The organism is Nocardioides sp. CF8 (assembly GCF_000389985.1).
Taxonomy (GTDB): domain Bacteria; phylum Actinomycetota; class Actinomycetes; order Propionibacteriales; family Nocardioidaceae; genus Nocardioides; species Nocardioides allogilvus.
Map to the genome: position 1 here is coordinate 997,190 of NZ_CM001852.1, position 43,410 is coordinate 1,040,599.

Consider the following 43,410-nt stretch of genomic DNA (forward strand, 5'->3'; position numbering starts at 1 on the left):
CGGTGCCCTGCTGCTGACGGTCCGCTACCACGACCATGCCTCGGTGCTCGGCCTCCCCGGCTGGCTCCGACGGCCGATGTGGCGGCGGATCCAGCAGCTCAATGCGACGTACGACGAGATCCATGCGCAGCACGGCGGGGTGCGCATCGACCTGGCGCAGCGTCCGGAGGTGGCGACGCGGGCCTTCTGGTCGGTGGATCGGCTGCATCCCTCGGGGTCGGGTCACCGGGCGGTCGCGCGGTGGTACGCCGAGCTGCTGGCCGAGCGCGGATATCTCGTCGTGCCTCCTCCGGCCGGGAGCGACGCGGGTCTGGCGCCCTCACGCCGGGAGGACCTGGCCTGGCTGGCCAGGGCGGGCCTGCCGTGGCTCGCGCGGCGGGCGGGGGACCTCGGACCGTGGGGAGCGCGGATGGCGCTGGCGGAGCTGGGTGCCCGGCGAGGCCGCGAGCTGGCGCGGATGCCGGCCCTGCCGGGGCCCGACGTCGGCCCACTCCGCGACGAGGTCGTCGCCTGACTAGGTTTGTCCCCATGACGACTCCCATCGCCCCCGCACGCGCCGACGGCCGCACGGACGACCAGCTCCGCCCGATCACCATCACCCGCAACTGGCTCGACCACGCCGCCGGCTCGGTGCTGGTCGAGTTCGGCGGCACCAAGGTGCTGTGCTCGGCGTCGGCCTCCGAGGGCGTGCCGCGCTGGCGCAAGGGCTCGGGCCTGGGCTGGGTGACGGCCGAGTACGCGATGCTCCCCGCGGCGACCAACACCCGTTCCGACCGCGAGTCGGTCAAGGGCCGCATCGGTGGTCGCACCCACGAGATCTCGCGCCTGATCGGCCGCTCGCTGCGGGCGATCATCGACTACCAGGCACTCGGCGAGAACACGATCGTTCTCGACTGCGACGTGCTCCAGGCCGATGGTGGCACCCGCACCGCCGCGATCACGGGCGCCTACGTCGCCCTCGCCGACGCGGTCGCCCACCTGCGCTCGACCGGTGCGCTGATGGGTGAGCCGCTGACCGGCTCGGTCGCTGCCGTCAGCGTCGGCATCATCGACGGCGTGCCGCGCCTCGACCTGCCCTACGAGGAGGACGTCCGGGCCGAGACCGACATGAACGTCGTAATGACCGGCACCGGGTCCTTCGTCGAGGTGCAGGGCACGGCCGAGGGCGCTGCCTTCGACCGCGCCGAGCTGGACGCGCTGCTCGACCTGGCGGCCAAGGGCTGCGTCGACCTGACGCGCCTGCAGCAGGAGGCGCTCGCTCGATGAGCCGCGTCTTCCTCGCCTCGCGCAACGCCAAGAAGCTGGTGGAGATGCAGCGCATCCTGGCCGAGCACGTCGACGGGGTGGAGGTCGTCGGGCTCGATGACGTCACCGACTACGCCGAGCCGGTCGAGGACCAGCCGACGTTCGAGGGCAACGCCCTGCTCAAGGCGCGCGCCGGGTTCGCGGCGACCGGGCTGCCGACGATCGCCGACGACAGCGGGTTGTGCGTGAGCGCGCTCAACGAGATGCCGGGCGTGCTCTCGGCTCGCTGGGCCGGCCCTCCCAAGAGCGACGAGCGCAACAACGCTCTGTTGCTCGCCCAGCTCAGCGACGTACCGGACGAGAGGCGCGACGCGTGGTTCGAGTGCGCCGTCGCGTTCGTCGGTGCCGACGGCGCCGAGCTGGTCGAGCACGGCCGGATGCCCGGCCGGATCATCCGGGAGACGCGGGGCAGCGGTGGCTTCGGCTACGACGTGCTCTTCGTGGCGGACGAGCACGCCGAGGCCGACCTGACCTCCGCCGAGCTCGACCCGGCCGAGAAGGACCGCATCTCCCACCGCGGCCAGGCGCTGCGGGCGCTGGCGCCGCGGATCGCCGCGGCGCTCGCCTGATCAGGCGTCGACGTATTCCTGCGAGTCGATCTTGAGGCAGACGGCCATCCCCCACAGGGTGGCCAGGGCGAACATGACGACGGAGTAGACCGCGGCCGGCACCGAGATCTCGACGCTGTCGAGGACCTCGACCGCGACGAAGATCGCCAGGGCCCCGTTGTGCACCCCGATCTCGAACGACGACGCGATGGCCTGGGACTCGACGATGCCGACGGCCCTGGGGATGACGTAGCCCACGACGAGGCTGGTCGCGCAGAAGATGGCCGCGATCAGGCCGACGTCACCGAGGTAGTCGAGGATGTTGTTGCGCTGGTCGACCATGATGCCCAGGACCAGGGTCGCCAGGATGATGGCCGAGCCGATGCGGACCGGGCGGTCCATGCGGGCGGCGAACTCGGGTGAACGGTGACGGATCGCCATGCCTATGCCGACCGGGATCAAGATGATGGCGAACACCTTGACCACCTCGGCGAAGGGCATGCTGACGTCGTCGCTGCGGTCGAAGTAGGCGATCGCGAGGTTGGTGATGATCGGCAGCGTCGCGATCGCGATGATCGAGTTGATCGCGGTCAGCGTGATGTTGAGCGCGACGTCGCCGCGGAACAGGTGGCTGAACAGGTTGGCGGTCGTCCCGCCCGGGCTGGCCGCGAGGAGCATCATGCCGATGCCGAGCAGCGGTGGCAGGTCGAAGAGCAGCACCAGGCCGAAGCAGATGATCGGCAGGATCACCAGCTGTGCAGCGAGGGCCACCAGCACGGCCTTGGGGTTCTTCCCGATGCGACGGAAGTCGGCCATCGTCAGGTCGAGCCCGAGTCCGAGCATGATGATGCCGAGTGCGATCGGGAGCCCGATGGTTGTCAGCGCAGAGTCCATGTGCGGACACTAGCGACGTGAGGCCTCGGCGGGGCCGAAATCGCGATCACGTTGCGTGGGGTGCGCTCGGAGAGATTCGAACTCTCACTGGACAGGACCTAAACCTGTTGCCTCTGCCGTTGGGCTACGAGCGCCTGGTGCGCCCAGCGTAGGTGCTTGCGCGGACGGGTACGCGCGGGGTGCGCGGGGTAGTTGAGTGAGAGTTTGCACTCCGTCGACGGTTTTCCCACAAGGTCTCACTTGACTACCCGGCGCCCCCCGACGAGCAGCGCAGCCCGCCGTCAGTCGAGCCCGAGGTCCCGACGCAGCTTGGCGACGTGGCCGGTGGCCTTGACGTTGTACTGCGCGAGCTCGATCTTGCCGTCCTCGTCGATCACGAAGGTCGAGCGGATGACGCCCTCGACGACCTTGCCGTAGAGCTTCTTTTCGCCGAACGCGCCGTAGGCCCGGTGGACCTCCAGCGACTCGTCGGACAGCAGCGCGAGCGTGAGCTGGTCACGCTCGCGGAACTTCGCGAGCTTGGCGGGCTTGTCCTTCGAGACTCCCAGCACCTCGTAGCCGGCGCCCTTGAGCGACTCCAGGGACTCGGTGAAGTCGCAGGCCTGCTTGGTGCAACCGGGGGTCATGGCGGCGGGGTAGAAGTAAACGATCACCTTGCGTCCGCGGAGCCCGGACAGCGTCACCTCGGCGCCGGTGTCGTCGGTGAGGGTGAAGTCGGGGGCGGTGTCGCCGGGGGCGAGGCGGTCGGTCATCCGGGGTCTCCTGGGTCGGGGGACCTGCCCGGGCGGACAGGTCGGATCCCGTCGTTGGGGTCAGGTGGTTGTTGCAAACAAGATGCAATAAGGTGGCGGTGCCAGGTGGGCGGCGTTCGGGGGAGCCCGCCCACCGGCAATCTACCGACCGCTCCAGGAGGCACGCGTGCACGTCCCCGAAGGCTTTCTCGACGTACCGACCTCGTTGGCGACGGGTGCGATCGCGGCTGCTGGCGTGGGACTCGCCCTGCGGGGTGCGCGCCGCGAGCTCGACGACCGAACGGCCCCGATGGCAGGCCTCGTCGCCACCTTCGTGTTCGCCGCTCAGATGATCAACTTCCCGGTCGGCGCCGGCACCAGCGGCCACCTCCTCGGCGGAGCGCTGGCGGCGGTCCTCGTCGGTCCGTGGTCGGCCGTGCTCTGCATCTCGGTGGTGCTGCTCGTCCAGGCCCTGTTCATGGCCGACGGCGGCATCACCGCGCTGGGCACCAATGTCACGTTGATGGCGCTCGTCGGCGCCGGCATCGGGTGGCTGGTCTTCGCGGGGCTGCGCCGGGTTCTGCCGCGCAGTACGCCCTCGATCGTGGCCGCGGCGGCCGTCGCCGGCTTCGTCAGCGTGCTCGCGGCCGCCACGACCTTCACTGCCCTCTTCTCGCTCGGTGGCACCCTCCCGGTCGACCCGGCCAAGGTGCTGGTCGCGATGGTGGGCTGGCACACCCTGATCGCGCTGGGGGAGGCGGCCATCACCGGCCTGGTCGTCGCCAGCGTGATCGGCGTGCGCCCCGACCTCGTGTACGGCGCCGCGCCGGTGCTACAGGCCCGCGAGCTCGAGATCCGCCTGCCCGACTCGCAGGTCGTGCGATGAACCGGCGCACCTTCTTCGCGATCGGCGTCCTGCTGACGCTGCTGCTCGCCGGGGTGGCGAGCTACTACGCCAGCAGCCACCCCGACGGCCTGGAGTACGTCGCCGGCCAGACCGGCTTCGGTGACTCGGCCGAGGACTCGGCGACGGACGACAGCCCGCTGGCCGACTACCAGACCGAGGGGGTCGAGGACGAGCGCCTCAGCGGCGCCCTGGCCGGGCTGGCCGGGGTGGGGCTGGTCGCGCTGCTCGGCGGTGCGCTCTTCTGGACCCTCGGCCGCCGCTCCCGCGCCGAGGAGCCGGGCACCGACCAGGACGACGGCTGATGGGCGCCGGCCACGGCCACCGCCTGCACTTCCACGCGCACAGTCCTATCCACCGCGCGCCGGCCCACCTGAAGATCGTCGCCCTCGTCGTCTTCATGCTCGTGGTCGTCGCCACGCCGCGCCAGGCCTATGCCGTGTTCGCCGTCGAGGCCGCCGCCCTGGTCGGCGTCGTCCTGCTGTCGCGGGTGCCTGCGCCGTACCTCGCCAAGCGCATGGTGATCGAGGTGCCGTTCGCGGTCTTCGCGGTGCTGGTGCCGTTCGTCGCCTACGGCCCACGCATCGACGTCCTCGGCGTCAGCGTCTCCGAACCGGGGCTGCTCGCGGCCGGGGCGCTGCTGATCAAGGGCACCCTGGGCGTGCTGGCCTCGCTCACCCTCGCTGCGACCACCGAGCCGCAGGACGTGCTCCGCGGTCTCGAACGACTGCGGATGCCCGACCTGATCGTGCAGATCATGGGATTCATGATCCGCTACCTCGACGTCGTCACCGCCGAGCTGGCGCGGATGATGGTCGCCATGCGCTCGCGCGGCTGCGAGCCTCGCTCGCCCAAGCACTGGCCGACCCTGGCGCGGGCGATGGGGTCGCTGTTCATCCGCTCCTACGAGCGCGGTGAGCGGGTCCACCTCGCGATGCTGTCGCGCGGCTACGACGGACGTTTGCCATGAGCACCCCGGTCCTCGACGTCCGCGGCCTGGCATTCGCCTACCCCGACGGACACCAGGCGCTGTACGGCGTCGACCTGCACGTCCACCAGGGGGAGCGGGTCGCCCTCCTCGGACCCAACGGCGCGGGCAAGACGACGCTGGTGCTCCACCTCAACGGCATCCTCACCGCCGGCGCCGGCGAGGTGGCCGTGAGCGGGCTGCCGGTCGCGAAGCGGAACCTGCAGGAGATCCGGAGACGGGTCGGCATCGTCTTCCAGGACCCCGACGACCAGCTCTTCCTCGGGACCGTCCGCCAGGACGTCGCCTTCGGCCCCGCCAACCTCGGTCTCAAGGGCGCGGCGCTCGACAAGCGGGTGATGACGGCGCTCGACCTGGTCGGCATGGCCGACTTCGCGGACCGCCCGCCCCACCACCTCTCCTTCGGGCAACGGCGGCGCGTGGCGATGGCGACGGTGCTGGCGATGGAGCCCGAGATCCTCGTGCTCGACGAGCCCAGCTCCAACCTCGACCCCGCCAGTCGTCGCGAGCTCGCCGACATCCTGCGCAGCCTCGACGTGACGTTGCTGATGGTGACCCACGACCTGCCGTACGCCCTGGAGCTCTGCCCCCGCTCGCTGGTGCTGAGCGACGGGATCGTGGTGGCGGACGGTCGGACCTTCGACGTGCTCACCGATGCGCCGCTCATGGCCGCCCACCGGCTGGAACTGCCCTGGGGATTCGATCCGCGCTCGGTTGGTAGCCTTCCGGCGTGACCAACGAACTGAGCGCGCTCGAGCGCGAGATCGAGGAGACGCGGCAGCGCCTCGCCAGCACGATCGACCAGCTCACCCACCGCGCCAGCCCGAAGACCATCGTCGGTCGCCAGGTGACGTCGGTGAAGTCCAGCTTCGTGGACCTCGAGACGGGCACCCCGCGCACCGACAACATCATCAAGGTCGCCGGCGGAGTCGTCGGCGCGATCGTGGTGCTCGCCCTGCTGCGCAAGATCGTCCGCTGACCGCGGGCCTGATCCACCCGTGAGCACCACCTCGGGCGCAGCAGCCATCAAGATGCTGCACGACCGTCTCCTGGTCGAGCTCGACCCCGAGTCGGGCGAGCGTCGCTCCTCCGGCGGCATCGTCATTCCCGCGACCGCTGAGATGGGTGCCCGCCGACTCGCGTGGTCGCGAGTCATCGCCGTCGGCCCGCACGTCCGGGCCGTCGAGGTCGGTGACCGGGTGCTGTTCGACCCGGACGAGAAGTCCGAGGTCGAGGTGCAGGGAGACGTCTACATCGTGATGCGCGAGCGCGACGCGCACGCCGTCGCGGCCGAGCGGCTGGACGCCGGTTCCACGGGCCTCTACCTGTAGGAGCGAAATGCGGGAAGTCCCGTGAGGGTCTAGCCACGGGGCCCCGGCCGGGGTGAGGATGGCTGGGTCGCGACATTACCCCCGTGAATGTCGAGACGTCGTTGGACGGCCTGTGCGGATCCCCCCGCTCGTGCAGGCCGTCCGCCCCGCTCACCGCCTAGGGTGAGCGCGTGAAGCAGCGCGACGTGATCGTCATGGACGACTCCGAGATCGACACCTTCCTGGGCCAGCAACGCAGCTCGACGGTGGCCACGCTCGGTCCGCAGGGCCAGCTCCACCTCGTCGGCATGTGGTTCGCGTGGTTCGACGGCCACGTCTGGCTCGAGACGAAGCCGAAGTCGCAGAAGGTGCGCAACCTGCGCCGCGACGACCGGATGACGTTCCTGGTCGAGGCCGGTCACACCTACGACCAGCTGCGCGGCGTCTCGTTGGAGGGCCGCGGGGTGGTCGTCGAGGACGACGCCGAGCTGCTGGAGCGTGTCTGCCTGCAGATCTTCGAGCGCTACAACGCGCCGTACACACCTGAGCTGCGGCCCTTCCTCGACCTGATGATGCACAACCGTGTGGTGGTGCGCCTCGACGTCGAGCGCACCCGGACCTGGGACCACCGCAAGCTCGGCCTGCCGGCCATGGAGCTCGGCGGCACGACCGCGGCCTCCGTCCGGGAGCTCGACTGAACCGCTCGTCCGAAGGCCTCCGGGACTTTCAACGTGCGCATCGGTGAAGGACTCCACCGGGACCTCGTCGTGCACGCGGCCGAGGCGGCTCGAACGCAAGAAGGTCAGGACCGGTGACCGGTCCTGACCTTCTCATTTGTACGCCAGCAGGGACTTGAACCCCGAACCCGCTGATTAAGAGTCAGCTGCTCTGCCAATTGAGCTACTGGCGCATATTGCGCAGCGCGGTGGAGCGCTGCGCAACGAGGTTGAACTCTACACGCATGCGACCCACGGGTGAAATCGAGATGTGTCAGCCGAGATCTGCGAGCACGGCCTGGGCCGCGTTGTGGCCGCCGAGGCCGGAGACGGCGCCGCCGCGCCGCGCCCCGGAGCCGCAGAGCAGCACCACGTCGTGGTCGGTCGCGACGCCCCACTGCTGGGCCGCGGTGTCGCGGCGGGCGCGGTTGGGCGCCCACGGCCAGTCCAGGTCGCCGTGGAAGATGTGGCCGCCCGGCATGGCCAGGTCGCGCTCGATGTCCTGGGGGACCTTCGCCTCGATGCAGGGGTTGCCGTCGGTGTCGGTGGCGATGCAGTCGCGGATCGATCCGACCAGGTGCTCGTCGAGCGAGGCGATCGCGCGCTCGACCGCGAGGTCCTTGGCCGCCGCACCACCCGGCCCCTCGAACAGGCTCGCCGGGGTGTGCAGCCCGAAGTAGGTCAGCGTGTGCGCGCCCTGCGCGGCCAGGTCCCCGAGGATCGAGGGGTCGCTGAGGGAGTGGCAGTAGACCTCGCCCGGCATCGTGGTCGGGACCTGCCCGGCCGACGCCTCGGCGTACGCCGTCTCGAGCTGTGTGTAGTCCTCGCCGAGGTGCAGGGTGCCGGCGAAGGCGACGGCCGGGTCAGCGCCCGACCTGAGCTCGGGCAGCCGGTCCAGGAGGAAGTTGATCTTGAGCTGCGAGCCCTCCGGCTTGCTGGCGTCGTCCTCGCCGTCGCCGAGCAGGATGCGCAGCACCCACGGCGCGACACCCGACAGGACGCGGCGACAGGTCAGCGACTGCTCGCGCGACCCGTCGTGCCAGACCACGGTGGCCGAGTTGGAGCCCGGTTCGATCCGGCTCACGCCTGCGCCGGTGAGGATCTCAGCGCCTGCCGAGGTGGCCGCACGGGCCAGCGCGTCGGTCACCGCGCCCATGCCGCCGATGGGCACGCGCCACTCGCCGGTGCCGTTGCCGATCAGGTGGTAGAGGAAGCAGCGGTTCTGGACCAGCGTCGGGTCGTGCAGCGACGCGAAGGTGCCGATCAGGGCGTCGGTGGCGACCACGCCGCGGACCGTGTCGTCGAGGAAACGCTCCTCGATCGTCCGTCCGAGCGGCTGGGTGACGACGTCGCGCCAGAGGCCGGGATCGACGGCCTCGCGCAGCTCGCGCTCCAGGGGGAGCGGTGACATCAGGGTCGGCGCGACGGCGTGCGCGAGGTCGGTCACGTCGGCGTAGAACTCCCGCCAGGCGTCGTACTCCCGGTCCGATCCCGTCAGGGCGGCGAACGACTTCCTTGTCAGCTCACCCTCCGGCCGTTCGATGAGGAGGCCGCCGGCCTGTCCGTCCCGGGTGTACGGCGTGTAGGAGGCCGTGCTCCGTGACGCCAGCCGGACGTCGAGGTCGAGGTCGGCCATCAGCTGCTCGGGCAGGAGGCTGACGAGGTAGGAGTAGCGCGACAGCCGGGCCGGCAGGCCGGCGAACGGGCTGACCGAGACGGCCGCGCCGCCGGTGTGGCCGAGGCGTTCGAGGACGACCACCGAGAGGCCCGCGCGGGCGAGGTAGGCGGCCGCGACGAGACCGTTGTGGCCGCCGCCGACGATGGCGACGTCGTAGCTGTGCTGACCGTTGCTCACCTGAGCCAAGGTAGTCGCACCTCCGGGCGGGAGTGGTCAGGAGGGCAGCAGGGCCTCCATCGCCTCGATCTCGGCGCTCTGGGTGTCGATGACGTCCTCGGCCAGCTCGACGGCTGGTTCGTACTGCCCGTCCTCGGTCTCGGCCTGCGCCATCTCGACGGCTCCGCGGTGGTGCTCGAGCATCATGTCGAGCCACATCGCCTGGAACTCGCCCTCGGGGGCCTCCTCGAGAGCGGTCATCTCGTCGGCCGACATCATGCCGGGCATGCTGGTGTCGAGGCCTTCCATCGACTCACCCATGTGCTCCATGTCGTGACCGGCGTTGGAGTGGTCGCGCATCGTCTCGGGGATCGGTTCGTCCCAGTCGGTGAGCCACTCGGAGAAGGTCTGGATCTCGGGTGCCTGGGCGGCGCGCACCTGCTCGGCGATCTCCTGCACCTCCGGATCGAGCGGGCGGTCCAGGGTCAGGTCGACCATCGAGAGCGCCTGCGCGTGGTGCTGGAGCATCTCGGAGGCGAAGGTGACGTCGGCGGCGTTGTGCTCGGTCGCGGAGCGCTCCGGCGCGGGCGCGGAGTCCTCGCCACAGGCGACGGCCAGGGCGAGGATGAGAGCCACGGCGGTCGTGCGGAGGACTCCGCCGACATTGGGGTGGCGCATGAGGAATATACCCCCCTAGGGTATTGGTTCGAGTCGGTATGAACCACTCCATCATTCACAACGGAGGAAGCCAGATGACCAGCACGCCGCACCACGGACACGCCGGGCACGACCATGCAGCGATGAGCGGGGTGAACTCGATGGCGCTCAGCGCCACCCTGCACTGCCTCACCGGCTGCGCCATCGGTGAGATCGCCGGCCTCATGATCGGCACCGCGATCGGCCTGAGCGCCGGCTGGACCATCCTCCTGGCCGTGTCCCTCGCCTTCCTGTTCGGCTATGCGCTCTCGACGCTGCCCCTGGTCAAGGCGGGCCTGGGGTTCGGCGCCGCCCTCAGCCTCGTGCTCGCCGCGGACACGCTGTCGATCGCGACCATGGAGGTCGTGGACAACGCGGTGATGGCCCTCATCCCGGGGGCCATGGACGCAGGTCTGGTCAACCCCGTCTTCTGGGCCAGCATGATGCTCGCCCTGACCGTCGCCTTCTTCGCTGCCTGGCCGGTCAACCGCTACCTCCTCCAGCGCGGCAAGGGTCACGCGCTGACCCACGGCCACCACGCCGGGGGAGCGGTGAGCGGCGCGCGCCGCCTCATCCCGACGCTGACGACCGCGACCCTGGTCGCAGCCATCGTGGCGTTCATGCTCGGCGGGTTCGTGGTCTCGGTCGCCGACCGGCTCGGGGACGAGCAGGTGACGGAGACCTCGCACGCATCGAGTCGACGCTGACGCTGCGTGGAAAAGCAGAAACCGCAGGTCAGGAGACATGTCCCTGACCTGCGGTTTCATTGGGGTGAGTAACGGGACTTGAACCCGCGACATCCGCCACCACAAGGCGGCGCTCTACCAGCTGAGCTATACCCACCATGGCTCGCGCACAACGGCGCGAGACCGAGAGAAGTGTAGGGCAATCAGTGCGCGGATTCTGAATCGGGGCCGAGGCCGGTGATCGTGCCGGCGTGCTTGGCCGCGATCTCGCGAGCAGCGGTGCTGTCGAGGCCGGGCTGCGGGACGAAGACCGCCTCGCGGTAGTAGCGCAGCTCCTCGATGCTCTCCTGGATGTCGGCCAGCGCCCGGTGGTTGCCGCGCTTGGCCGGAGCCGCGAAGTAGGTGCGGGGATACCAGCGGCGGGCGAGCTCCTTGATCGAGGAGACGTCGACGTTGCGGTAGTGCAGGAAGCCCTCGAGGGTGGGCATGTCACGGGCCAGGAACGAGCGGTCGGTGGCGACGGTGTTGCCACCCAGCGGCGGCCGGCTGCCGTCGGGGCAGTGCTCCTTGATGTAGGCCAGCACCTGCTGCTCGGCGTCCTCCATCGTCGTCCCGCCCTCGAGCTCCTCGAGCAGGCCGGAGGAGACGTGCATGTGGCGGACGAAGTCGATCATCTGGTCCAGCGCGGCCTGCGGTGGCCGGATGAGGACGTCGATGCCGTCACCGAGGACGTTGAGATCGAAGTCGGTGACCAGCGCCGCAACCTCCACCAGGGCATCGGTCTCGAGGTTGAGGCCGGTCATTTCGCAGTCGATCCAGACGAGTCGCTCATTCACGGTGAGCACCCTACTCAGGGTTCTCAGCGGTGGTTCAGGCGCTGGTCCTAGGGTCAGACACGTGAAGCAGTGGATCGGTCTCGTCGCGCGACTGATCACCGGTGGCGTCTGGATCGTCGCCGGCGCGCTCAAGCTCCCCGACCCGTCGGGCAGTGTCCGCGCCGTACGCGCCTATGAAATCCTGCCGGAGCCGATCGTGCCGACGGTGGGCTACGCCCTGCCGGTGGTCGAGGTCGCGCTCGGTGTCTGCCTGGTGCTCGGGCTGCTGACCCGGCTGATGGGAGCGCTGTCGGCGCTGTTGTTCGTCGCGTTCATCGTCGGGATCTCGGCGGCGTGGGCCCGCGGGCTGTCGATCGACTGCGGCTGCTTCGGCGGTGGCGGCGAGATCGCGGACGCGACGGCGAAGTATCCGTGGGAGATCGCCCGCGACGTCGGTCTGCTGCTGCTGTCCGTGTGGCTGGTGATCTGGCCAAGCAGCCGCTGGTCACTTGATGCTGTTGTCCTCCCGCCGCGTGCGGGTGAAGTCTCGCCCGGACCGGGCGAAGGAGAGGAACTCGATGTCGAAGCGCAACAAGGCCGCTGAGCGGGCCGCCCGGGCCGCGGCCCTGAAGGCGGAACGGGAGCGCAAGGCGCGCCGGGACCGGCAGCGCCGGCTGCTGACGATCGGCGCCGTCGTCGGCGGCCTGTTGATCGTCGTGGTGGCGGCCGTCTGGTTGCAGAGCCGCGCGGGTGACATCGACGAGACGGCGGCTGCCCCCGAGGGAGCCACCCAGTCCTACGGTCTCCGGCTGGGTACGGCGGACGCGGAGCACGAGGTCGTCATCTACGAGGACTTCCTGTGCCCGGCGTGCAAGTCCTTCGAGGACGCCTACGACGCTGAGCTGGAGAGCGCCGTCGAGGAGGGTCGGGCGAGCGTCGAATATCGCCCGCTCGACTTCCTCGGCCGGTTCGGTGACTACTCCCAGCGCACCGCCAACGCGTTCGCGGTCGTGCTGGACGCCGCCGGCCCCGAGGTGGCCAAGGAGTTCCACGACCTGTTGTACGCCGAGCAGCCGGCCGAGGACGGAGACCACCCCGACGACGCGTGGCTGATCGAGAAGGCCGTCGAGGCAGGCGCGACCGAGGCCGACGTGGCCGCCGGCATCGAGGGCCTCGAGTTCGAGGCGTGGGTCAGCAACGGCGTGAAGGCCGCGACCTCCGCGGGGGTCCAAGGCACTCCCACGGTGATGGTGGACGGGGAGGCCATCGACGCCAGCACCCTCGCCGAGGCGATCGAGTGAGCGAGCAGACGCAACCCGCCCTGGCCCAGTTCATCGCCGGCCTGCCCAAGGCAGAGCTGCACGTCCACCACGTCGGGTCGGCGTCACCGCGGATCGTCGCCGAGCTCGCGGCGCGTCATCCGGGGACCGTTCCCTTCGACCTCGATGAGCTGAAGACGTTCTTCGAGTTCCGCGACTTCGCGCACTTCGTCGACGTCTACCTCGCGGTCGTCGACCTGGTCAGGACACCCGAGGACGTCCGCACGCTGACCTACGAGGTGGCGCGCGAGATGGCGACCGGTCAGCACCTGCTCTACGCCGAGCTCACGTGCACGCCCTACACCTCCGTGCGACCCGACCGCGACGACATCGGCATGCCGATCGAGGCCTACACCGAGGCGATCGAGGACGCGCGGGTCTCGGCCGAGCGCGACTTCGGGCTGGTGCTGCGCTGGATCTACGACATCCCCGGCGAGTCGGGGATCCCCGCCGCGGACGCGACCTTGTCGTACGCGCTGGACCACGGTCCCGAGGCGCTGGTCGGCTTCGGCCTCGGCGGGCCGGAGATCGGCGTACCGCGACCGCAGTTCCAGCCGCACTTCACCGCCGCCCGGGCTGCCGGGCTGCACTCCGTGCCGCACGCGGGGGAGACGACCGGGCCCGAGACCGTGTGGGACGCGGTCCGCCTGCTCGGGGCCGAGCGGATCGGGCACGGGACGTCCTCGGCCCTGGACCCCGCGCTGCTCGCCCACCTCGCCGCGGAGGGCATCACGCTGGAGGTGTGCCCGTCGTCCAACATCGCGACCCGGGCGGTGGCATCGCTGCCCGAGCACCCGCTCCGCCTGTTCGTCGAGGCCGGCGTCCCGGTGACGATCAACTCCGACGACCCGCCGATGTTCGGCACGACGCTGAACGCGGAGTATGCGATCGCGGCGGAGCTGCTCTCGTTGTCCGCCGAGGGTGTCGCCGACCTGTCGCGAGCAGCCGTCCGCGCGTCGTTCGCCCCGGCCGACGTGAAGACGCGGATCCTCGGGGAGATCGACGACTACCTGGGCTGATCGGGGCCGCTCGCTCGCCCCACCTGTCACCTCGCACGGCGTGTCCGGCGCGACACGCCGTACGCCGCGAAGATCTCGGCAGAGATTCGGCCCCGGGTCTTGCGCGGGCTCGCGGGGCGGGCGTAGAACTGAGGAGTCGGAAGGACTTCGGTCCGGAAGACACCGGAAGCCGGCAACTCATACTTGCCGGCTTCCACCCATTTCAGCCCGAAATGCGTTCGGCCCGGCGATCTCATACGACGCCGGGCCTGTTGCTTTTCTAACCGGCGCGCTGCACCCGATCCGGGAGGCGCGCCGGGATCAGACCCGGCTGGTGCGGGTCCCGTCCTCGTTGAAGTCGTGCTGCTGGAAGTCGACGGTGCGCAGCGCGTTGGACAGCGACGTCACCATCGACTGGCCGATGACGCCGTCACGGTCGTAGACGGTGGCGACGCCGACCGCGATCCCGTCGTGGCCGGACCAGCGCTCGCCGCGCAGCCCCAGCTCGGCGGTGCGGGGGAGCCGGGACAGCGACAGGGTGATGTCGGTGTTGATGTACTGCACGCCCTTGCTGCCCCAGTTGCACGCCATCGTGGTGGCGTCGGCGATGCTCGCGACGGCCTGGAACGGGGTCGGCTCCTCGCCGGCCACGACCGGAACGCCGTGCTGCCAGGTCTGCTTGCGTCCGGCGTTCTGGTGCTCCGAGAAGTCCTGCGACCACGGCTCGTCACTGGCGAACCACGGGATGGTCGGCGCAGTCAGCACGGGCACCCCGTCCGGCGCCGTCGGGTCGTCGGTGGGCCGCCAGACCTCTCCGTCGGGGTCCTCGCTGGGCTTGAGGAAGATCGCGCTGGCGCGGACCTTGGGCTCGCCGTCCTGGACGAGCACGGCATCGACCAGGCAGATCCGCCGGCCCTCGCGCACGACCGTGGTGTCGATGGTGAACGGGCTCATCGTCGCCGGTCGGAACATGTCGAGGGTGTAGCGCGCGGGGCGGAGGTCGTCGCGCGGGACGCTCATCTCGATGGCCCGAGCCATCGCGCCGCTCACGGCCACCCCGTGCATCTGGTCCGCGCTCCACAGGCTGCGCGCGGCGTCCGTCGGAGTCAGCAGCTCGGCCTCGGCGGTGAAGAAGGAGAAGGTCACGCCCGCATTGTTGCGTGGACGGGCCCTTGACCAGAGTGCCCGGGCCTTCGAGACTCCGGTAATGACGCACCAGGCACCACGCACCGGATCCGCGGTCACCCGGGCCAAGGGCCGCGGCAAGCAGCTGCTGGCTCCGCTCACCACCCGGGTCGGGCTGGCGTCACCCGATCCGGCGGACGGGCACGAGGTGGCGCAGATCCTGGCCGACGAGGCGTTCGGGGAGAAGCTCGCCTCGCTGGCCGAGGACCTCGGCCGGCCCAAGCGCCAGGTCGGCGCCGAGGCAGGGGCTCACCTGCGCGAGATGTCGGCCACCCACAGCGCCGGCACTGGCGCGGCCTTCCGTCGCTTCTCGCAGTGGCTCGCGCGCGCACACGACGTCTACATCGACGAGGACTCGATCGCCCGGTTGCGGGCCCTCGACCGGCAGCACTCGCTGCTCTTCCTCTTCTCCCACCGGTCCTACCTCGACGGTGCGCTCGTCCCCGAGGTCGTCGCCTCGGGGCGGATGTCGACGCCCTTCACCTTCGGCGGGGCCAACCTCAACTTCTTCCCGATGGGCTCGATCGCCAGCCGCTCCGGGGTCATCTTCATCAAGCGCAGCACCTCCGACATCCCGGTCTACCGGCAGGCGCTCCGCTCCTACATCGCCCAGCTCCTCAAGAACCGCTCCAACCTCGCGTGGTCGATCGAGGGCGGCCGGACCCGCACCGGCAAGCTCCGTCCGCCGGCCTTCGGCATCATGCGGTACGTCGCCGACGCGGTGTGCGAGGCCGACGGGGTCGACGCCCTGATCGTGCCCGTGTCGATCGTCTACGACCAGCTGCACGAGGTCTCGATGATGACCTCCGAGGCCAAGGGTGCGCAGAAGCGGCCCGAGGACCTCCGCTGGCTCTACAAGTTCGCCCGCGAGCAGCGGCACCGCCTCGGCCGGGCCTACGTCGACTTCGGCGAGCCGATCTCGCTGGCCGCGCGGATGGCCGAGCTGCATGCGGACGAGTCGGCGGCGCCGTACGCCATCGAGCGGATCGCCTTGGAGTCGTGTCACCGCATCAACCGGGCCACCCCGGTGACCGCGACCGCCATCGTCAGCATGGCGATCCTCGGCGAGGACCGAGCGCTCTCGCTGGCGCAGGTGCAGGCGACCGTCGCGCCGATCGCGGACTACCTCGCCGAGCGGGGCTGGCGGGTCGCGGGGGCGTTCAACCTCAAGGAGCGCGAGACGCTGCGGCGCACGCTGCAGGAGCTGGTCGCGTCGGGGGTGCTCGTGGCCTACGACGGCGGTACCGAGACGGTGTGGCACATCGCGCCGGACAAGCACCTGGTGGCGGCGTTCTACCGGAACACCGCGATCCACGTCTTCGTCGACCGCGCGATCGGCGAGCTCGCCCTGCTCGCGGCGGCGGAGAGCGACTCCGGCGACATCGTCGCCGTCGCCGAGGCGGAGGCGCTGCGGCTGCGCGAGCTGTTGAAGTTCGACTTCTTCTTCTCGGGACGGCACGAGTTCGGCGCCGACATCGTCGCGGAGCTGCGCGGCGTCGCGGACCCGACGCGCGATCGCAGGAAGGCCGACACGGCCGAGCTGCGGGCGAGGCTGGCGACCACGCGGCCCCACGTCGCACACCTCGTGCTGCGCCCGTTCCTCGACGCCTACCACGTCGTGGCCGACCGGCTGGCCGACCTCGACGTGCCCTTCAGCGAGCCGGAGTTCCTCGACGACTGCATTGCCGTCGGGCAGCAGTGGGCGCTCCAGGGCCGCATCACCAGCGACGAGTCGGTGACCCTCGAGCTGTTCCGGACCGCGCTGCGCCTCGCCGACCACCGCGGACTCCTCGACAGCGAGACCCCCGACCTCGACAAGCTGCGCCACGCGTTCGCCGACGAGATCGCCATGACGACGGCCCGCGTCGACACGATCGCGGAGTTCCACCGGGCGGGCCGGGCGTGAATCCCGACGACCTGATCGCGGAGATCGAGGCCGGGCCCCGGGGCCCGGGCATCGCGGCGTTCTTCGACCTCGACGGCACGCTGGTGCACGGGTTCACGGCGACGCACATCCTGCGTGACCAGGTCCGCAAGCGTCAGGTCGGTGCGGGCGACCTCGCCAGGCTGGTGCTGACCGCGGTCGATGGCACCCTCGGTGGCGACCCGACGCGCGCCGGGGACCTCGGGCTCAGCGCCCTGCGCGGCCACCTCGAGGACACGATGCAGGAGATGGGTGAGCGACTCTTCGTCCAGAAGATCGCCGGCACCATCCGGCCGCAGGCCCGCGCCATCGTCAAGGCCCACCAGCGGATGGGACACGTCGTGGTGCTCGCCTCCGCGGCCACCCGGTTCCAGACCGGGCCGGTTGCCCGCGAGCTCGGCATCGACGACATCCTCTGCACCGAGCTCGAGATCGAGGACGGGGTGCTGACCGGACGCGTGGTCGGCAAGTTCCTCTGGGGCGAGCCGAAGGCCCAGGCCGTACGCCGCTTCGCGCGCGAGCACGACATCGACCTGCACCAGAGCTACGGCTACGCCAACGGGGACGAGGACGTGGCGTTCCTGGCCAGCACCGGGCGCCCCCACCCGATCGCGCCCGGGCGGGCGCTGCGGGAGACCGCGAAGCTGCAGGGCTGGCCGGTCCTCGACATGCACGAGCCGCTGCGTGCGGGTGTGCGATCGGCGCTCGGCACTCTCGGTGCGGTCGGCGGGCTCAACGCCGGCCTCGTCACCGGCGCGGTCCTCGGCGCCGTACGCCGCGACAAGCGGGCCGGCACCAACGTCGGCATCCCGCTCGCGTGCGACCTCGCGCTGGCCCTGTCCGGCGTCAAGCTCAACGTCATCGGCGAGGAGAACCTCTGGAAGGCCCGGCCGGCGATCTTCATCGGCAACCACCGCAGCAGCCTCGACCCGGTGATCATGGGCTCGCTGCTGCGGCGCGACGTCACGGGAGTGTCCAAGGCGGAGGCGAGGCTCGACCCGCGGATGCTCGCCGCCTCGCTCTTCCTCGACCCGGTCTTCATCGACCGGTCCAACTCGGGGCAGTCGCGAGAAGCCCTCGACCGGCTCACCCGGCGCATCCGGTCGGGGACCTCGATCATGATCTTCCCGGAGGGCACGCGGATGCCCACTCCGGAGCCGGGGGCGTTCAAGAAGGGCGCCTTCCACATGGCGATGCAGGCAGGGGTGCCGGTGGTCCCGGTCGTGTTCCGCAACGCCGGTGAGCTGCTCGCGCCGCGGGCCAGCGTGGTCCGTCCCGGCACCGTCGACGTCTGCGCGCTCGAGCCCATCGACACGAGCGACTGGACGCCCGACAACCTCAACACCATCGTCACCGAGGTGCGCCAGCTCTTCGTCGACACCTTGGAGAAGTGGCCGTCGTGACCGAACAGATGTGGGACCTCGCAGCCTCCTGGGGCACCGAGGACCGGATGAACGAGATCGAGGCGCTGATGTGGCGCTCGGAGAACCACCCGCGGCTGTCGTCGACGATCTGCTCGTTGATGCTCTTCGACACCTCGCCCGACTGGGACCGGTTCCTGGCCGCCCACGAGTGGGCGACCGAGCTCGTCCCGCGCTGTCGCCAACGCGTCCTGGACCCGCTGCTCCCGGTGGGACCGCCGGCCTGGGTGCCCGACGAGGCCTTCCAGCTCGACTACCACGTCCGTCGCACGCGCCTGCCCGGCGAGGGAACGATGGCGCACCTGCTGGAGTTCGCCCAGACCCAGGGGCTGGCGCCGTTCGACCGCACCCGCCCGCTGTGGGAAGGCACGCTGGTCGAGGGGCTGGAGGGTGGGCGCGCGGCCTATCTCCTCAAGCTGCACCACTCGCTCACCGACGGGCTCGGCGGCATCCAGCTGATGTCGCTGGTCCAGAGCCGGACCCGGGAGCACACCGCGGACAAGCCGCGGGCGGAGCCGCGCGCGTCGGCCCATCCCGCCAACCAGCTGGACCTCACCACGACCGTGATCGCGGAGAACGTGCGCCGGCTGCCCGGCCTGGCCGGGCGCGCCGTCGCCGGTGGTGCCCGGGTGCTGACCGGACGGTCCAACGCGCTCGGCGAGGCCGTGCGCTACGGCAGCTCGCTGCGCCGTACGCTCTCGCCGCCCCCGGCGACGCCTTCCCCGCTGCTGGCGGACCGACGCGGGACCGCCTGGCGCTTCCAGGTCATGGAGTGCGAGCTGGCGGACCTGAAGGCCGCCGCGAAGCTGGCGCGCGGGTCGCTGAACGACGCCTACGTCGCGGCGCTGCTCGGTGGATTGCGGCGCTACCACCAGCGCAACGGCGTCGACATCGAGGACCTGTCGATGGTGATGCCGGTGAGCATGCGCAAGTCCGACGACCCCATGGGCGGCAACAAGTTCGCCGGCGCCTACTTCGCCGCACCGATCGGGATCGAGGACCCGGTCGAGCGGATCGCAGTGCTGCGCGGGATCGTGCTGACCCTGCGCGTCGAGCCCGCGCTCGACACGCTCTCACTGATCGCGCCGCTGCTCAACCGGGTGCCGTCGAAGGTCGGCCAGATCGCCTTCAACCTGGTCGGCAGCGCCGCCGAGCTCTCGGCGTCGAACATGCCCGGCGTGCCCCACCCCGTCTACATGGCCGGCGCCCGCGTCGAGCGGGTCTTCCCGTTCGGCCCGCTGCCGGGGGTGGCGGTGATGGCGGGGCTGATCTCGCACGACGGCACGTGCTGCATCGGGCTGAACATCGACGGTGACGCGATCACGGACCTGGACCAGTTCATGGAGTGCATGAACGAGGGGCTGCTCGAGGTCACCTCGGTCGTGGGGTGAGCGCTAGCTGCTCACGGGTGCGGCGTCATGGGCCAACGAGGTCTCGTTCGTGGGGAAGGCCCGGAACGCAGCGATGGGGAGCACGCCACGCTGCTGCCCGTTCTTGCTCGGGACCAGGCGCAAGGTCACGGACCGTCGGAAGTCCGTCGGGCGCAGGTAGTAGCAGCTATCGGTCTGGGGACAGTAGATGCACAGCACGTCCACCTCGGCCTTGTCCGACGGCTTCATGTGCGTGCCGTTGCGATCAGCCCACACCGAGCGGAACTGGACCGAGATCGTGCCGGAGCGCGCGGAACGGTACTTGACCTGGACCCGGTGGAACGTCCCGTCGCGATACGCAACCAGATCGAACGCCGCGTGCTCGGTGGCGGGAAATAGGACAGTGAAACCAAGTCCGACGAGATCGGCGTGTGCCTTCGCAGTCCCGAGATCACCCTTGTCCTTGGTGTGGTGCATTGCCATCGTCTGCTGTCCTTCGTCAGGCTTCTGATCCGGCAATGACGAGGTCTCGGCCTCGGCGATCGAGGTGTTGTCTCGCAGACGGGAGGCTGTGTGCAAGGTGCCGGGATCGTCGATCGAGTCTCTTCATGGTCGCTCCTTTTCCGCGACCGTACGGGCAGCCACCGACAGTTCTCGGGTCGCCACCCGTCGACTCTCTCCGCCGGGAAAGACACCAGGGTGTTTCCGGCTCGGCGTGATCGCTACGGCATACTCGGCCATGGACCAGAAGAGCACCGGGGGGACCACGACGGGTCGTCCCTGTGTCCTCCTGATCCTCCGCCCCCGTAGCTCAGCTGGATAGAGCGAGTCACTTCTAATGACTGGGCCGCAGGTTCGAGTCCTGCCGGGGGCGCAGAGTGCCGGCTGCTCCGTCAGCGGGCGAGCAGCACGATCACTTCGTAGTGCGTCGTGTGCGGGAACATGTCGAGCACCCGCGCCTCGACGGGTCGCAGGGACGGCATCCGGGCCAGGTCCTCGGCCAGGGTGATGGCGTTGCAGGACGAGTAGATGACGTGTCGGGTGTCCGACGCCTCGAGCCAGCCGGACAGGTCGGGCCCGATGCCGCGTCGGGGCGGGTTCACGACCACCAGCTCCGGAGCCACCGGCTGCGCGAGCGCCCACGCGGTGGCGTCGCCGGCCACGAAGGACACGCCCGGGGGAGCCGTCGCCGACGCCGCCGCGACCGCCTCGGCGGACAGCTCGACGCCGATGACCGACCGGCCGGGCGCCGTACAGGACAGGGCGAAGCCGCCGACGCCGCAGTAGAGGTCCCAGACCGACGCGGGACCGATCGCGGAGGTCCACGCGCGGGCCTGGGCGTAGAGCGCGGCCGCGACGTGGGTGTTGGTCTGGAAGAACCCTTGCGGCCGCAGCGCGAGGTCGAGCCCCTCCAGCCGCATCGGCAGCGCGGTCTCGGTCGTCAGCACGATCTCGCGCTCGCCCTCGAGCACGGCGGCGTGCGACGGCTGCACGTTGAGCGAGACGACCCGCAGCGCGGGCAGGGTCGCCAGCAGCCACGGCAGGTGCTTGCGGATGCGCGACTCGTCGGCGGTCGATCGCACGACGAACCGCAGCATCAGCTCGCCGTCGGGCGACTCCGTGAGCAGGACGTGCTTGAGCTCGCCGCTGCGCTCGGTGACGTCGTACGGCGCCAAGTCGGCCTTCGTGATGAACGCGGCCACCACGTCCAGCGCGGCGGTGAGGCCGGGGGAGTGCAGCCCGCAGTCGCGCAGGTCGACGCCGTGGTGGGCGCGATCGAGGATGCCGAGCGTCGGGGCGGCGGCCGTGCCGCCGACCGCCATCTTGGCCTTGTTGCGGAAGCCCGCGTCGGGCCCGGCGATCGTCGGCAGCCAGGTCGGCGCAGGCACGAGCGATCGGGCGTGCGCCTCCTTGTCAGTGAGCTGCTGCGGTCGCGCGATCTCCAGCAGCGAGCACGAGCGACATCGGAAGGCGTCGAAGTGGTGGCACTCCACTAGCGCAGCGAGCCCATCCACTCCTCGACCTCCGAGGAGGTGCGAGGGAGGGCGGCGGAGAGGTTGCGCCAGCCGTCGGCGGTCACGAGGATGTCGTCCTCGATCCGGATGCCGATGCCGCGCAGCTCCTCGGGGACGAGCAGGTCGTCGGCCTGGAAGTAGAGGCCCGGCTCGACGGTGAGGACCATGCCCTCGGCGAGGTCGCCCTTGGGGTAGACGTCGGCCGACGCGCGACCGCAGTCGTGGACGTCCATGCCGAGCATGTGTGACGTGCCGTGCAGGGTCCACCGCGCATAGAGCTTCGACTCGGGGTCGAGCGCCTCCTCCGCCGAAACCGGGAGCAGCCCGAGGTCGGAGAGGCCGTGGGCCAGGACCTCCATCGCGGCGTGGTGGGCGGCCAGGAACGGCACGCCCGGGCGAACGGCCTCGATGCCGGCCTGCTGGGCGTTGAAGACCAGGTCATAGAGGTCGCGCTGGAGCGGGGTGAAGCGACCGTCGACGGGGATCGTGCGGGTGACGTCGGCGGTGTAGAGGTTGGTGCCCTCGACGCCCATGTCGAGCAGCACCAGCTCACCGGGCGTGATCGGGCCGGTGTTCTCGATCCAGTGCAGCGTGGTCGCGTGTGACCCTCCGCCCACGATCGAGTCGTAGCCGATGTCGTTGCCCATCGCGCGGGCCCGGCGGAAGAACGTGCCCTCGACCCAACGCTCGCCGAACTCCAGCACGCGGTCCCACTCACGGACCGAGTCCTCGAAGCCGAGGGTGGTGATGTCGCACGCCTCCTGCAGCTCGCCGACCTCCCACTCGTCCTTGACCAGCCGGAGCTCGGAGGCGACGCGCGCGAGCTCCTCGTCCGTGGTGATGTCGCGGGTCTTGCGGTCGTCGTCGAACGACGGGAGGTCCTTGACGTGGCGCACCTCGATGCCGAGGGAGTCGCTGATCTCCTGGGACGAGGGACGACGTCCGGCCCACAGCTCGCCGTACTGCCGATCGCGGAAGAACTCATCGGTGTCGCGCGTCGCGCGCGGACGTGCGTAGAGAACTGCGTCACCGTCCTCGAGCACCAGCACCGCGTCCGAGGTCTGGTTGCCGGTGAAGTAGGTGTGCGCCGTGTCCGGGCGGAAGCGGTAGTCGGTGTCGTTGGCGCGGACCTTGTAGGTGCCGGCGGGTAGCACCAGGCGCTCACCCGGGAACGCCTCGGCGAGCCTGGCGCGGCGCGCCTCGGCGTACTCCGCGACGGGGTGCTTGGGAAGGTCGAGCTCGCGCTCTCCCCAGCCGGTGCGCATGAACGCGGCATAGGCCTCGGGGACGGCGGGATCGTGGGACTCGGTCTTCGGCTCGGTGGTCTCAGGAGTCGTGTCGTCGCTCACGCCGGTCACTGTACGCCGGGCGGAAACGAGTCGCAGGGTCGAATCGGGCTAGGCTTCCCGGCATGCCCAGACGTCGTCGCGACAGCGTTGCGTTCACCGTGATCGTGACAGGCCTCGTGCTCCTCGGCGCCGTCGTGATGGCTGCGGTGATCGCGGTCGCGGGCGCGCCCGGTTCGCTGATCCTGGCCACCGTGCTGGCCGCACTGCCCGTCGGTCCTCTGGTCGGCTGCTTCATGTGGCTGGACCGCTACGAGCCCGAGCCCCGCTCGCTGCTCGTCGGCGGGCTGCTGTGGGGCGCCTTCGTGGCGACCGCCGCGGCCCTGGTCTTCCAGGGCATCGGCCTGGCAGGCGGCGCGACCAACGAGCAGAGCCTGTCCTTTCTGGCGCCGGTGACCGAAGAGGCGACGAAGGGCGCGTTCCTGGTGCTGCTCCTGTGGTGGCGACGACACGAGCTCGACGGCATCCTCGACGGCATCGTCTATGCCGGCATGGTCGGCATCGGCTTCGCGTTCACCGAGAACATCCTCTATCTCGCGGCGGCCTACAACGGCACGGACGGTCTGGGCCCCGGCGGCACCGAGGCCCTCACCGGCACGTTCATCATTCGCTGCCTGCTGAGCCCCTTCGCGCACCCGCTGTTCACGGCCTTCATCGGGATCGGTGTCGGGCTCGCGGTGACCTCGCGCAGCCCCGCCGTCCGCCTACTCGCTCCGCTCGGCGGCTATGTCCTCGCCGTCCTCGCCCACTCGCTGTGGAACTCCTCGACCCTGGGCGGACCGGACAACTTCTTCCTGGTCTACGGCACGATGATGCTGCCGGCGTTCTTCGGTCTCATCGCCTTCGCGCTGTATCGCCGTCGCTCCGAGAAGGGGATGATGGCGGCCGCGCTGGACGACGCCTCCCGGCGCGGACTGCTGCCGGCCACCGACATCCCGTGGCTCGTGGACCTCCGCGCCCGGCGCCGGGCCCGTCTCTTCGCCAAGCAGTCCGGGGGAGCGCAGGCCGAGCGGGCCATGCGCGAATACCAGGCTGCCGCCATCGAGCTGGCCTACCTGCACCACCGCTACCTTCGCGGCACCGCCCCGCACGACTTCGCCGAGAGGGGCCAGGAACATGTCGTTGCCCTCAACGCTGTCAGGCCCTACATCTCCTTCCCCGGACAGGTGGTTCCCACCCGATGACTGAGCTCGAGAGCAAGGACGCAGGCCAGAACGAGGGGCCGAGCGCCGAGAGCACCCAGATGCTCACCGCGCTGGTGCGCATGCGCAGTGCCCTGCAAGAGGTGCGCCTCCCGCTGGAGCTGCCCAGTGCGCTCGCCAACCGCGACGCCCAGCGCGAGATGGTCGACCAGCTCGAGGACTACGTCATCCCTCGCCTGATGACGATCGACGCGCCGCTGCTGACCGTGGTCGGCGGCTCGACCGGCGCCGGCAAGTCGACGCTCGTCAACTCGCTGGTCGGCAAGCGCGTCACCCAGCCGGGCGTGCTGCGCCCGACCACCCGCTCGCCCGTCCTGGTGCACAACCCGGCCGATGCGGAGTGGTTCGGCCAGGACCGGCTCCTCCCCGAGCTCGAGCGCGTCACCAAGTCGACCAACGACCCCGACGCGCTGCAGCTCGTCGCCTCCGAGGCCGTTCCGGCCGGTCTGGCGATCCTCGACGCGCCCGACATCGACTCGGTGGAGGAGCGCAACCGCACCCTGGCCGCGCAGCTGCTCGCGGCTGCCGACCTCTGGCTGTTCGTGACCTCCGCCGCCCGCTACGCCGACCAGGTGCCGTGGGACTTCCTGCGCAAGGCCGCTGACCGTTCGGCCGCCGTCGCGATCGTCCTCGACCGCACCCCCCCGGACGCCGTGGAGACGGTCTCGACCCACCTCGCGCGCATGCTCGCGAGCCGTGGCCTCAAGGACTCCCCGCTGTTCACCGTGACCGAGGGCAACGTCAACGACGACGGGCTGCTGCCGCCCGAGTCCGTCGCCGCGATCCGGGGTTGGCTCGAGTCCCTGGCCGCTGACGCCGAGGCCCGCTCCGCCGTGGTGAAGCAGACGCTCGACGGCGCCATCCGCACCCTCGCCCGGCGCACCCACTCCGTCGCCGACGCGGCCACGGAGCAGGTCGATGCCGTACGTCGCCTGCGAGACGACGCCAACAAGGCCTACGACCAGGCGGTGGCCGAGATCTCCGAAGCCTCCGCCGACGGCACCCTGCTGCGGGGCGAGGTGCTCGCCCGCTGGCAGGAGTTCGTCGGCACGGGCGAGCTGCTGAAGTCGCTCGAGACGCGCGTCGGCTGGCTGCGCGACCGGGTCGTCAACGCGGTCAAGGGCAAGCCGCAGCAGGCCGAGCGGGTCACCGTCGCGGTCGAGTCCGGCCTCGAGACGCTGATCCTCGAGCACGCCGAGGCCGCCGCCGAGCGGGCCGAGGCGTCGTGGCAGTCCCTGGCCTCCGGCCAGATCCTGCTCGCCGATGCCGGCGAGGACCTCGGCCGTGCCTCGCGCGACTTCCGTCGTCGGGCGGAGCGCGCCGTACGCGACTGGCAGTCGGACGTGCTCGACATGGTCCGCAGCGAGGGCGCGGACAAGCGCTCGACCGCGCGCTTCCTGGCGTTCGGCGTCAACGGGCTCTCGGTCGCGCTGATGGTCGTCGTCTTCGCCCACACGGCCGGTGTGACCGGCGCAGAGGCCGGCATCGCCGGCGGTTCGGCGGTCCTGGGGCAGAAGCTGCTCGAGGCCGTCTTCGGCGACCAGGCCGTCCGTGCCCTCGCCGAGCGCGCCCGTCGCGACCTCGAGAGCAAGGTCGCCGAGCTGCTCGGCAGCGAGCGCCAGCGCTACCTCGACCTGCTCGAGAGCCTCGAGATCTCGCCCGAAGCACCCGAGAAGCTGCGGTCCGCATCGCGACGCGTCGATGATCTTCGTTTCGCTGCCAAGGGTGGCACGAACAACGTCGAGGCTCCTGACGCATAGGGTGGGGCCAGCACTTCCGATGTGCACCGACCCACCGCTGTTTGTCCGAGGGAGACCATGACGTCCTTGCTCGAGGGGGCCAAGAAGCTCGTCTCGCGGAGCTCTGAGATCGGGGCCCGTGTCCAGGGTCTCGAACAGGCGGTCGACAGCGCTGAAGGGCGCGTCGACTCCGCGATCATCGACGATGCCCGTTCTGTCGTCGACCGCGCCGCCGGCCGGTTGAAGCTGTCGGCCGAGCACACCGTGGTTGCGCTCGCCGGCGCCACGGGCTCGGGCAAGTCCTCGACCTTCAACGCGCTGAGCGAGCTCGAGCTGTCGGCGGTCGGCGTCCGCCGGCCCACGACCTCGTGGGCGACCGCGTGCGTGTGGGGTCGCGACGGCGCCGAGGAGCTCCTGGAGTGGCTCGGCATCCCGCCTCGCCACCAGGTGACCCGCGACTCGATGCTCTCCACCGGCAAGGAGGACAACGCCCTCGCGGGTGTCGTGCTCCTCGACCTGCCCGACCACGACTCGACCGAGGTCTCCCACCACCTCGAGGTCGACCGGCTGGTGCGGCTCGCCGACATGTTCGTCTGGGTCCTCGACCCGCAGAAGTACGCCGACGCCGCGATCCACGACCGCTACCTCGCGCCGCTCGCGTCCCACAAGGACGTGATGCTGGTCGTCCTCAACCACATCGACACCGTCCCCGAGGCGCGTCGTGACGGCATGGTCGCCGACGTCCGCCGCCTGCTGGAGGCCGACGGCCTGGCCGGCGTGCCGGTGCTGCCCATCAGTGCCCGCCACGGCTGGGGGATCGACGAGCTGAAGAAGCAGATCGCCAAGCGCGTGGCCGAGAAGAAGGCCACGCGCGCCCGGCTGGGCGCCGACGTGCGTGCTGCCGCGGAGCGACTGCAGGAGGTGTCGGGCAACGCCAAGGTGCGCTCGCTGTCCTCGGAGCGGATCGCGGCGCTCGACGACGCGTTCGCCGACGCCGCAGGTGTGCCGACCGTCGTCAAGGCCGTCGAGGACTCCACCCGCATCCGCGCCAACCGGGCCACCGGCTGGCCGGTGACGGCCTGGTTCTCCCGCCTCAAGCCCGACCCGCTGAAGCGGCTCCACCTCGACCTCGGCTCCGCCGGCAAGCAGCTCACCGGCGCGGCCCGCACCTCCGTGCCCAAGGCCACCGGTGTGCAGAAGGCCCGCGTCGACACCGAGGTGCGGGCGCTCGCCGACCAGGTCTCCGACGGCATGGGCCAGCCCTGGGTGACCTCGATCCGCAAGGCCTCGATCTCGCGGCTGCCCGACCTGGGCGACCGGCTCGACCGCGCCGTGGCCGCGACCGACCTGGGCGCGGACAAGATCCCGTGGTGGGCCGGCCTCGTGCGGCTGCTGCAGTGGTTGCTCATCATCGCCGCCGTCGTCGGTGGCGGGTGGCTGGCGCTTCTGGCCTTCGGCTCCTACGCCCGACTGCCCGAGCCCCCGACCCCGGACCTGCGCGGCTTCCCGATCCCCACCCTGTTGCTGCTGGGCGGGATAGGGCTCGGGGTGCTGCTCGCCCTCGTGTGCCGGGTGCTCGTGTCGCTGACGGCGCGACGCCGCGGACGCTCCGCCGACAAGCGGCTGCGCGACGCGATCACCTCGGTCTCCGAGGAGCTCGTCGTGCAACCGGTGCAGGCCGAGCTGGCGGCGTACTCCTCGATGCGCGACGGCCTGGCGATCGCGCTCAAGTAGGCCCCTCGCGGGCCACTGGGCATCCACAGGCGGGTGACCCGTCCGGGTTGTCCACAAGATCTCGTACGCCGCCGTGTCGTTGTCCGTGCCTCGCCGCAGTCTTGGCGTCGAGGGCGGACACGCCGTCCTCGACAGCGAGGAAGGCACTCCCCATGAACGACACCTACATCACGCTCGCCGGCTGGGTCGGCTCCGACGTCTCGTTGCGCGAGGTCGGCGGCGGCACCCCCGTCGCCAACTTCCGCGTGGCGACCACGTCGCGCCGGTTCCGCAACAACCAGTGGGAGGACGGGGCCACCACGTGGTACTCCATCCGCGCCTGGCGCAGGCTGGCTGACAATACGTTCGCCTCGATCAAGCGCGGCGACCCGGTGGTGGTGCACGGGCGGCTCGAGGCCGACGTGTGGACCAAGGAGGACGGCACCACCAACACCCAGCTGGTCATCACCGCCAGCTCGGTGGGCCACGACCTGTCGCGGGGCACCGCCGTGTTCACCAAGCCGGCCCGGCCCCCGGCGGTCGAGACCGCTGCGGCGCCCGGGGGAGACCCCTTCGAACCTCGCGACGGGCAGTCCGCCGACCCCTGGTCGGTGCCGCTGGGCGAGCCGGTGCCGGCATTCGCCACCGACGCGCCCACCGACGCGCCCACCGACGCGCCCGCCGTCGCATCCGTGCCCGAAGCGGACGCTGCCTGACGCCGCGGTGGTCGGGTCGCGAGCATCGCCCGGGTGTCGTCAGCGATGAGTCCACCGACCGTGTGGATCTGGTGTCAGCAGGTGGCAGCAGATCCACACGATCGTCCCGCGGGCCCGGAGGTCTGCCGGTTGTCGGCCGGCGCCCCGTGCCCCGTAGGCTCGGGGCCATGGCTGAATACGTTTTTACCCTGCGCAACGTGCGCAAGGCCCACGGTGACAAGGTCGTCCTCGACAACGTCACCCTCTCCTTCCTGCACGGCGCCAAGATCGGTGTCGTCGGCCCCAACGGCACGGGCAAGTCGTCGTTGCTCAAGATCATGGCGGGCCTCGACAAGGCCAACAACGGCGACGCGATCCTCGATCCCGGCGCGACGGTCGGCATGCTCCAGCAGGAGCCGCCGCTGAGCGAGGGCAAGACCGTCCTGCAGAACGTCGAGGAGGCCGTCGGCGAGATCAAGGGCAAGCTCGACCGCTACAACGAGATCTCCGAGCTGATGGGCGACCCCGACGCCGACTTCGACACACTGCTCGCCGAGATGGGCGACCTGCAGACCGATCTCGACCACGCCAGCGCGTGGGACCTCGACAGCCGCCTGGACCAGGCCATGGACGCGCTGCGCTGCCCGCCGCCGGACGTCCTCGTCGACAACCTCTCCGGTGGTGAGCGCCGCCGCGTGGCGCTCTGCAAGCTGCTGCTCCAGCAGCCCAGCCTGCTGCTCCTCGACGAGCCCACCAACCACCTCGACGCCGAGTCGGTGCAGTGGCTCGAGGGTCACCTCGCGTCCTACCCCGGCGCCGTCCTGGCCGTGACCCACGACCGCTACTTCCTCGACAACGTGGCCTCCTGGATCCTCGAGCTCGACCGCGGCCAGGCCCACCCCTACGAGGGCAACTACACGACCTACCTCGAGACCAAGCAGAGCCGCCTCAAGATCGAGGGCCAGAAGGACGCCAAGCGCGCCAAGGTCCTCGAGCGCGAGCTCGAGTGGGTGCGCTCCAACGCCAAGGCCCGCCAGACGAAGAGCAAGTCGCGACTGGCGCGCTACGAGGAGATGGCCAACGAGGCCGACCGGATGCGCAAGATCGACACCTCGGAGATCAACATCCCGGCCGGTCCCCGCCTCGGCGACATCGTGCTCGAGGCCAACGACCTCGGCAAGGGCTTCGAGGGACGCACCCTCATGCACGACCTGAACTTCTCGCTGCCGCGCGCCGGCATCGTCGGCGTCATCGGCCCCAACGGCGTCGGCAAGACCACGCTGTTCCGGATGATCACCGGTGAGGAGCAGCCCGACGAGGGCGAGCTCAAGGTCGGCCAGACGGTGAAGATCTCCTACGTCGACCAGAGCCGCGGCGGCATCGACCCCAACAAGAACGTCTGGGAGGTCGTCTCCGACGGGCTCGACTTCATCAAGGTCGCCAACTTCGAGATGAACTCACGGGCCTACGTCGCCTCGTTCGGCTTCAAGGGCCCCGACCAGCAGAAGAAGGCCGGCGTGCTGTCCGGTGGTGAGCGCAACCGCCTCAACCTCGCGCTGACGCTGAAGATGGGCGGCAACATGCTGCTCCTCGACGAGCCCACCAACGACCTCGACGTCGAGACCCTGTCCTCGCTCGAGGACGCGCTGCTCGACTTCCCGGGCTGCGCCGTCGTGACCTCCCACGACCGGTGGTTCCTCGACCGGGTGGCCACCCACATCCTGGCGTGGGAGGGCGACGACGAGGACCCCGCGCGCTGGTTCTGGTTCGAGGGCAACTTCGCCTCCTACGAGGAGAACAAGATCGAGCGCCTCGGCGCCGACGCCGCCCGCCCGCACCGCGTGACCCACCGCCGGCTCACGCGCGACTGATCGCACAACCTTGTCGATGGTCCGTGACGAACGGACCCCGGACCACGAGGTTCGAGGGCCCGTCCGTCACGGACCATCTCAATTTCTCGGCCGGCCCGTGCCCGAGCGGTGACTGAGCCACATTTTCTGGTCGCGAGATGTGGCTGACGCACCGCCCAGGGGTGGGTCGTACGGCGACGCGCCGGCCGGCGGTGGCACAGCCACAAGATCGCCGTACGGAATGTGGCTGACTCACCGCTGGTCGGTGAGAGTCGTACGGCGCCGACGAACCCCGCCGGGCGGGGCGAACGTCAGCGGATCTCCATCTCCGGGTGTCCGGCGATGAGCTGGTCGGTGACGGCGTCCATCGTCCGACCGAGGGCGGCGAAGTCGGCCGGGTCGGCGACGTCGACGAGGTAGGAGCGCACGCCCTCGACGTGGACGGGCGCAGCCTCCTCGAGCACCCGGAGGCCCTGGTCGGTCATCGTCGCGACGATGCCCCGGCCGTCCTCGGGGGTGGTGCCGCGGACGATGAGCCCGGCCTTCTCCATCCGGTCGACGGTGTGGGTCACGCGGCTGCGGGAGTGGGCCAGCGCGTCAGCGAGCTGGGCCATCCGCATGCTGCGCCCGGGACGCTCCGAGAGCCGCACGAGGATCTCGTACTCGGTGAGCGAGATGTTGAAGGTGCGGCGCAGGTCGTCGTCGAGACGGTCCATCAGCAGCGTGGTGCCGATGACGAGCGCGCGCCAGGACCGCTGTTGGCCTTCGTCGAGCCAGCGTGGTGTCCGAGACGAGGTGCTCATGTGCGTTGTTCTCCCGTGGTGGCCGCTGCTCCGACGGAACAGTGGTGTCCACGAGGGTATCCACCGAGGCCGGGAGTTGGCGCAGGAACCCGCGGACCGCGACGGGTGTGTTGCGTCGCGGTCCGCGGGTCCTGCACACCGTTCGGCTCAGAGGCGCTCGAGGATCAGGGCCATGCCCTGGCCGCCGCCGACGCACATCGTGATCAGGCCGGTGCTCTTGTCGTGCCACTCCAGCGAGTTGATGAGCGTGTTCTGCAGGCGGGCGCCGGTCATGCCGAAGGGGTGACCGACGGCGATCGCGCCACCGTTGACGTTGAGCCGGTCGAGGTCGATGCCGAGGTCCTGGTAGGACGGCACGACCTGCGCGGCGAAGGCCTCGTTGATCTCGACCAGGTCGATGTCGCCGATGCTCATGTTGGCGTTGGCCAGCGCGCGCTTGGTCGCCTCGACCGGGCCGAGGCCCATGATCTCGGGGGAGAGGCCGGAGACGCCGGTGGAGACGATGCGGGCGAGCGGCTTGAGGCCGAGCTCGGCGGCCTTGGTGTCCGACATGATCACGACAGCGGCGGCGCCGTCGTTGAGGGCGCAGCAGTTGCCGGCCGTGACCACGCCGTCGGGGCGGAACACGGGCTGGAGCCCGGCCAGCGCGTCGTAGGTGACACCGGCGCGGGGACCGTCGTCGGCCGAGACGACGGTGCCGTCGGGCGTGGTGACGGGGGTGATCTCACGCGACCAGAAGCCGTCGTTGATGGCCTTCTCGGCAAGGTTCTGCGAGCGGACCGCGAACTCGTCGAGCTCCTTGCGGTCGAGCCCGCGCATCCGCGCGACGTTCTCGGCCGTCTGGCCCATCGCGATGTAGGCGTCGGGCAGCGCGCCGTCCTCGCGGGGGTCGCGCCAGTCCTGCCCGCCCTCGGCGAGCTTGGCCGTGCGGGCCTCGGCGTCGGTGAAGACCTCGTTGCGGGTGCCGGGGATGTGGTCGGAGGTGCCCTTCGCGAAGCGCGAGACGGTCTCGACCCCGGCCGAGATGAAGATGTCACCCTCGCCGGCCTTGATGGCGTGGAAGGCCATCCGGGTGGTCTGCACGGAGGAGGCGCAGTAGCGGGTGATGGTCGCGCCCGGGACCTCGTCCATGTCGTTGAGGACGTTGACGATGCGACCCATGTTGTTGCCCATCTCGCCGCCGGGCAGGCCGCACCCGAGGTAGAGGTCGTCGACGGTCTTGCGGTCGAGAGCCGGGATCTTGTCGAGCGCCGTCTTGACGATGAACGCCGTCAGGTCGTCGGGCCGGAAGTCCTTGAGGGACCCCTTGTTCGCGCGGCCGATGGGGGAGCGTGCGACGGAAACGATCACTGCCTCGGGCATGGAAGAACTCCGATTCTCAAGTCTGGTGGGGATGCCTGTTTCACCCTAGTGGTGGCCCCGGCACGAGCGCACCGCCAGTCTCAGGTAGCCGGACGGTCCTCGACCAACGAGCCCACCAACAGCCCCATGCTGTCGCCCAACGAAGCTCGCGCGCCGATCCCCACCTACTACGGCAGCCTGCTCGGCGCCCACTGATCACCCGCGTGGCGGCGCTCTGAGAGCATCGACGCGTGCGTCACCTCTATCAGTGCCCGATGCGTTGGGCCGACCTCGACCTGCTGGGTCACGTCAACAACGTCGTCTACGTGGACTACCTCCAGGAAGCGCGCGTCGACATGATGCGCAGCCACGGCCCGGCGCTGAGCGGGCGGACGGGCGACGGGCTGGTCGAGGGCGTGGTCGTGGTCCGGCACGAGGTGACCTACCGCGCGCCTCTCGTCTTCCGGTTCCGTCCCATCAGCATCGAGTGCTGGGTCACCGAGATCCGCGCCGCCAGCTTCACCATGGCCTACGAGATCTTCGACGAGACGCCCGAGGGTCGCGTGGTCCACCTCCGTGCCAGCACCGTCCTCACGCCGTACGTCTTCGCGACCGAGCGTCCGCGGCGGCTGAGCGCGGAGGAGAAGGAGACCTTGGCCGTCTTCCTCGAGGAGCCGCTGCCGGCGTCGCCGAAGATCGAGCCGGTGACGCCCTGGGCGCCCGGTCACTACCCGCTGCACGTGCGCTTCTCCGACGTGGACGTCTACGGCCACGTCAACAACGTGAAGTACTTCGAGTACTTCCAGGAGGCGCGGATCCCGCTGATGGAGCGCCTCGGGCGCGACCTTCCCGGCGCCGGCGACTTCCATGTCGTGGTGGCCCAGACCGACGTCGACTACAAGGTGCCGATCCTGTTCCGGCTCGAGCCCTACGACGTCCACTCGCGCATCACGCACGTGGGTTCCAAGTCGTTCACGATCGAGTCCGAGATCCGCGACGGCGAGACCTTGCTGTCGAGGGCCCGCGTCGTGCTGGTCTGCTTCGACTCCGCGACACAGCGCTCGATCGAGCCGCCGACGGCCTACCGCGAAGCGATGCTGGCGGTCGTCAGCGCCTGAGCATCACGCGAGCGTGTTGACCATGAACTGCGCCGCGTGGGTGACATAGCCCCAGAACTGCTCGTCCTGCTCGGGCGTGAGGTCGGCCCGGTCGAGGCCCTCGCGGAAGTGCACCAGCCAGCGCTGCGCCGCCTCGGGCGTCACGGCGAACGGCGCGTGCCGCATGCGCAGGCGCGGGTGGCCGCGCTGGTCGCCGTAGGTCGTGGGGCCGCCCCAGTACTGGATGAGGAACAGGGCGAAGCGCTCCTCGGCAGGTCCGAGGTCCTCCTCGGGATAGAGCGGTCGCAGCAGCTCGTCCTGCGCGACGCCCTCATAGAACGTGTGCACGATCTGGCGAATGGTCGCCTCGCCGCCGATCTCGTCGTAGAAGGTGCTCACCCGTCCATTGTGTCGTGCGGGCAGACGCACCGATCGGGCGGGCGTGGAAGACTCGGGCCGCAGACTCTGTCCCGACCAGCAAGGAGCACTCATGCCCACCACCCGCACTGCGAGCACCCACTGGGAAGGCACCCTCTTCGAGGGCGCCGGCAAGGTCACCCTCGAGTCCTCGGGCCTCGGCACCTACGACGTGTCCTGGCCCGCGCGCGCCGAGGAGCCCAACGGCAAGACCAGCCCCGAGGAGCTGATCGCCGCCGCGCACTCCTCGTGCTTCTCGATGGCATTCTCCAACGGCCTCGCCAAGAACGAGACCCCGGCGACGTCGCTCGACACCACCGCGGCCGTCGACTTCACCCCCGGCACCGGCATCACCGGCATCACGCTGACCGTGCGTGGCGTCGTCGAGGGCATCGACAACGACAAGTTCGTCGCGCTCGCGGAGGAGGCCAAGGCGGGCTGCCCCGTCTCGCAGGCGCTCTCCGTCCCGATCACGCTGGACGCAGCACTCGCCTGATCCGGTTTCCGCTGACCCGCCCTGCACCTGGGGGCGGGTCAGTCGCCATTTCCGGGCGGTACGTCGCCCGCCGCCGCTGCCTCGGGACGCTCCCGGTGCCAGACGACCCGCTGCGGGAACGGCATCTCGATGCCCTCGTGGTCGAAGCGGGCCTTGATCCGCTCGCGCATCGCCCGCGCGACGGCCCACTGCTCCATCGGAGCGGTCTTCAACGTGACCCGGACGGTCACCCCGTCGATCCCCAGCTGCTCGACGCCCCAGACCTCGGGCTCCTCGATGACGAGTCCCTTGAAGTCCTCGTCCTCCCAGAGCTCGTGCGCCACCTCCTGCAGCACCCGCCGGACGTGGGCCAGGTCCTCGGCGTACCCGACAGCGATGTCGAGGACGGTGCGTGCCCAGTTCTGGCTCATGTTGCCGACGCGGATGATCTCGCCGTTGCGGACGTACCAGACCGTGCCGTTGACGTCGCGGAGCCTGGTGACGCGCAGGCTGACCGCCTCGACGGTGCCGCTCGCCTCGCCGAGGTCGACGACGTCACCGACGCCGTACTGGTCCTCGAAGATCATGAAGATGCCGGACAGGAAGTCCTTGACCAGGCTCTGGGCGCCGAAGCCGAGGGCGACTCCGATGATGCCGGCGCTGGCGATCACCGGGCCGATGTTGGCGCCGAGCTCGCTGAGCATCATGGTGACGATGACGGCGATCACCACGCCGGTCACGATGCTCTTGAGCAGGCTGCCGATCGTCTGCGCGCGCTGCACGCGGCGGCTGGCGCCGGCAGCCTCGGCACGAGCGAGGGCGGCGTTCATGCGCTGCCCGAACGAGAGCCGGCCGACGTGCCCGGTGAGCATGCCTGACTCGGCACGCTTCACGAGACGGTCGATCAGTCGGTGCAGCACCCAGCGGACGGCCAGCCCCAGCAGGGCCAGCCCCAGGAGGGCGAGCGGCACGCCGACGAACCAGTCGGAGATCGTGGCGAGCCCCTGGTTCCCGGTCTCGGTGTAGACCCAGTCGCAGATGGCTTCGTCTTCGGCACAGGGGTCGGAGAGCGAGAGCATGCCCGCCAGTATGGCGACTTCTGCCCCGAACCCAAGGCGCCCGGCCGCGCTCCCGCTGAAGGTGTGAGCGAGTCGACGACGGCCGCGACGTGGGCTGTGGAACGGAAGCCGATATCGTGTCTCCCGTGATCACGTTCGCGCCCTCCGCCACTGCCCGGTTCGCCGCCCGCGCCAGCCTCCCGCTCGTCGCGCTGGGGCTTGCACTGCTCGTCGCCCCGGCCCATGCGGACGTGGCCGAGGGCTGGAGCAACCCCGACGACGTCGACGTCCTGCAGGCGCTGCTGTTGCTCGGTGGCGTCCCGCTGCTGCTGTTCCTCCTGATCGCCCTGGCGGTCTACGTCCCCGCGCTCGTGCGCGGTGAGGACCTCTCGCCCACCAGCGGTGGCGTCGAGAGCCAGTGGCTCGGCGGCCCGCGTCCGGGCGCCAAGGAGCTCGCAGCCGGTGACACCGAGGCGAGCGAGACTGGTGGAGCTCGTGGCAGCTGGTGACCTGAGCTCGCGTGAGCGCGCCGACCTCGACAAGGCCATCCGCGCCGCTGAGCAGTCGTGCCGCTTTGAGTTCTCCGTCTTCATCGGCGGCGCCGAGGGTGACTCGCGCGTCTACGCGCGACGCCTGCACGCCTCGCTCGTCGCTCCCAACCGGAGCATCCTGGTGATGGTGGACCCCACCGCCCGGGTGATCGAGGTCGTGACCGGCCCCGAGGTGCGTCGCCACCTCACCGACCGCGAGGTCGAGCTCTCGGTCCTCGCCATCCAGACCGACTTCGCCGCGAACGACTTCGTCGGCGGCCTCAAGCGCGGCATCGCGATGCTCGCCGAGCACGCTCGCCCGCAGAACACCCTGCACGTCGGCTCCTGACGCAAGCCGAGTCCCCGCGTGGGGAACGAAGAACGGGCGCCAGCTTCAGCTGGGCCCGTTCTTCGTTCCCCACGCGGGGACTCTGGCTACTGCGCGTCGCGCTCCTGCGCCGCGAGGGCCCGGACGATGTCCGCGCGGGCCTCGCCCACGAAGCGGACCGCACCCTTCGGGGCGCTGTTGTCGGCCAGCCACTCGTCGAGACGGGCCACGACCTCGGGAGAGCCGACGGCCAGCGGGAAGCCGTACTCGAGGACGACCGACGCCTTGTGGAACCCGAGCGTGTCGATGACGGTGTCCGCGGCGGTCAGGAACTTCTCGACGTACGGCGCCACGAGCTCGTCCTGGTCGGCGCGGAAGATCGAGAACACCATCTCCCGGGACGTCTCGTTGGCGGTGGCCGGGTCGAGGATCGCGTCCCAGCCAGCGGCCTTGGCCTCGGCCGTGGGCTGGGCGACGCGGGCTGCGGCCGCCTTCTCCTTGCCCTCGATCGTCTTGTCGCGGGACAGCTCGGCGTCGATCTCCGCGTCGTCGAACCGGCCCGCACGCGACAGGGCGGTGATCAGGCCCCAGCGGATGTCCTGGTCGACGGCGAGGCCCTCGACGACGAAGGAGCCGTCGAGGATCGCCACGAGCTCGTCGAGGGCCGCGTCGCTGCGGGCCGCGCCGAAGTATGTGCGGGCGAAGGTGAGCTGCTGGTCGCTGCCGGGCTCGGCATCGAGCATCAGCTGCCGCATGCCCTGCTCCCACTCGGCCTTGAGCGCCTCGCGCCTGGCCGGGTCGGTGTAGCGGTTGACGGCGGTGGCGGCCATCGCGGGGATGCGGGTGACCCCCCAGGCGTCGGTCTCGGAGCCGATGTTGGCGAGCACGAGACGGACCCAGTCGGTCGCGGCCATCTCCGCGTCACGGGTCATGTCCCAGGCGGCACCCCAGACGAGGGCGCGGGCCAGCGAGTCCTCGACCCTGGCCAGGCCGTCGATCACCGTGGCGAGCGAGCGCTCGTCGAGGCGGATCTTGGCGTAGGCGTGGTCCTCGTCGTTGAGCAGGAGCAGGGCCGGCTGCGCCTTCCCGACGAGCTCCGCCACCGACGTGGTGGCGCCCTCCACGTCGACCTCGAGGTAGTCGCGCCGCACGAGGCGGCCGTCGACGTCGTCGTACAGACCGATCCCGAGGCGGTGGCGACGCAGCGTCGGCCAGTCCTCATGGGCGCTCTGCGCGATGGAGAACGACGAGTAGCTGCCGTCGGCGTCGAGCTCGAAGACGGGCGCGAGGGTGTTGACGCCGGCGGTCTGGAGCCACTCGGTGGCCCAGCTGTCGAGCTCGCGGCCCGACGACTTCTCGAGCGCGGCGAGCAGGTCGGAGAACTCGGTGTTGCCGAAGGCGTGGTCCTTGAAGTACTGCCGGATGCCCTCGACGAAGGCGTCCAGGCCGACCCACGCCACGAGCTGCTTGAGCACCGAGGCGCCCTTGGCGTAGGTGATCATGTCGAAGTTGACCTCGACCGCGTGCAGGTCGACGTTGTCGGCCGCGATCGGGTGTGTGGAGGGCAGCTGGTCGGCGCGGTAGCCGGTCTGCTTGCGAGCGTTGGCGAAGCCGGTCCACGCATCGGTGTACTCGGTCGCCTCGGCCTCGCACCAGTAGCAGGCCCACTCGGCGAAGGACTCGTTGAGCCAGAGGTCGTCCCACCACTTCATGGTGACGAGGTCGCCGAACCACATGTGCGCCATCTCGTGGGTGATCACGGAGGCGCGGAACTCGAAGAACGAGCGCGGCTGGCGAGAGCGGGGGAGGTACTCGTCGCGCAGGGTCACGCAGCCGGCGTTCTCCATCGCGCCCATGTTGTACTCGGGGACGTAGAGCTGGTCGTACTTGTGGAACGGGTAGGGGTAGTCGAACTTCTCCTCGAAGAACTCGAAGCTCTGCTTGGTGAGCTCGACGAGCACGTCGGTGTCCATGTGCTCCACCAGCGACTGGCGGCAGTAGTGGCCCAGCGGGATGGTGCCGAACTTGCCCTCGTAGGTGTCGAGGACCTCGTGGTACTCACCGGCGACGACGGCGGTGATGTAGGTCGACATCCGCTCGGTGACAGGGAAGTTCCACACGGCCTTGCCGTCGCCGAGGTCCGTCGGCTCGGGGGTCGGCGCGGTCGAGACGACCTTCCAGTGGCTGGGGGCGGTGACGTTGAAGGTGAAGACGGACTTGAGGTCGGGCTGCTCGAAGGTGGTGAAGACACGGCGCGCGTCGGGCACCTCGAACTGGCTGTAGAGGTAGACGCGGTCGTCGGCGGGGTCGACGAAGCGGTGCAGTCCCTCGCCGGTGTTGGAGTAGGGGCAGTCGGCCGTCACGACGAGCGTGTTGTCGGCCTGCAGGTCGTCGAGCGTGATCCGGCTGTCGGCGTACGCCACGGCGACGTCGAGGATGCGACCGTTGAGGGTGATCTCGCGGACCGTCGCGCCGTCGAGGTCGGCGAAGGTCTCGGCACCGATCTCCCGGCTCGTGAAGGCGACGGTGGTGGTCGAGGCGAAGGTCTGTTCGCCAGTGGTGAGGTCGAGGTCGATGGTGTACGACGTGACGTCCAGGAGAGCGGCGCGGGTGGCGGCTTCGTCCCGGGTGAGGTTGGTTCCAGGCATGTTCGGCATCCTGCCACCCGCATCGTGGGAATGGATTGTGGGCTGCGTGGTTGGGGCTGACATGACCCAAGCAGACTTCTGGTTCGACCCGTTGTGCCCCTTCGCCTGGATCACCTCCCGGTGGATCCTCGAGGTGGAGCAGCAGCGTGACGTCGACGTGACCTGGCACGTGATGTCGCTCGCCTACCTCAACAAGGACCGCGACATCCCCGAGGACTACCGCACGATGCTCGAGCCCGCGTGGGGCCCGGTGCGGGTCTGCATCGCGGCCGAGGAGCGCCACGGCAACGAGCGACTCCTCGACCTCTACACCGCCATGGGCAGCCGCATCCACAACCAGGGAGCCGCGCTCGATCGCGAGATGGTCGTCGCCGCGCTGGCCGAGGCCGGCATGGACGCCGACCTCGTCGACGCGATGGATGACGAGTCGCTGGACGCCGCGGTCGCGAAGTCGCACCACGCGGGCATGGACGCCGTCGGCGACGACGTCGGCACACCGACGATCCACATCGAGGGCGCTGCCTTCTTCGGTCCCGTGCTGAGCAAGATCCCGCGGGGCCAGGACGCCCTCGACCTGTGGGACGGCACCGTCGCGGTCGCGAAGTTCCCCTACTTCTTCGAGCTCAAGCGCACGCGCACCGGAGACCTCGACTTCAGCTGATCGGTGCGGTGCAGCGACGTGGCGGGCGCTCACTAGGATTCCCCCCATGACCCATGTCCTCTCCGCAGTTGCCTGGCCGTATGCCAATGGCCCGCGCCACATCGGCCACGTGGCCGGTTTCGGCGTGCCCTCCGACGTCTTCAGTCGGTACATGCGGATGGCCGGTCACGACGTGCTCATGGTCTCGGGCACCGACGAGCACGGCACCCCGATCCTGGTGACGGCCGACAAGGAGGGCGTCAGCGCCAAGGACCTCGCGGACAAGAACAACGCCGTCATCGTCACCGACCTCGCCGACCTCGGCCTGTCCTACGACCTCTTCACGCGCACCACGACCGGCAACCACTACGGCGTCGTGCAGGAGATGTTCCGCACGGTGCTGGCCAACGGCTACATGGTCGAGCAGACCATGCAGGCCGCGATCAGCCCGTCCACGGGCCGCACCCTTCCCGACCGCTACATCGAGGGCACCTGCCCGATCTGTGGGTACGCCGACGCGCGCGGCGACCAGTGCGACAACTGCGGCAACCAGCTGGACGCGACCGAGCTGATCGATCCCCGCTCGAAGATCAACGGGGAGACGCCGAGCTTCGTCGACACGCAGCACTTCCTGCTCGACCTGCCCGCGCTCGCCGACGCCCTCAAGGTGTGGTTGGACGCGCGTGAGGACGAGGGGCACTGGCGTCCCAACGTCATCAAGTTCAGCCAGAACATCCTCAAGGAGATCAGGCCGCGCGCGATGACGCGCGACATCGACTGGGGCATCCCGGTGCCCGGCTGGGAGGACCAGCCGACCAAGCGTCTCTACGTGTGGTTCGACGCAGTCATCGGCTACCTCTCCGCCTCCATCGAGTGGGCCCGGCGCTCGGGCGACCCCGAGGCGTGGCGTGCGTGGTGGAACGACCCGGAGGCCTTGTCCTACTACTTCATGGGCAAGGACAACATCGTCTTCCACTCCCAGATCTGGCCGGCCGAGCTGCTGGCCTACAACGGCGAGGGCTCGCGCGGCGGGGAAGCGGGTCAGTACGGCACGCTCAACCTGCCCACCGAGGTCGTGTCCTCGGAATACCTCACGATGGGCGACCAGCAGTTCTCCACGTCGCGCGGACACGTGCTGTACGTCGGCGACTTCCTGGCCCGCTACGGCCCCGACCCGCTGCGCTACTTCATCTGCGCCGCCGGTCCCGAGACCTCCGACGCCGCCTTCACCTGGGCCGAGTTCGTGACCCGGAACAACTCCGAGCTGGTCGCGGGCTGGGGCAACCTCGTCAACCGCACCGCGACGATGATCGCCAAGAGCTTCGGCGAGATCCCGGCGGCGTACACCCTCGAGGCGATCGACGAGGAGGTGCTCGCCGCGGTGCGCACCGGCTTCGACACGGTGGGTGACCTGCTCGGACGCCACCGGCTGCGCGCCGCCACGGCCGAGGCCATGCGCGTCGTCGGCGAGGTGAACAAGTACATCACCGCGACCGAGCCCTTCAAGATGAAGGACGAGTCGCAGCGCGAGCGCCTCTCCACCGTCCTGCACGTCACGGCCCAGTGCGTCAGCGACTGCAACACCTTGCTGGCGCCGTTCCTGCCCCATGCCGCCAACAAGGTGCACCTCGCCCTGGGTGGCGAGGGCGAGTTCGTCCCGATGCCGCGCATCGAGCAGGTCGACGAGCTCGAGCCCGACAACGGTGCCGGCCTCACGTCCTACCCCGTCATCACCGGCGACTACTCGGCGACGCCCGCCTGGAAGTCCCGGTCGGTCAAGGTGGGCGCCACGGTCGAGAAGCCGACGCCGATCTTCACCAAGCTCGACCCGTCGATCATCGAGGAAGAGCTCGCCCGGCTTGCCTGAGATCACGCTGCGGTCCGCGGCTGCCGACTCGCCCGAGTCGGTGGTGCTGCTGGCGGCGTACGAAGCCGAGCTCGTCTCGCTCGGCGTCACCCTCAACCACGGCTGGGCCGGTGGCGTCACGCCTTCGCAGCTCGCACCGCCCCTCGGTGCGTGGCTGGTCGGCTGGCGCGGTGAGGACGCCGTTGCCTGCGGTGGCGTGCGCCTGCTGTCGCCCGAGGTCTGCGAGATCAAGAGGATGTACGTCGACCCGTCGGCGCGCGGAGCGGGCCTGGCCCGGCGCCTGCTGACCGCGCTCGAGGGCGCCGGTGTCGACCTCGGCGCGCGCATCGCGCGGCTCGACACCGGGCGCGACATGGCGCCGGCTGTGGGGCTCTACCGCGCCAGCGGCTACGTCGAGATCGAGGACTACAACGGCAACCCCGATGCCGGCTGGTGGTTCGAGAAGCAGCTGTCCGCCGCCGGTTGAGCATGCGCGCCCTGCGCGCCTCGAGGCCAGTTTGCTTGGTTTCGAGACGTTCCTCGCTGCGCTCGTCACTGCTCAACCAGCGGATGGGGCCGTCGCGTTGGCGCTCGACGCCTCGAGGCGCGCTTGACCCGCAGGACGCGAACATGACAGCGGTGTCCGGCAGCCACTGAGTGACTGGCGGATACCGCCATCTTCCGGCCGGGCAGGATGGAGCCATGTATCCCGAGATCCGGGCCGCTGTCGCGGCCGACACGTCGCCCGACCTGAGCGCCGAGGGGTTCGACCTGGCGGCCCACCGGGAGAAGGTCCGACTCTTCAACCTCGCGCAGCCGCGCGAGGAGGTCGCCGAGGCGAAGGACGTGGACGCCGACGGGGTGCCGTGCCGGCTGTTCACGCCCGCCGACCCCGAGGACGGGGTGATCGTGCACCTGCACGGCGGCGGGTTCGTCCTCAACGACATCGACGTGCACGACGGCGTGTGCCGGCGTCTGGCCAACCGTGCCCGCAGGCGGGTCCTGAGCATCGGCTACCGCAAGCCGCCGGAGCACAAGTTCCCCGCCGCGACCGACGACATCGACACGGTCCTCACGTGGCTGGAGCAAGCGGGCCTGCCGGGACCGTGGGCGATGCACGGCGACTCGGCCGGCGCCAACCTCGCGCTCGTGGGGGTGCTGCGCAACCCGGGACGGTTCCGGGCGCTCGTCCTGATCTATCCCTTCCTCGACCCGACGGCGAGCTTCGCGTCCTACGACCTCGAGGGGATCGGCTTCGACCGCGCGGACGCCGCCTGGTTCTGGGAGCAGTACGCCGACCGCAGCGAGTGGTCGCACCCCGACCTGGCGCCGTTGAACGCCACCAACCTGCACACGCTCCCGCCGACGTTCGTCGCGACCGCGGAGTTCGACCCCCTCCGCGACGAGGGCGAGGAGCTCGCGCGCCGGATCGCGGAGACGGGCGTCGAGACGGTGGCGGTGCGCTGCCTCGGCCAGAACCACGGCTTCTGGCGGCACCCGCAGTTCGCGGCGTCCGAGCCGCTGCTGCGCCAGGGCGCCGCGTTCATCGCCCAGCACCTGGCGTGAGGCCGCGCCGGGGCCTGAGACAATGGCGCCATGCGCGTACACCTCGGCTCCGACCACGCCGGCCTCGAACTCAAGGACCACCTGATGACCTGGTTGGTCGACAACGGCTTCGAGCCGGTCGACCACGGGCCCTTCGTCTATGACGCGGTCGACGACTACCCCGTCTTCTGCCTGCGGGCGGGCGAGGGCGTCGCCGCCGACCGGGCCGAGGGCCTGGACAGCTTCGGCGTCGTCATCGGTGGTTCCGGCAACGGCGAGCAGATGGCCGCCAACAAGGTCGAGGGCATCCGCTGTGCGCTGGTCTGGTCCGAGGAGACGGCCGTGCTCGCGCGCGAGCACAACGACGCCAACGTCGTGTCAGTCGGCGGCCGGATGCACTCGGTCGAGGACATGACCCGCTTCGTCGAGGTCTTCCTCGCAACCCCGTTCAGCGCCGACGAACGGCACGTGCGTCGCA

44 protein-coding genes, 4 tRNA genes and 2 pseudogenes are annotated in these 43,410 nt (G+C 70.1%); 33 read left to right on the forward strand and 17 right to left on the reverse strand.

Annotated features, from left to right (window positions below):
• The 3 genes and pseudogenes from CF8_RS22950 to rdgB all read left to right on the forward strand — a co-directional run.
• Nucleotides 1–514: pseudogene (locus CF8_RS22950) on the forward strand (hypothetical protein); the annotation flags it as partial.
• A 14-nt stretch (nucleotides 515–528) separates the two neighbouring features.
• On the forward strand, nucleotides 529–1,266 hold the full coding sequence (gene rph / locus CF8_RS04915) for a ribonuclease PH (RefSeq protein ID WP_010832033.1): 738 nt from the start codon (nucleotides 529–531) through the stop codon (nucleotides 1,264–1,266).
• Nucleotides 1,263–1,874 carry an RdgB/HAM1 family non-canonical purine NTP pyrophosphatase gene (rdgB, locus tag CF8_RS04920; RefSeq protein ID WP_010832034.1) on the forward strand — a complete coding sequence of 204 codons (612 nt, stop codon included), beginning with the start codon at nucleotides 1,263–1,265 and terminating at the stop codon, nucleotides 1,872–1,874. Before rph ends, rdgB begins: the two co-directional genes overlap by 4 nt.
• Here the strand turns inward: rdgB and CF8_RS04925 are convergent, their stop codons facing one another.
• The 3 genes from CF8_RS04925 to bcp all read right to left on the reverse strand — a co-directional run bounded on the left by CF8_RS04925 (nucleotide 1,875) and on the right by bcp (nucleotide 3,499).
• A complete protein-coding gene (locus CF8_RS04925; RefSeq protein ID WP_010832035.1) occupies nucleotides 1,875–2,747 on the reverse strand; it encodes a bile acid:sodium symporter family protein in 873 nt (290 codons plus the stop codon).
• Nucleotides 2,748–2,808: 61 nt separating this feature from the next.
• A tRNA-Leu gene (locus tag CF8_RS04930) sits at nucleotides 2,809–2,881 on the reverse strand.
• Between the two features lie 147 nt (nucleotides 2,882–3,028).
• Nucleotides 3,029–3,499 carry a thioredoxin-dependent thiol peroxidase gene (bcp, locus tag CF8_RS04935; protein WP_010832036.1) on the reverse strand — a complete coding sequence of 157 codons (471 nt, stop codon included), beginning with the start codon at nucleotides 3,497–3,499 and terminating at the stop codon, nucleotides 3,029–3,031.
• Between the two features lie 166 nt (nucleotides 3,500–3,665).
• Here bcp and CF8_RS04940 point away from each other — a divergent pair, with 166 nt between their 5' ends.
• From CF8_RS04940 to CF8_RS23650, 8 genes and pseudogenes are all read left to right on the forward strand, one after another.
• Nucleotides 3,666–4,364, forward strand: a complete 699-nt coding sequence (locus CF8_RS04940; RefSeq protein ID WP_010832037.1) for an energy-coupling factor ABC transporter permease — start codon at nucleotides 3,666–3,668, stop codon at nucleotides 4,362–4,364.
• Nucleotides 4,361–4,687, forward strand: a complete 327-nt coding sequence (locus tag CF8_RS22350; protein ID WP_010832038.1) for a PDGLE domain-containing protein — start codon at nucleotides 4,361–4,363, stop codon at nucleotides 4,685–4,687. Before CF8_RS04940 ends, CF8_RS22350 begins: the two co-directional genes overlap by 4 nt.
• Nucleotides 4,687–5,352, forward strand: a complete 666-nt coding sequence (cbiQ, locus tag CF8_RS04950) for a cobalt ECF transporter T component CbiQ (protein ID WP_010832039.1) — start codon at nucleotides 4,687–4,689, stop codon at nucleotides 5,350–5,352. Before CF8_RS22350 ends, cbiQ begins: the two co-directional genes overlap by 1 nt.
• Nucleotides 5,349–6,104, forward strand: coding sequence for an energy-coupling factor ABC transporter ATP-binding protein (locus tag CF8_RS04955; protein WP_010832040.1), 756 nt, complete (start codon nucleotides 5,349–5,351; stop codon nucleotides 6,102–6,104). Before cbiQ ends, CF8_RS04955 begins: the two co-directional genes overlap by 4 nt.
• On the forward strand, nucleotides 6,101–6,349 hold the full coding sequence (locus tag CF8_RS04960) for a DUF3618 domain-containing protein (RefSeq protein ID WP_010832041.1): 249 nt from the start codon (nucleotides 6,101–6,103) through the stop codon (nucleotides 6,347–6,349). The genes CF8_RS04955 and CF8_RS04960 overlap by 4 nt, the downstream gene beginning before the upstream one ends.
• Before the next feature lie 52 nt (nucleotides 6,350–6,401).
• Nucleotides 6,402–6,701 (forward strand): GroES family chaperonin, encoded by a 300-nt coding sequence (locus CF8_RS04965; protein ID WP_051204383.1) that lies wholly within the window; start codon nucleotides 6,402–6,404, stop codon nucleotides 6,699–6,701.
• Between the two features lie 170 nt (nucleotides 6,702–6,871).
• A complete protein-coding gene (locus tag CF8_RS04970; RefSeq protein WP_010832043.1) occupies nucleotides 6,872–7,378 on the forward strand; it encodes a pyridoxamine 5'-phosphate oxidase family protein in 507 nt (168 codons plus the stop codon).
• A gap of 21 nt (nucleotides 7,379–7,399) precedes the next feature.
• Nucleotides 7,400–7,495: pseudogene (locus tag CF8_RS23650) on the forward strand (toxin-antitoxin system HicB family antitoxin); the annotation flags it as partial.
• 22 nt (nucleotides 7,496–7,517) lie between these two features.
• Here the strand turns inward: CF8_RS23650 and CF8_RS04975 are convergent.
• The 3 genes from CF8_RS04975 to CF8_RS04985 form a co-directional block, all read right to left on the reverse strand.
• A tRNA-Lys gene (locus CF8_RS04975) sits at nucleotides 7,518–7,590 on the reverse strand.
• An 80-nt stretch (nucleotides 7,591–7,670) separates the two neighbouring features.
• Nucleotides 7,671–9,251, reverse strand: coding sequence for a phytoene desaturase family protein (locus CF8_RS04980; RefSeq protein WP_010832044.1), 1,581 nt, complete (start codon nucleotides 9,249–9,251; stop codon nucleotides 7,671–7,673).
• Between the two features lie 36 nt (nucleotides 9,252–9,287).
• The gene (locus CF8_RS04985) at nucleotides 9,288–9,908 is read right to left on the reverse strand and encodes a DUF305 domain-containing protein (RefSeq protein ID WP_036490275.1); all 621 of its coding nucleotides are present in this window, start codon (nucleotides 9,906–9,908) and stop codon (nucleotides 9,288–9,290) included.
• A 74-nt stretch (nucleotides 9,909–9,982) separates the two neighbouring features.
• Here CF8_RS04985 and CF8_RS04990 point away from each other — a divergent pair, with 74 nt between their 5' ends.
• The gene (locus CF8_RS04990; RefSeq protein ID WP_232211578.1) at nucleotides 9,983–10,633 is read left to right on the forward strand and encodes a DUF4396 domain-containing protein; all 651 of its coding nucleotides are present in this window, start codon (nucleotides 9,983–9,985) and stop codon (nucleotides 10,631–10,633) included.
• A 60-nt stretch (nucleotides 10,634–10,693) separates the two neighbouring features.
• Here CF8_RS04990 and CF8_RS04995 read toward each other — a convergent pair.
• Both CF8_RS04995 and orn read right to left on the reverse strand, forming a co-directional pair.
• Nucleotides 10,694–10,769, reverse strand: a tRNA-His gene (locus tag CF8_RS04995).
• A 46-nt stretch (nucleotides 10,770–10,815) separates the two neighbouring features.
• On the reverse strand, nucleotides 10,816–11,448 hold the full coding sequence (orn, locus tag CF8_RS05000; protein ID WP_084623004.1) for an oligoribonuclease: 633 nt from the start codon (nucleotides 11,446–11,448) through the stop codon (nucleotides 10,816–10,818).
• A 61-nt stretch (nucleotides 11,449–11,509) separates the two neighbouring features.
• Between orn and CF8_RS05005 the strand changes: the two genes are divergently transcribed.
• From CF8_RS05005 to CF8_RS05015, 3 genes are read left to right on the forward strand one after another with little or no spacing between them, the layout of a single operon-like run.
• On the forward strand, nucleotides 11,510–12,031 hold the full coding sequence (locus CF8_RS05005; protein ID WP_010832048.1) for a MauE/DoxX family redox-associated membrane protein: 522 nt from the start codon (nucleotides 11,510–11,512) through the stop codon (nucleotides 12,029–12,031).
• Nucleotides 12,006–12,728 carry a DsbA family protein gene (locus tag CF8_RS05010; protein ID WP_010832049.1) on the forward strand — a complete coding sequence of 241 codons (723 nt, stop codon included), beginning with the start codon at nucleotides 12,006–12,008 and terminating at the stop codon, nucleotides 12,726–12,728. The genes CF8_RS05005 and CF8_RS05010 overlap by 26 nt, the downstream gene beginning before the upstream one ends.
• Nucleotides 12,725–13,765, forward strand: a complete 1,041-nt coding sequence (locus CF8_RS05015) for an adenosine deaminase (protein WP_010832050.1) — start codon at nucleotides 12,725–12,727, stop codon at nucleotides 13,763–13,765. Before CF8_RS05010 ends, CF8_RS05015 begins: the two co-directional genes overlap by 4 nt.
• 300 nt (nucleotides 13,766–14,065) lie before the next feature.
• On the opposite strand, the gene CF8_RS05020 is transcribed toward CF8_RS05015, so the two are convergent.
• A complete protein-coding gene (locus CF8_RS05020; protein ID WP_010832051.1) occupies nucleotides 14,066–14,890 on the reverse strand; it encodes a thioesterase family protein in 825 nt (274 codons plus the stop codon).
• A gap of 61 nt (nucleotides 14,891–14,951) precedes the next feature.
• Here CF8_RS05020 and CF8_RS05025 point away from each other — a divergent pair, with 61 nt between their 5' ends.
• Genes CF8_RS05025 through CF8_RS05035 form a run of 3 tightly spaced genes read left to right on the forward strand, consistent with a single transcriptional unit; the run spans nucleotide 14,952 to nucleotide 19,665 of the window.
• A complete protein-coding gene (locus CF8_RS05025; RefSeq protein ID WP_010832052.1) occupies nucleotides 14,952–16,835 on the forward strand; it encodes a lysophospholipid acyltransferase in 1,884 nt (627 codons plus the stop codon).
• Nucleotides 16,832–18,256: an HAD-IB family hydrolase gene (locus tag CF8_RS05030; protein ID WP_010832053.1), complete on the forward strand. Its 1,425-nt coding sequence runs from the start codon at nucleotides 16,832–16,834 to the stop codon at nucleotides 18,254–18,256. The genes CF8_RS05025 and CF8_RS05030 overlap by 4 nt, the downstream gene beginning before the upstream one ends.
• Nucleotides 18,253–19,665, forward strand: a complete 1,413-nt coding sequence (locus CF8_RS05035) for a wax ester/triacylglycerol synthase domain-containing protein (protein ID WP_156887154.1) — start codon at nucleotides 18,253–18,255, stop codon at nucleotides 19,663–19,665. The genes CF8_RS05030 and CF8_RS05035 overlap by 4 nt, the downstream gene beginning before the upstream one ends.
• Nucleotides 19,666–19,668: 3 nt before the next feature.
• On the opposite strand, the gene CF8_RS05040 is transcribed toward CF8_RS05035, so the two are convergent.
• Nucleotides 19,669–20,223, reverse strand: a complete 555-nt coding sequence (locus CF8_RS05040) for a group I intron-associated PD-(D/E)XK endonuclease (RefSeq protein ID WP_010832055.1) — start codon at nucleotides 20,221–20,223, stop codon at nucleotides 19,669–19,671.
• Nucleotides 20,224–20,444: 221 nt separating this feature from the next.
• Between CF8_RS05040 and CF8_RS05045 the strand changes: the two genes are divergently transcribed.
• Nucleotides 20,445–20,518: transfer RNA gene (locus tag CF8_RS05045), tRNA-Arg, on the forward strand.
• A gap of 19 nt (nucleotides 20,519–20,537) precedes the next feature.
• Here the strand turns inward: CF8_RS05045 and rlmC are convergent.
• The gene (gene rlmC / locus CF8_RS05050; RefSeq protein ID WP_232211579.1) at nucleotides 20,538–21,659 is read right to left on the reverse strand and encodes a 23S rRNA (uracil(747)-C(5))-methyltransferase RlmC; all 1,122 of its coding nucleotides are present in this window, start codon (nucleotides 21,657–21,659) and stop codon (nucleotides 20,538–20,540) included.
• Nucleotides 21,638–23,008, reverse strand: coding sequence for an aminopeptidase P family protein (locus tag CF8_RS05055; protein WP_036492243.1), 1,371 nt, complete (start codon nucleotides 23,006–23,008; stop codon nucleotides 21,638–21,640). The genes rlmC and CF8_RS05055 overlap by 22 nt, the downstream gene beginning before the upstream one ends.
• 62 nt (nucleotides 23,009–23,070) lie before the next feature.
• On the opposite strand from CF8_RS05055, the gene CF8_RS05060 reads away from it, so the two are divergent.
• The 5 genes from CF8_RS05060 to ettA all read left to right on the forward strand — a co-directional run bounded on the left by CF8_RS05060 (nucleotide 23,071) and on the right by ettA (nucleotide 30,225).
• Nucleotides 23,071–24,189 carry a PrsW family intramembrane metalloprotease gene (locus CF8_RS05060; protein ID WP_010832058.1) on the forward strand — a complete coding sequence of 373 codons (1,119 nt, stop codon included), beginning with the start codon at nucleotides 23,071–23,073 and terminating at the stop codon, nucleotides 24,187–24,189.
• On the forward strand, nucleotides 24,186–25,967 hold the full coding sequence (locus CF8_RS05065) for a dynamin family protein (protein ID WP_010832059.1): 1,782 nt from the start codon (nucleotides 24,186–24,188) through the stop codon (nucleotides 25,965–25,967). Before CF8_RS05060 ends, CF8_RS05065 begins: the two co-directional genes overlap by 4 nt.
• A 57-nt stretch (nucleotides 25,968–26,024) precedes the next feature.
• Nucleotides 26,025–27,680: a YfjP family GTPase gene (locus CF8_RS05070; protein ID WP_010832060.1), complete on the forward strand. Its 1,656-nt coding sequence runs from the start codon at nucleotides 26,025–26,027 to the stop codon at nucleotides 27,678–27,680.
• A 152-nt stretch (nucleotides 27,681–27,832) separates the two neighbouring features.
• A complete protein-coding gene (locus CF8_RS20695; RefSeq protein WP_010832061.1) occupies nucleotides 27,833–28,375 on the forward strand; it encodes a single-stranded DNA-binding protein in 543 nt (180 codons plus the stop codon).
• 167 nt (nucleotides 28,376–28,542) lie between these two features.
• Complete coding sequence (ettA, locus tag CF8_RS05080) at nucleotides 28,543–30,225, forward strand: energy-dependent translational throttle protein EttA (RefSeq protein WP_036490279.1); 1,683 nt, start codon at nucleotides 28,543–28,545, stop codon at nucleotides 30,223–30,225.
• Nucleotides 30,226–30,515: 290 nt separating this feature from the next.
• Here the strand turns inward: ettA and CF8_RS05085 are convergent, their stop codons facing one another.
• Together CF8_RS05085 and CF8_RS05090 are read right to left on the reverse strand one after the other, a co-directional pair.
• The gene (locus CF8_RS05085) at nucleotides 30,516–31,007 is read right to left on the reverse strand and encodes a MarR family winged helix-turn-helix transcriptional regulator (protein ID WP_010832063.1); all 492 of its coding nucleotides are present in this window, start codon (nucleotides 31,005–31,007) and stop codon (nucleotides 30,516–30,518) included.
• Between the two features lie 147 nt (nucleotides 31,008–31,154).
• On the reverse strand, nucleotides 31,155–32,369 hold the full coding sequence (locus tag CF8_RS05090) for an acetyl-CoA C-acetyltransferase (protein WP_010832064.1): 1,215 nt from the start codon (nucleotides 32,367–32,369) through the stop codon (nucleotides 31,155–31,157).
• A 230-nt stretch (nucleotides 32,370–32,599) separates the two neighbouring features.
• Here CF8_RS05090 and CF8_RS05095 point away from each other — a divergent pair, with 230 nt between their 5' ends.
• Complete coding sequence (locus CF8_RS05095) at nucleotides 32,600–33,466, forward strand: acyl-CoA thioesterase (RefSeq protein WP_036490281.1); 867 nt, start codon at nucleotides 32,600–32,602, stop codon at nucleotides 33,464–33,466.
• A gap of 3 nt (nucleotides 33,467–33,469) precedes the next feature.
• Here CF8_RS05095 and CF8_RS05100 read toward each other — a convergent pair whose 3' ends face one another.
• A complete protein-coding gene (locus CF8_RS05100; RefSeq protein ID WP_010832066.1) occupies nucleotides 33,470–33,844 on the reverse strand; it encodes a globin in 375 nt (124 codons plus the stop codon).
• Between the two features lie 91 nt (nucleotides 33,845–33,935).
• Here CF8_RS05100 and CF8_RS05105 point away from each other — a divergent pair, with 91 nt between their 5' ends.
• A complete protein-coding gene (locus CF8_RS05105) occupies nucleotides 33,936–34,358 on the forward strand; it encodes an OsmC family protein (RefSeq protein ID WP_010832067.1) in 423 nt (140 codons plus the stop codon).
• Nucleotides 34,359–34,396: 38 nt separating this feature from the next.
• On the opposite strand, the gene CF8_RS05110 is transcribed toward CF8_RS05105, so the two are convergent.
• Nucleotides 34,397–35,416, reverse strand: coding sequence for a mechanosensitive ion channel family protein (locus CF8_RS05110; protein ID WP_010832068.1), 1,020 nt, complete (start codon nucleotides 35,414–35,416; stop codon nucleotides 34,397–34,399).
• A 125-nt stretch (nucleotides 35,417–35,541) separates the two neighbouring features.
• On the opposite strand from CF8_RS05110, the gene CF8_RS22355 reads away from it, so the two are divergent.
• Nucleotides 35,542–35,904, forward strand: a complete 363-nt coding sequence (locus tag CF8_RS22355; RefSeq protein ID WP_010832069.1) for a hypothetical protein — start codon at nucleotides 35,542–35,544, stop codon at nucleotides 35,902–35,904.
• Entirely contained in the window at nucleotides 35,882–36,274 is a 393-nt protein-coding gene (locus CF8_RS05120; protein WP_010832070.1) for a DUF5130 family protein, read from the forward strand. The genes CF8_RS22355 and CF8_RS05120 overlap by 23 nt, the downstream gene beginning before the upstream one ends.
• An 86-nt stretch (nucleotides 36,275–36,360) precedes the next feature.
• Here CF8_RS05120 and pepN read toward each other — a convergent pair whose 3' ends face one another.
• A complete protein-coding gene (gene pepN, locus CF8_RS05125) occupies nucleotides 36,361–38,901 on the reverse strand; it encodes an aminopeptidase N (RefSeq protein ID WP_036490283.1) in 2,541 nt (846 codons plus the stop codon).
• 61 nt (nucleotides 38,902–38,962) lie between these two features.
• On the opposite strand from pepN, the gene CF8_RS05130 reads away from it, so the two are divergent.
• The 5 genes from CF8_RS05130 to CF8_RS05150 form a co-directional block, all read left to right on the forward strand.
• Nucleotides 38,963–39,562 carry a mycothiol-dependent nitroreductase Rv2466c family protein gene (locus tag CF8_RS05130; RefSeq protein ID WP_010832072.1) on the forward strand — a complete coding sequence of 200 codons (600 nt, stop codon included), beginning with the start codon at nucleotides 38,963–38,965 and terminating at the stop codon, nucleotides 39,560–39,562.
• A 46-nt stretch (nucleotides 39,563–39,608) separates the two neighbouring features.
• Entirely contained in the window at nucleotides 39,609–41,408 is a 1,800-nt protein-coding gene (gene metG, locus CF8_RS05135) for a methionine--tRNA ligase (protein ID WP_036490285.1), read from the forward strand.
• Nucleotides 41,401–41,874, forward strand: coding sequence for a GNAT family N-acetyltransferase (locus CF8_RS05140; RefSeq protein WP_010832074.1), 474 nt, complete (start codon nucleotides 41,401–41,403; stop codon nucleotides 41,872–41,874). Before metG ends, CF8_RS05140 begins: the two co-directional genes overlap by 8 nt.
• Before the next feature lie 215 nt (nucleotides 41,875–42,089).
• On the forward strand, nucleotides 42,090–42,953 hold the full coding sequence (locus CF8_RS05145) for an alpha/beta hydrolase (RefSeq protein WP_010832075.1): 864 nt from the start codon (nucleotides 42,090–42,092) through the stop codon (nucleotides 42,951–42,953).
• Between the two features lie 30 nt (nucleotides 42,954–42,983).
• The coding region (locus CF8_RS05150; protein ID WP_036490287.1) for a ribose-5-phosphate isomerase at nucleotides 42,984–43,410 on the forward strand (427 nt) is incomplete at its 3' end.

Bases quoted from the DNA above. Each gene is read 5' to 3' on its own strand.
- CF8_RS05145 (WP_010832075.1), top strand. From the start codon at position 42,090: ATGTATCCCGAGATCCGGGCCGCTGTCGCGGCCGACACGTCGCCCGAC.
- CF8_RS04985 (WP_036490275.1), bottom strand. From the start codon at position 9,908: ATGCGCCACCCCAATGTCGGCGGAGTCCTCCGCACGACCGCCGTGGCT.
- CF8_RS22350 (WP_010832038.1), top strand. From the start codon at position 4,361: ATGAACCGGCGCACCTTCTTCGCGATCGGCGTCCTGCTGACGCTGCTG.
- cbiQ (WP_010832039.1), top strand. From the start codon at position 4,687: ATGGGCGCCGGCCACGGCCACCGCCTGCACTTCCACGCGCACAGTCCT.
- CF8_RS20695 (WP_010832061.1), top strand. From the start codon at position 27,833: ATGAACGACACCTACATCACGCTCGCCGGCTGGGTCGGCTCCGACGTC.
- CF8_RS05085 (WP_010832063.1), bottom strand. From the start codon at position 31,007: ATGAGCACCTCGTCTCGGACACCACGCTGGCTCGACGAAGGCCAACAG.
- CF8_RS04965 (WP_051204383.1), top strand. From the start codon at position 6,402: ATGCTGCACGACCGTCTCCTGGTCGAGCTCGACCCCGAGTCGGGCGAG.
- CF8_RS05010 (WP_010832049.1), top strand. From the start codon at position 12,006: ATGTCGAAGCGCAACAAGGCCGCTGAGCGGGCCGCCCGGGCCGCGGCC.
- metG (WP_036490285.1), top strand. From the start codon at position 39,609: ATGACCCATGTCCTCTCCGCAGTTGCCTGGCCGTATGCCAATGGCCCG.
- CF8_RS05090 (WP_010832064.1), bottom strand. From the start codon at position 32,369: ATGCCCGAGGCAGTGATCGTTTCCGTCGCACGCTCCCCCATCGGCCGC.
- CF8_RS04955 (WP_010832040.1), top strand. From the start codon at position 5,349: ATGAGCACCCCGGTCCTCGACGTCCGCGGCCTGGCATTCGCCTACCCC.
- CF8_RS05025 (WP_010832052.1), top strand. From the start codon at position 14,952: ATGACGCACCAGGCACCACGCACCGGATCCGCGGTCACCCGGGCCAAG.
- CF8_RS05110 (WP_010832068.1), bottom strand. From the start codon at position 35,416: ATGCTCTCGCTCTCCGACCCCTGTGCCGAAGACGAAGCCATCTGCGAC.
- CF8_RS05070 (WP_010832060.1), top strand. From the start codon at position 26,025: ATGACGTCCTTGCTCGAGGGGGCCAAGAAGCTCGTCTCGCGGAGCTCT.
- CF8_RS04925 (WP_010832035.1), bottom strand. From the start codon at position 2,747: ATGGACTCTGCGCTGACAACCATCGGGCTCCCGATCGCACTCGGCATC.
- CF8_RS05060 (WP_010832058.1), top strand. From the start codon at position 23,071: ATGCCCAGACGTCGTCGCGACAGCGTTGCGTTCACCGTGATCGTGACA.
- bcp (WP_010832036.1), bottom strand. From the start codon at position 3,499: ATGACCGACCGCCTCGCCCCCGGCGACACCGCCCCCGACTTCACCCTC.
- CF8_RS05130 (WP_010832072.1), top strand. From the start codon at position 38,963: ATGACCCAAGCAGACTTCTGGTTCGACCCGTTGTGCCCCTTCGCCTGG.
- ettA (WP_036490279.1), top strand. From the start codon at position 28,543: ATGGCTGAATACGTTTTTACCCTGCGCAACGTGCGCAAGGCCCACGGT.
- CF8_RS04990 (WP_232211578.1), top strand. From the start codon at position 9,983: ATGACCAGCACGCCGCACCACGGACACGCCGGGCACGACCATGCAGCG.
- CF8_RS05065 (WP_010832059.1), top strand. From the start codon at position 24,186: ATGACTGAGCTCGAGAGCAAGGACGCAGGCCAGAACGAGGGGCCGAGC.
- pepN (WP_036490283.1), bottom strand. From the start codon at position 38,901: ATGCCTGGAACCAACCTCACCCGGGACGAAGCCGCCACCCGCGCCGCT.
- rph (WP_010832033.1), top strand. From the start codon at position 529: ATGACGACTCCCATCGCCCCCGCACGCGCCGACGGCCGCACGGACGAC.
- rdgB (WP_010832034.1), top strand. From the start codon at position 1,263: ATGAGCCGCGTCTTCCTCGCCTCGCGCAACGCCAAGAAGCTGGTGGAG.
- CF8_RS05105 (WP_010832067.1), top strand. From the start codon at position 33,936: ATGCCCACCACCCGCACTGCGAGCACCCACTGGGAAGGCACCCTCTTC.